This is a genomic window from Pseudoalteromonas sp. CO348, assembly GCF_004208845.1.
Classification (GTDB): domain Bacteria; phylum Pseudomonadota; class Gammaproteobacteria; order Enterobacterales; family Alteromonadaceae; genus Pseudoalteromonas; species Pseudoalteromonas maricaloris.
This window is the reverse complement of record NZ_SGPI01000002.1, coordinates 1-57671: the sequence shown is the minus strand read 5'-3', so window position 1 is coordinate 57671 and position 57671 is coordinate 1. Positions and strand designations below refer to the sequence as shown.

Genomic DNA, 57671 nt, shown 5'->3' with positions numbered 1-57671 from the left:
TCAATGTCTTCATTTGCCACTGATTGCTCAGCAGACCAAGCTGGTGCTGCGATACAACTGACTAGTATAAGCACTCGCTTACCTACAAATTGCATGGTAATAATCTCCCTTTTATATTAACCACGGGTTAATTACCTGCAATAGTAACGAAAACAGTTATCATTTACAATTTGATTTTATTCAACGCTTATTACTTCTTGTACAGCTTCAATGACACTAGGGTGCGAGATAATCTGCATATGATCAACATCAACATAATCCGAGTGCTGAATATCCAAACGCTGACAAAATCGTTTTGCAACTTCCACATCACGCTCGTTACTCCACACAGTGTAATAGTCAACACCATCACCTTGCCGATAGTTAAGAGCATGACGACCAGCACAGCGCAATAAGTAAGTCTGCTCTAAGGTTTGCACTATTTCGGTGGTAGGCATAGCTGCAACACTTTCTTCAAGCACATCAATATGCTCTAGAAGAAAACGCGTGATATCGTCAGCTCTTTCTGCCACTGAACCTCCATCAGACCAAGGAAACTGAGCAACCGCTTGATAAAACTCAGCTTCAGAGTTTGGAGCAGCAATGCTCTCTGAGAGTCTTGTTAGAATATAATCACGCCAACTTTCTGGTTGGGTATTGGTTGGTTCGAACGGGTCCCAGCTATCAATTAAAAGCACACTGTTTACGCGTGTATTTCTTCCCGTTAGCGCTTCAACCAATTGCAATGCTATCGCTCCCCCCAAAGACCAGCCAAGTACATAAATATTCTGATACTGGCTAAGATCTCCGAGCTGATCCGCATAGCGATGCGCCAAAGTACTAAAATCATCCTGTTGTGATAACTCAAGATCAGGGGTAATACCAATACAGCGCATATATTCAGGCAATGCCATAGCAAGGGGTCTATATGACATAGTAAAACCGCGACCGTCATGAAGACATATCAGCAAATCGCTATATGACTTCGATGATGCAGATTCAGGTAAAATGTCACAAATATTAGATTGTTTAGAAAGCGCAATTTGCTGAGCCAAATCACGCAAGTTATCTGCTTGCCAAATAGCTTGTGCGAGTAAGGGCTCTGGTCGAGCTAATTTTTGCCATTGATGCACCATACGTAACGCATGAATGGAGTTTCCACCCAACGCAAAGAAGTTATCTTCTCGATATACTTGGTTAACCTGCAGCACTTGCTGCCATACTCTAGCTAGCGCTTGTTCAAGATGACCTTGAGGTTGCGTTCCCTGACGGCTTTCCTGCAACGGTTTAGGTAATGCTTTTCTATCCACCTTGCCACTGTGATTAAGCGGTAACGCTTCTAACAAGATGATTTGTTCTGGCACCATATAACTGGGTAACAAATCACTGACAGCTGCTGTTATTTGGCCGCGACTTAACGTCTGCGTGCAAACATAAGCAACAAGTCGTTTATCATTATCATCACCATGCGCTACCACTACCGCTTGATTGACTCCTTCCACCCTTAACAACTGGCTTTCTATTTCCCCCGTTTCTATACGGTGCCCACGGATCTTCACTTGATGATCTGTCCGCCCAAGAAAGCGCAGCTCGTTGTGTTCGTTACGCTCAACCAAATCTCCCGTGCGATAGAGTCGCTCGCCTACACTGGAAAAAGGATTCGCAATAAATCGCTGTGCAGTCAACGCCGGTTGCTCCATGTAACCTCGCGCTAACCCTGCACCACCAATGTAAAGCTCTCCGGCAACTCCCGTTGGGCACATATTCAGATAGCTATCTAAAACATATAACTGTGTATTACGAATTGGGAAACCAAGATGAATATTATCCTGTACCCGATGGCATGAAGACCACACCGTGGTTTCAGTAGGGCCATACATGTTATAAAGCACAACTTGCTTGGCTTTTAATGCTTGAGCCAACACAGGAGGTAATGCTTCTCCACCGCATAACCCAACGATAGGATGTGAAAGCAGTGATTTAGCCAGTAGCCCCTGCCATCCCGCAGGAGTGGCTTGAATATGACTAACTCCCTCCAAGTCACATGCTTTCAAACTGAATACAGAATCTGCAATCCTAACTTGCGCACCGCAAACCAATGGCAGATATAACTCTAAGCCCGAAATATCAAAACCAAGCGCAGTTAAAGCCAACCATTTTGAATCTTGAGTGAGCGAAAATTGGGATTTCATTGCTAAGATAAAATTAACCAGATTGCCGTGGGTAATTGCGACCCCCTTAGGCTGTCCTGTGGAGCCTGAGGTGTATAAAATATAAGCAAGCTGCTGGGCACAAACCTGCAGTGACGTCTTATGGTCTTGATATCGTGTTCGATTCACTTCTGCAATCGACCAAACCGGTAATCCACTTGGGTTAAATATATCTTCTAAGTTGGTCACGATAGCCCTTGCAGCACTCGATGCAAAGATTAATTGTTGCCGCTGATGAGGCATATTGGGATCAACGGGGACATAGACCACACCTGCCTGCATACATCCGAGCAGTGCAACAATCATATCTACCTGGCGCGAAACGACCACCACCACTCTATCCTCGGATTGCACGCCTTGTTCGATAAGGAAGTTTGCAAAATTGTCACTCAGTTGCAGTAACGTTTCGTAATTCAGCTTGGCACCGCTGTCATCTTGCAATGCAATTGCAGCCAAGGGGATCTGTTGCTGTTTAATCAATTCGACGACTGTAGCCACTTCGTTAGTTTGTCGTGATGCACACAATGTAGCGTCTGGTTGATAGACAACTATGTTATTAATGGCCGTTTCAGGCTTGCTGATCAATGCATCCAGTAAGTTCAGGTAACAGGTTAAGAGCTGATCTAATAAAGCCGCGCGATACATAGCACCATCAGCTTCGAAGTAAAGCTCGATATTCCCATCTTGCACGCTCACGTCCAATGATAATTCAAACTTAGCAACCTGACTCTCAACATTTATTGGGCGTAGTGCCAGCGCCATGTCATCGCTTGGAACGGTGTCGCTTTGTAAGTAATTAAACAGAACTTGAAAGTGCGGATGCCTATCCGCTAATACAGGCCAATTTAATTGTTCTGCAAGCCACTCAAATGGAACTTGATCTTCATTTATCAGCCTTAGGGTATGGCGCTGGTTTTGGTTGACGGCCTCTGTGAATGTCACTCCCTCACGCACTTCGTTTTTATAGAGCTGCGTATTCATAAAACAACCCACTACATCAGCGAGTTCAGGCAGATTTCGAGCAGCGGTTGGCGAACCAATCAAAAAGTCTTGCGTGCTGCTAAAACGGCTTAATGTTGCTTGCAATAAAGTCATAAAAACGGCCGCTGAAGTACAGCCATGACGCTGACAAAAAGCGTTAACCTGCTGGACTTGCTGCTCAGATAGCCGGTGACTGAGCATTACAGGGAAAGAGGAAAGCGTTGTCATTGACTCCTTGCTCGGCAAGGTGAGCGGCTGAGGCTGCTGTTTAATATACTCCCGCCAATAAGTCAGCGTTTCATTGGCACTATCATGAGCAAGGTATTCACTTTGCCACATTGCATAATCTAAGTAGCGGCAACTTGGTTTGACCAATGCGTTTCCCTGATATGCGGCTAATAAATCTTTTAATATCAGTGTTTTTGACCAAGCATCACTTACAATATGGTGATTCCGTAGTAACAAATACCCACCCTGTGCAGTATTCACCCAAGCGGCTTTTAAAAGTGGTACCTGACTTAAATTAAACGGCACATTACACCATGACTTCACAGCAGCTTGCTCAAGGAGTGATTGGCTATCTAATATCGAGTCTATATCAATGATGGTGAGCGGCACCTTACATGCAGAGGCAACGACCTGAGTTGCAGTGCCATCGAACTGATAAAAGGTACGAAAGATCTCATGGCATTCGACTAGTGCGTCCAATGCTGATTGCAACCGAGTAAGATCTAATGCAATAGGCGCATGATATGTACGTAATACGTCGTAAGCATTACTTTGTGGGTCTATTTGCTGGAGCAGCCATAAACGTTTTTGTTGCAATGAAAGTACACCCGAAACCCTCTCTGTTGCAACAACCCCTGTCACTTCATCCTCTACCTCAGGTTCATTCCATAACTGCGCCAACAGGTCCAAATCAAGTCCATCTACCAATTCATCCGCTAACTCATTATTTGACATACACATACTCATAAAAATAAAAGTGGGAGCCGCTGGCTCCCACTTCATAGTCTAAAGATAATCGAAAGCTACGCTTTCACTTTGATATCTATGTGGCTTTCAGACCCATTTTTTCACGCAATGCCGCTTGCTGCTCAGGGGTCAGCGTTGCCAGTTTGATTTGCGTCAATGCTAATTTCTCCAATCTAGACGGATCGCCACTTAAGTTATTTAGTGCTTGCGCCAAAGATTGAATACTTGGATTGTCAAAGACCACACCAGGCTCAACGTTGAGTAATAGTAATTTCTTAATCCGCGTCGCAAATTTGATGGCTGATAGCGAATGACCACCCAAATCAAAGAAGCTCGCATCACAGCTGACTCGTTCCACTTCTAAAATCTTCGCCAGTGTTGACGCCAGCAAGGTTTCCAACTGACTATTCGGGGCTACATAGGTAGACAGTGTAAGATCGGCAATCTTAGGTAGACCTTGGCGGTCCACTTTACCGTTAGCCAATAAAGGCAGCTCAGCTATGCTGACAAAGAATGCCGGTACCATTGCATCAGGCAACACGTCACGTAGCTGCGTTTGCAGCGCTAAATTGTCTTGTCCTGTAAGCAGCTCAGCTGGGGTAGTTTGTTTGTCCAGATACTGAGTAAGAAAGGCAACCAATACAGCCTCATTACCATAATGTTGTACAGCAACAAAGCAATCGATACTTTCCAAGTGCTGAGAAATTGACTGTGCCACCTCATTAGGTTCCACCCTGAATCCACGGATCTGAACTTGGTCATCTTTACGACCAGACAAGCTAATGGATCCATCCGGTAGATAACGAGCAAGATCCCCAGTTCGATAGAGTCGCTCAGCCCACTGACTGTTATTTACAAACGCATCATCGGACCCCACGTTGATGTAGCCGGGAGACAATTGCTGACCAGCGATACAAAGTTCACCCTGCTCACCAGTAGCACACAGTGCATCTTGGGAGTCTAAGATAAAAATTTGAGTGCCAGAGAAAACATGACTTAATCTAGGTACCGCAGCATCAAAGCGCGCATTATTTTCGTATTGGTGTGACATTACACCGACCGTCGTTTCAGTTGGGCCGTAGTGATTAAATACCTGTGCCTGTGGGGCAAGTTTATGCACTTTTTGGATCAACGCAGGTTTTGCCGCTTCCCCACCAAGGATCAATTTACTTGGAAGACGCGCCGGTACGACTTCTAGTAACGCTTGCAAGTGAGAAGGTACTATTTTTACGCAATCAACGTCTTGATCTGCCACAAAGCGACCAAATGCCTCACCATCAAGCATTTCTTGCTCATTCGCTACAACTAAACTTGCACCGTTGTAAAACGCATTAAACAATGTTGTATTGCCAATATCAGCCGCTACGGTCGACGTTAAGCCAAAGCGTTGATTCTCTTGTAAGCCTAAAGCATGGGATGAGGCCGCACAGTACTGCGCCAGTTGTCGATGTGCAATCGCCACGCCTTTTGGTACCCCCGTCGAACCCGACGTAAATAGAACATAGGCGGTGTTATCCAAGCTTATTTCAGGTAAGACACCCGCATCAAGCTCAAGTTGTTGTGCATCAAGTAGTAACTGCTCAATATTTTGCTCATTAATATGAAGTGTGGCACTAGCAGCTTCCAGTACACGCTGCTTACGCGCTTCTGGCCAACTCGGGTCGATAGGGCAATATGCTGCACCAGCTCGCATCACGGCCAACAGCGTAACAACCTGCTGCCAACCTCTAGGCAGTGATAACAGCACAATATCACCCTGCTTTATACCTTGAGCTTGTAATGATTGAGCCAATTTATTAACTAAAGTCACTAGCTGGTTATAGCTCAGAGCATGCGCGCCATCGACCAAAGCCACATGCTCACTTTTAGCATCAGCAAAATAATCGAGCTGTTCAAAGATATGAGAGGCTGTTACCCCTTTATCGGCATTCAATTCAACAAAACGCTGCTGCTCCAATGGCGTAACTAATGAAATTTCACTCACTGGAGTCGCCAACTTTTGCGGTGCCTGAGCGAGTAAATACACAAATTGCTCCAGTAACAAGGTAGCAGCTTGATGAGAATACGCAGCACTATTAAATTGCAACCTAACGCGGTCATCAGCAATGGTTAAACTCAATTCGGCGTTATCAGCCGTCACTGCTGTGGCTTCAACACTCGCAAGTGTAGAAGCAAACTGAGTCATCACGCTACTTGTTGCTAAGCCCTCAGGGCTTTCAAAACATTCAGCCCACTCATTATGTTGCTCTAGCGTGAAAGCAAACTGACCTATCCATTCCTTCAATACTTGCATCGCAGCCACAGGTACTTGAACAGGTAGTGCTTGGGTATAAACTCCAAGCGCATCAGCTAGGTCTTCACTCATTCTGCGAGGATCATAGCCAATATTAGTTATAAAGCTTTGCCCCGAAATACGTGCTAATAACAACCACCAAAGCGACAAATACACACTTTCGGCTTCGACTTCTAACTGTTGTGCCAGCGCTGTAATGCCGTCAGCAACCGCTTGTGGTAAGTCATCATCAACGCATTGCAAGCGTTGTAATGTACCTTGCTCAGGGGCCTTATGATAAGGCAACGCGAAGTGATCTTTTGCCGTGCTAAGTTGACTAATATATTGCTGCCAATAGGCTTTACCCTGAAGTGATTCTTCACTGCTGGTCAGCTCTTCAAGCCAAGCGAGAAAATCTGGATATTGAACACTTTCCTCACGCTCAACGTTCGGCGCTAGCAATCGTTGCGCAATGTTTTCAGTACTCGCAAGATCAACACATAGCGCATGCGTGCGCACCAAAAGGTAAACCTCGTCTTGATGAGCGACTCTTATTACTTGTAGATTCTGACCCGATGCCGGGTTTAACGACAGCGGATATAAACTATCTAATGTTGCTAAGTTGATGCTGGTGCTCGATTCTAGCGTCACTGACTCAACCACTGGTTTGGCGACCTCTTGAGGTAACTGCCTTAACCCACGAAAACCTGGAACTTCAGCAAATGCAAAACTTAGTACAATATTGTCATCAATTACTTCGTTTAATCTTGCCTGTAGCTGCTCAGCGCTATACTGAAAATCCAGCCGTAAGAGCGTACTATTAAAAGCCAGTGGCTCTAATGAATTACCTTGGTTTTGCTGCTGCGCACTCAGTGAAATACCTTGTGGATAAGCAGAGATATATTCTTGGATCATAAGATACACTACCTTTTACTGTACGTTATTTGCGTGTTGTAACTCTTGTTGCGTATAGATGTCCCCCATCGCAACAACGATTTTTCGTGGACCCTCGAATGGATCTCTTGCGTGTGCAGCAAGCATATTATCTAGCATCACGACATCTCCTTGCTGCCAGTCAAAGCGAACGGCACAGGTTTCGTATGCGGCGCCAATAATCGCCATTTCTTCCTCACTAATCGCGCTTCCATCGCCAAAGTAGACATGCCTAGGTAATCTTTGCTCACCTACCAGTTCAATTAGACTTTCTTTAACCTCTGGCTCCAAACAGGCGATATGATGTAATTGAACTTGGTTAAAGAACGACCTTTCTTTCGTAAGCGGATGGACTATTACACCATGAGTTTTAGTTTTGGTTTGTAAGCCATCGTTTTCTAACCAGCTGTATTCAATACCTGCTGCGCGGAGTCGCTCTTCCACCTCAATTTTGCTATCGGTCTTATAGAAGTGTTGCCAACTTACATCCACACTTTTGTGGAAATTGCGAAGATAGAGCAGGCCTTTTTCTTCAATTTTCTTAACCAACTCACTTGGCAACACAGATAACATGCGACGACAATCGACAATCGGGGTTGTACCGCCAACAGGTGAAGGTAGTTCACAAAAAAACCACTGTTTACGAGGCCACTGCTCTAAGTGAGAGCTCTCGTTGTGATAAAGGATCATTTTGTTTTCAGGGTAGGGAGTCGATTTATACGTCTTCTTACCGCCCTCTTTTTTGGGCAGATCACCATAGTTACCATAAAGCCCAGGTTGGATCGCACTGGCAAATTGCTCAAAGTCCTGCGGTGTTTTTAGGCCAAAACCACGGAAGACCAACCCTGAATATTTCAGCAAGTTAGTTTCTATAAAATCTCGATTTGCTTCAGCCCAAATGTACGGGTCTAAATCTTTACTGGTTGGTTGGATCACCGCAGGAAACCCTTCGGCTCCTGGGAAAAATGTCGTAGAAGTTGCAGCCTGAGTAGCGCTAGCTGCGGGTTTTACCCCTTTTTTAAGTGATGAAAATTTACCTTTTCGCACAGTGGACGTCATCGTTTTCTCCTGTCATAGACTCATACCAATCCGCGGTAATGAACTATCGGACCTCCAATAGAACATCGCCCTGCTACCTTGAGTTGGTCTGCTTAGCGATATGACGTAAGACAAATTATTTTCTTTACTACAAAGTAGAAGATTTACTTGATTTGAATCAAAAATGAGGTGCATCTCGCACCTCATTTTTATACAGATAGTTAAACTGGTTATGATCTGGAGTTCGCTACTTCTTTAACTTTGCAAACTTCGTTGATTTAAACTTATTCTGACTCGCTTGTTTGCTAATTTGCGGTCTGAACGTCGCTAAGCTTAGTGCGGGCTGTTGCACTAACTGCCCAAGCAACGCTAGCCATCTATCCAGTGCAACTTGCATTTTATCTCGTCGATATAGTCCGCTCTTGTAATAACAACGACCTTGATAAGCGCTATTTTGAGCATCAATAAAGATTGCTGAGTCAAACTTGCTCGATGTATCTGTAGAGGAGAGCCCTTCCATATTGAGCCCTTCAATTGGCCAATCCGGCTTTGGCGTATTTTGCATTACAAAAAGCTGTTGGAATAATGGCGACAACCCCGCAGTTCTTTGTACGCCTACCTCATTAATCACGCCATCTAAGGTAAACAACTGATTGCTTTGTACATCGAGTAAGGTGTGTTGAACATGCGCACACAGCTCAGCAAAGCCCATAGCGCCAGTAAGGCGGATACGCAATGGAAGTACCCTAATAAAATATCCGATCAAAGGTTCTAGATCGGCATGTTCTCGTCCCGACAGATCAGTGCCTAGCACTAAATCTTGCTGCCCAGTCATTTCATATAACCATGCAGCATAACTTGCCAGTAGTACACTAAAGACAGAACACTGCTGATGTTGCGCTAACTGCTCGATGGCTTGGCGCACCTCAGCCACGATGGTAAAGTCGATGACTTCACCTTTTGTATCGCTATTTTCAGGACGCGGTGAATGTAGAGGGATCAGGGTTTGCACAGGTGCATCGGCCAATTGAGTGCGCCAATACTGAGCAACCTCGCGCGCCTCATCACTTGCCAAGCGCAGCTGCTGCCACTTAGCATAATCACTATATTGAACTTGTAGCGCAGGTAAAACAGTTTCGCGTTTCTCAACCTGTGCCAAATAAAACTCACCAACCTGCTGCACCAGGTTACCCATAGACCACCCATCACTGACGATGTGATGCATGTTAATGGTTAACTGATAGTGTTTATCCGCAATTTCGACCAGCAACACTCGTAGTAAAACATCTTGTGCTAAATCAAACGGTGTACGCTCGAAGTGTTGACGCAACTCGGTCGCCGCTTGCGTATTTTGCTCTAAACTATCAGTCAGTTTCACGAACTGCCAATTCAGTTCATTTTCCTCACTGTAAAGCGCAACCACATCTCCTTCTTGCTCAATAAAGCGATAACTGAACGTACGATGCCATGCCAGTAACTGAGTAAATGCTTGCTGCAGGCTTACCACGTCAAGCTCACCAAAGAGATTCACACTCGTAGTGATGTTATAAGCCGCTTTATCTTTTTCTTCACTTAATTTGTCCGTGATCCAGATACTACGCTGCTCCGCCGATACGGGCACTAGCTGCTCGAAAGGCAGTGCTTGTAGTGCAATCGCTTCAGCCTCCCTATTCGCTTGATGCTGCTCAGTGATATATTGTGCCAACGCGGTAAATTCACTATGTTCAAAGATTTCCCTGACCCCTAGATTCAACCCAAATGTTTGATTGATTTGCGAGGTCAACCTCATAGCTAGAATAGAATCCCCACCCGCATGGAAAAACTGGCTATGGGATGATGCTTCAACGCCTAATAACGCCTGCCAAATCGCCGCCAGTTGCTTTTCGTGAGTGTTCATTGCATGGCTTTCAGTCTGGCTTGCTTGCCGTGAGGGCTGAGGTAACGCTTTTACATCTATTTTTCCGTTTATAGTCAACGGAAATTGGGCCAATGCAAACCAATGAGCCGGTTGCATATAATCAGGTAACCTCTGCTGAGCTTGTGTTTGCAGCGCATTGAGATCCAGATCCTCTCCTATCACATAAGCAACTAGCTGTGCCCCTTGCTGAGTTTCTTGCAGACGGACCAGTGCACTATTTACGCTAGGCATTGCCGTGATTTGCTTTTCGATTTCAGCCAATTCAATTCGATAACCGCGTACTTTAACTTGTTGATCCGCACGCCCGTGATAAACAAGTTCGCCTTGCTTGCCCCAACGCACCAGATCACCTGTACGATATAAACGCTCGCCTTTATCGCTAAATGGGTTTGCGATAAAGCGCTCTGCGGTTAAATCCGCTCTAGCAAAATAACCTTGTGCCAACGTACCTGCAATGTACAACTCACCAATTCCACCTTGCGGCGTAAGGTTAAGCTCTTCACTCAACACGTAGGCATGACGCTCGCCAACGACTGAACCAATCGGCACATAAACACTGTCGAGCAATGAAGTGTTATCGTCTTGCCAAATGGTCGGCGTGATCACTGTTTCTGTTGGCCCATAAGCATTGATAAATTGTGTGTTAGGTGCACGCTGACGCCATTGAAGTAGCTCTTGCACAGGCCAAGCCTCGCCACCCACAATGCACAAGCGAACCGCATCAAGATGCGGCAAGTGCTGTAAATAGCCGCGTGGTAAGTCAACGATATTGATCTGCTTGGCTGTGATGAGTTCGCTACACTGCTCTGGTAATAGCGTTTTACCATTCACCATAGTGAGTTGGGCACCCATTAACAACGGCACAAAAACCTGCTCAAGCCCAGCATCAAAGCCCAATGAAGCAAATGCTAAAGCATGATCGGCGGCCTTGTATTGATAAGCATCGGCTATTGCCAAACAATGGCTCAATAGAGCTGCTCGTGTGACCGCAACCCCTTTTGGTTTGCCAGTAGAGCCTGAGGTAAACACCAGATATGCCAATTGCTGTGGATGCTGTATAGATACTTCTCGCTTAGCGTGGCTCGCTAGATTTATGATACTGCTGAGAGAAATTTGCTCAACAGCACAGTGCTCAAGCCCTTTCCCTTGATATAGCACCAGTCGCGGTTCACTCACTGCAAGGATATCATGCAGACGGGAATCTGGAGAGTCGGAATCAAGAGGGACGTATATTGCACCAAGCTGCCAAATGGCTAAGATACTTGCGAGCGTATCGAGTCCTGTCCTCATTAATAATGCAACGCGATCTTCACGGCGGATCCCTTGGCGTTGGAGACCATCGGCTATCTTTTCGCTATGTGCCAACAGAGCCTGATAACTTAGTGACTGGTCTTCAAAGTGGATCCGTGCACTATGCTGATGCAGCTCAGCTTGCTGGTATAAGTACTCAATAATATCGACTTTTTGTGTTTCCTGCCTGCTTCGGGGATCACCAAGTTCAAGTAATGCCTTTTCCTGCTCCGCACTCAATGCGGTTATATTGCCAAGCGGCTGCTTCACCCCTTGCGCCAGCTGCGAAATAATAAGCACAAAGCGCTCAAGTAAGTGCTTTGCCTCAACATTATTTAATGCTGCGAGTTGGTAGTGAAAAGCAATGTCGATGGTCTCTTGCTGTGAAATCGATACCGTCAGTGGGTAATCCGTCTCTTCGCGGCTAGCCACAAGCTCGAATTGCGTGGATTCCTTATCAGCTTGCTGAAGTGCCTCCGCTATCGGGTAGTTTTCAAAGACAACCAATGTATCGAATAATCCACTTGGGCAGTCCAATCCACCTTCTCTTGCCCATTTTTGAACATCACTTAAGGGAGTATATTCATGCTCACGTGCAGCCATGCTTTGGCGTTGTAGCTGCTGCAACCATTGTCCAACGGGCAATTCTGGCTCCAGCGTTACTATGGTCGGCAACGTATTGATAAACAAACCGAGCATGCTATCACTTTGGGGAAGCTGCGGTGGTCGCCCTGAGGTCACCGAGCCAAAACATACGGCATTGCGTCCGAGAGCGGTTTTCAATACCAATGACCATGCGGCTTGGATCAACGTGTTTACCGTGATCTGCTGGCGACGACAAAAAGACAGGAGGGTTTCGGTCTGTGTGGAGTCAATAATCCTGCTTGTTTGACCGGCTTGATTTTCTTCTATATGCGATTTTTCCGCTTGATTGAACAGCGAGCAAGGCTCACTCAATAGTTGTAACTGCTGTTGCCAATAACGGCTATTCTGCACTTGGTCTTGTGCTTGCAAAAACGCAATATAACTGTCGTACTGACCAGTTACAGCCGTCAGAGCTTGTCCTTGATAGGCACTCAGTAGTTCGCCCATCATTCGAGAAGCACTCCAGCCGTCAGTGAATAAATGGTGATTGGTCCAAATAACTCTGTATTGCGTGGCATTGAGCCGAACGATAACCACACGGTTAAAGCCAATGTCTTTTTCTAAATTAAAGCCTGATGCCACTTGTCGCTTTGCCAGCTGACCAAGTTCAGTCTGTACATCTCGGTTTTTCATAGACCAGTCAAGTACCGTGATATCAGCCTGATGTGATGTAACAACATATTGATGTGGCGGCGTGACCTGAGTGAGCAAGCCCGTTCTTAACGCATCATGGCGATCTGTTACTCGTTGCCAAGCTGCGCTAAATGCGTCTATATCTAAACCGGTTACAGCGAACTGCATTTGATTTATGTAAGCACTATTGTCACTGTACAAAGCGTGGAAAAGCATGCCTTCTTGCATCGCTGAAAGAGGATAAACTTTGCTGATTTTCTCAGCATCTAACTGCCGTAATGTGTCGTCCGAGAGTTGTGCTAGTGGCACATCAGACCGACTTAGTTTTGCGGTGGCTGTTTCGCAGTGGCTTACCAACTCCTCCAAGCATTGCTGGAACAATCTCATAAAATCATTCACTGCGCCTGCGCTCAGTCTAGCCTCAACAAAACTTGCGCGGATCTGGAGCTGCCCTCCTAAGACCTGTGCTTGTATCGCCAGCTCACTCGTCACCTCTGCCAAGCCATTATGGCTTGCCCCTGTAGACTCTAGGGCGGGTTGCCATATACCATCACTGGTAAAGTTATTGTCTAACTGACCTAAATAGTTAAATTCTATATCCGCAATTTCTGGCGAGTGTGTAGGTGTGGCGGAATTGCCATACTTAAGTGCGCCATAGCCAATTCCTTTATTTGGGATCCTACGCAAAGCCTCTTTTGTGCCAGTGATCGTGTCGAGCCAGTTACCGCGGCGCGATAGTTTCAGCGGGAACATAGCGGTAAACCAACCCACCGTGCGACTCAAATCAATCTCTGATTGCCAAGGCTCTCGACCATGTCCTTCCAAGTGGAGCACATATTCATCTTTTCCTAACCAGCGATACACCGCTTCGCTCAGCGCACTTAATAATAAGTCATTAACTTGAGTGCGATATGGCCGACTTGCTTGGGTCAGTAACTGTGTTGTGAGTTCGACAGAACATTGATGTTCTGCGGTTGCTACGTTAGCTTCAACTGCACTTGCGTCCGCATCCTGATAAGGGAAAGGTAAAGGAGATGCGGTTTGCATATGCCAAAAATTAGCTTCATCAGCAAACGCTTCAGCATAGTGCTGTAGCGCTTCCGCCCACTTTTTCACACTGCTCGACTTGGCTGGTAGCTGCCAATCTGCAGAATTCAGCAACTGCTCATAGCCGGTTGCTAAATCATCCAACACAATGCGCCAAGACACGCCATCAATCACCAAGTGATGAATCACCAGCAAAACACGATAGCTGCCGTCGGCTACTGTCATCACAGCCGCACGCATCAAAGGCCCATCTTGAATATTCAAGCTTGCTTGTATTTCTTCTGCCAGCGTAGTGATCTGCTCACACTCCACTTGATGCATTGTAAAAACCTGCGCCAGTATCGACTCATGATAATCACCAAAAGATTGTTGCCAATCACCTTGACCGTCCTTGCTAAATGTTAGCCTTAGGGCGTCATGATGCTGAATGAGTCGACCTATCACTTGCTGGAGTACACGCCAATCCAACGCTTGCTCCAAGCGTAACATAACCGCTTGGTTGTAGTGATGTGGTGCATGCTCTCGCTGCTCAAAAAAGGCCTGCTGAATAGGCAAAAGTGGCGCCTGCCCTTTAACTTCTTCCACGTCGCTCGGATTTGGCTCAGTTAACTGGACGGCAAGAGCCGCAACACCCGCTATGGTTTGCGCTTCAAACACATCTCCAGGTGATACTTCCCAGCCAGCTTGACGACACAAAGACACCATTTGTAGGCAAATTATCGAGTCGCCACCGAGGGCAAAAAAGTTATCATCTCGGCCTATTTGCTCCAGATTAAATAATTTGCACCAGATTGCAGCGATCGATTGTTCAGCCTCACCAACACAGGCCGTGATTTGCGTTTGCTCTTGGTGCTTGGGTGCTGGTAAAGCTGAACGATCCACTTTGCCATTGGCGTTCAGCGGCAGGCTATCCATTAGTGTAAATACTGCAGGAACCATGTATTCGGGTAGCGCCGCTCTGGTATCGGCTTGAATGTCTTGTGCCGTTCTATGTGAACAGAGATAAGCGAGTAACCTAGTTGTTCCTGCATGCTGCTGAGCAACAACAGCCACATCACTTACGCCTGCCATCGCACGTAATTTAAGCTCTACTTCTTCAATTTCGACCCGGAAACCACGAATTTTGACTTGGTTATCGACTCGACCAATAAACTCAAGTTGCGCGTGTTCGTTCCATCTCACTAAATCTCCAGTGCGATATAAACGCTTACCTGAATCACTAAATGGGTCAGCCACAAAGCTTGCAGCAGTTTGGCCGGCTCGGCCAACGTAACCCTGAGCCAGAATATCGCCTCCAATATAGAGCTCACCCGCTTGCCCTTGTGGTACCAAGTTCTGCTCTGCATCTAGTACATAGAGTTTACGCTCTGCAATAGCAGTCCCAATTGGAACAGAGTCGATATGCGCAACATCGAGATTAGTACAATCAAAGATTGCGGCCTCCACCACAATTTCGGTGGGTCCATAGGTATTGACCAATTTTACGTCTGCCAAGCCAGCTTGTCGCCAAGCGCTAATAGCTTGTTTTGACATGGCTTCGCCACCGGAATGCACCTGTCGTAAAGCCGGTAAGCGCCAATTGTGCTTGGGCATTAAATAACACCAATCTTCAGCTACTTGGCGCCAATAAGCGGCACTTAAGTCCATAACACTGATGCGATGTTTACTGGCCTGCTCAAATAATTGTTGTGCATCCCACAAGCTATCGTCTCGAATAACCAGTGCAGCGCCAACCACCAAGGTTGGAAAGACCTGCTCAACAAAGGCATCAAAGTTCGCCGTAGCAAACTGTAAAACCACATCTTGTTGCGAAAGATTGATAAAATCAGCTGCCGTAAATATATAACGGCTAAGCGCCCCATGTGCTACCGCCACCCCTTTCGCTTGACCCGTCGAGCCAGAGGTGTAGTTAAGATAAGCAATATGCTCAGGATGGACGTCAATAGCTAAGTCTTGTGCAAACCAATCAGAGGTATCCGAGCAAACTAATGCGTCTTCTGCTATCAAAGGAAGCGATGTTAAGTGCAATTGCTCGCCCAATATCAAAACACAGCCGCTATCTTCTATCATGTGAGTTAGCTTATCTTCGGGCAGCTTAGCGTCCAGTGGTAAATAGGTCACTCCAGACTTAAAACATGCGAGCAAGCTTGCCACCAAATAAGGCGACCTTGGCAATGCAATACCCACAACCTCCCCAGCCTTTACACCAACAGTTTGAAGTTGCGAAGCAATATAGTTGGCATGTGCTTCTAACCATTGATAATCAAAGTGATGATCTTGAAAAATCATTGCGGTATTCGTTGGCGTGGCAAGTGCCTGTTGGCGAATCAAGGTGTGGGTTAACTTTTCAACGTGAGCCAAGGTTTTACCCTTACTCGCGTTACTTTCAGGCAAATACGGGCGCTGGTTTTCGTAGGCCACATCAATCCAATTACCAATAGTCTCATTTTCATGTCCGAGTGCTAAGGTAAGCAGCAAACAGAACTCTCGTTGTAATGTCTGTATGTATTGGAGATCAAACTGCGCGAGATCGTACTCAATTTCACACGCTATATTGGCCTCGCTAGTTTGCACCGATAGTGCAATAGCAAACTTGCTCTGGGTACTGCCACCCACGACAGGTTCTAGCGAGAAATCAGCGAAGTTGAGTTGTCCTTGTAACTGCGGTTGACAATCAAACCCCACTTGAAAAAAACTACCTTGATACTGCTCAGCGCGATGCTCTGGTAACACCGACAACACATATTCAAACGGTACATCACTGTATTGCGTGCAAGTAAGTGCATGTCCTTGTATTCGTTTCACAACATCAATAAAAGATCGGGCAGCATGGGCCTCACAGCGATAGGCTTGCGTGGTAATAAAGCAGCCAACGATGTCTTGCACTTGCTCTTGCGAGCGACCCGCGTTGGGGACACCAACAACAAATTGATCATTCCCATGGTGGCGAGATAACAATAACTGCCATACCGCCAGCAAGGATGCAAAAGGCGTGACCTGATTTCGCTTACAAAAATCATTAAGCTCCACACCTAACGGCGCATTGAGCATAAATTGTTGACGCGCGCCTTTTGAGCTTAACTTATTAGACGTGACACGCTGCTGGTGTAATCGAACTGGTTGTCGCGGGGCACTTAAATAATGCTGCCAAAAACCGACAGCAGGATGCGCGTCGGACAGTTCACTGCGCTGCCAATGTGCAAAATCAAGATAGCGTAGTGCAGGCTTAGACAGGGAAAGTCCCTGATAGGCGCGTTTTAAATCGGCCAAAATCAGGTTATTAGACCAACCATCAGAAACGAGGTGATGATAACTTAATGCAAGAATTTGCAACTGATCGGCGCAACTGATGAGTTGAGCTTTGAGTTGCGGCACTTGTGTTAAATCATTAGCTGTCATTAACCAAGTGTTTAATTCTTCGCTCGCCAGATAATTTGCTCTACATTTATCACTATGAACTTGCTCTAACGAAAAAACAGCACTGTCCAGCTCAACTTGTGTTGGCTCATTACCATTTGCGATAAATTGCGTTCTAAATACACCGTGATTGGCAATCACAGCTTGTAACGCCAACTCTAACTTGACGGCATCGACTTGGCCATGAACTTCAAAAACGACAGGCATAAGATAACTTGTATTCGACTCATCTAATGCTTGCAGCGTCCAAAGCTGTTGCTGTAAATATGATAAGGTTGCGGTATGACCGGATAGGTGAGGGATCCCTTCGCTGGCATCTTGCTCTAACAGTAAACTCAATATATCGCTATCAATATCCGCTAAAAAATCATCTTGCATATTTACACCATGCCTATCTTCAAAGTTGACACCGCGAGGCGGCCAAAGTATCAGTAAGACGGTATAGCGCTATTGAAATTTACTTTTCATTTTAAAAGCCAAGTCTACTCACTTGGCTTTTATCGTTATCGCTCAGTAATCACTTACCGCGATTTAAATTTGGCAAACTTGTTGAGCTTTGGCCTATTGTTTGTAGCAGATGATATAGAACGATAGAGCTCGCTAATCACCGTATTTGGTTTTGCTGTGAGAGATAATAAAAGCTGACTCCATTGCTCCAGCCAAGCCGCCATAGCAGGTTGATCATAAAGCGCTTTTCGATATAACCAAGTACATTCAATTTCGTCATTAGGAGTAACAAATAACGCATTGGCAAACTTGCTGTACTTAGGCAAATCAATATCAGCGGGGGAAAATGAAACACCCTTTACTTGCCAACTTGGCTTTGGCGCATTTTGCATTACAAATAGTTGCTGTAGGATCGGTGCATTGAACTGGTTTCTGGGTGGATTCACTTGCTTAATTATTTCATCTAAGCTCATCAATTGATGTTCCACCGTCACAGCTAACGCATGGTGCACTTCTTTCAGTACTTCTTCCATAGTGGCGGCTGAAGATAGCTGGGTTCTAACAGGGAGGACTTTCACAAAATAACCTATGATAGCTTCCAACTCCGGTACTTCTCTGCCAGCCAGATCAGTCCCGATCACTAAGTCTTGTTGTTTGGTCACAAATTGTAAGAACAATAAGTACGCGGTCATCATTACCGAGTTTAGAGAAACATTCTGTGCTTTAGCAAACGCCCTAAGCTGCTCACTTTGCTCAACAGATAACACCACTCGCACTTCTTCTCCCAGATCGCTAGCCTGCTCAGATAAAGGCTTATGCGCAGGAAATAACGAAAGCGCAGGTGCATCACGTAATGTATTGCGCCAGTAGCTTTGTTGTTTTGTTGCTTCTTCACTTAGTAAACGCTGCTGTTGCCAATACGCAAAATCAGCATAATCATAGGGAATTTCAGCCCCTTTCACTTGATCAATATCACCATAAAATTGACTCAACGACTCAATAAAAATCGCAATGGACCAACCATCAGAAATAATATGATGCATATTCACCAGCAAACGTAGATGGTCTGGCGCAAGCCAAACAGCCTTAACTTTAATAAGGGGAAGTGCTGCAAGGTCGAATTGGTGCGCTGACAGTTGCTGTTGTTGTTCTGCGAGCGCATGGGTTTTTGCACCCTCAGTCAATGCAATTAAATCCTGTTGTTCAATCACAATATGATTGTGAGCGACGGTCACTAGCCTAATTTCACCTTCTATTTCTTCAAACCGCGTCCGCAGCGCAGATTGTTGCTCAACCAACTTATCTAAAGCGTATTGTAATTTGTCTATATCCAAGTGGCCGCGTAAATCAACACCGCCAAACATGTTGTAACTCATGGCTTGGCCCTTGTTTGCTGCAAGCTGATGCGCAACCCATAAACTTCTTTGCCCTGGCGACACCACAACAGGGAGATCCTTTGGCCTTTTTTCGAGTGCTGTAATAGTCCCTTGTTCCAACTCAATCGCCTCTGCAAACTGCGACAGTACAGGGCTGAGCAACAGCGTTTTAAGCGCTATGCTGTAGCCAAGCGCTTGATTGAGCGCAGCGATAAAGCGTAGTGCAATAATGGAATCTCCACCTAGTTTAAAAAAGCTATCGTGTCGACTCACTTGATCAAGACCAAGCTGGGCTTGCCATAACCCAGCAACCAATTGCTCCACTGCTCCTTGTGGTGCAACAAAGTTGATGTCAGCCTGAATATTCACTTTAGGTAGTGCCGCTTTATCTACTTTGCCATTCACCGTAAGTGGTAAGTGCTCTAAAGCGATAATGGTGGATGGCAACATGTATTGAGGTAGCTGCTTTGCTAATTGAGAAAGCACTGCCTGCTCGTCAATTACATTGGCCACAACATACCCGATAATGCGTGAGGAATTTGCGGTTTCATCAACTATCACGGTTGCTTCATCAATGTTTTGCAACGCGCAAAGCTGCGCTTCTATTTCCGCAAGCTCTATACGATAACCACGAATTTTAACCTGATTATCACTGCGTCCAAGATATAACAAAGTCCCATCCGCTTCGTAGCGGACAATATCTCCTGTGCGATATAAACGGCTACCATCATCACTAAATGGGTTCGCAATAAAGCGTTCAGCGGTCAAATCAGCACGTCCAACATAACCTTGAGCAAGCCCTGCCCCAGCAATGTAAAGCTCCCCAACCGCGTTGGCGGGACAATGATTTAGATACTTATCCAGCACAAATAGCATGGTATTGTTTAACGCATTAGAGATAGGCTGAACGGTATAATCTGTACACGACTTGGGCGTCACCGTATATGCAGAGCATCCTACCACCGTTTCTGTCGGGCCATACTCATTAATGAATCGGCTATTGACTAGCTGTCGGCGAAGCTTACTCACAGTACCAGACATCAACTTATCACCACCTATAACAAAACAATGATGGCACGAAGAAATGATGTCACGGCCAAGGCTTAATAGCCCATCAAGGTGCGCAGGTGTGAGTTTAAATAAGGTATCTTCAGTTGCTTGTTGAATACTATCTGCAACATGATTTAGCAGTGCGTCATCTTGATTTATCATCTGTACGCTTTTACCCGCGTAGATAGGCACCAGTAAGCTCGTGATCGTTGCATCAAAAGACAGGGTCGAGCTCACTACTGCACGCTGACAGTCATGCATATAACGCGAGCTTGCGTCCGCTAAGTAGTTGTTTAGTCCTGCTAAGGTGACAGCTACTCCTTTTGGTAACCCCGTAGAGCCCGATGTATAGAGCACGTAAGCAAGTTGTTTACCATCACGTGATGGCCACACCCGTTCTGTGATCGATTTAGTCATTAGTTGCCGATAGCTCAATTGCTCACAGCTTATCTCTGGTATGGCTTCAACGTCGCTCACCACCAATGCAAGTTGACTATTCTCAACAAGATACTGCTGTCGTGATATAGGCAATGAAGCATCAATGGGGACGTACGCCATTCCTGCTTTTAAGATACCAAAAATACACACTAATGATGCGATATCACGGGACATTCTCAGCCCCACTAAGCTTTGTGGCTTGAGGCCTTGCGCTTGCAGTATTGCAGCAACTTTATCACTATGCTGCACCAGTTCTTTGTAGGTGAGCGCCCCTGATGCACCTGAAACCGCTATCATTTCTGGCTGCCGATGACCATATCGCTGTAACTGAATAAGTAAATCATCAGGCGCTTGAGCACGCGGACCACTTGGCAATCGACTCACAACATCACCTTGCCATAAACTTGCCTGTGTCACGGGCACCGCAGCTAATGCATTAAGGTGAATAAGCGCAGACAAAAATGCAGTTTGCAATTGCGCGATAAAACACGCTTGATATAGCTCCTTAGCGTAATAAAAGTGGCACTGAACGCCCTCACCTTGAATATCAATAATGTCTAAATGCAAATCAAACGGCATAGTAAAACGATGCGCTTGGGTATGGGTTAACGCGATATTATTTAGCTTTTTGGCACTTTGTTTATCACGACGTAAATAATTAAACATCACCTGAAAGAGCGGATGTGTGCCATTGACTCGCTCGACAGCTAGCGCGTCGATAAGCTGTTCAAATGGTAAATCTTGATTAGATTGCGCGAAGTGATGATGATCTTTTGCTTGCGCTATCAGTGTCGCAAAGCTATCGCTATCTTGAATTCGTAGCGCGCTGACTTGAGTATTGACAAAAAAACCGATTACACCCAACGTTTCGGCTAAATGTCGGTTTGCAACGGGTACGCCGACTAACACATCCTGTTGACCACTATAACGTTGTAATGTCATTTGGAAGACTGTAAGCATCACCAGATAAGGCGTCGTACCAAAGCGCTCTGCTGCTGTGCTAACCGTCTCAGCCACGCTTTGTGATAAAGTGCTACTATGCGTCGCCATTGTATAGGTGTCTAACCGCCTTGCTGACTCCGTTGCCGGTAAGGTGATTGCTTCTATCCCCTTTGGTAACCGTGTTACCCAGTTATGTTTTTGCTGCTCGAGTTTCGCGCTATTTTCTTGCTTGGATTGCCACAAAGCATAGTCAATATAGTCGACTTTTTTCTCAGTAGACGGCTCCTTGTTAAGGGCAATCAATTGATACACATCTATAAACTCATCAAACAAGATTTGCATTGAAGTACCGTCGGTAATGATATGGTGCATTACAATTAACAGTTCGCAACGCCTATCTTGTGTGCTCAATACCACACGTAGTAACGGGTCCGACAACAAGTCGAATGGCCGCATTGCTTGCGTATGCGCCTCAGTGATCAAGTCTTGGTTAGATTGCGCTTGCGACAGCGCAACAAATTCAAACGTCAGCTGAGGATTTTGCTGCTGAAAAACACCTTCAAGTGTTTCAGTAAATTGGATTTGTAGTGCACCATGGCGAGCCTGTAGTACCGTAAAGCTTTGCTTCACCAGCTCAGCATCTAACTGTCCATCGAAATACAAAGAGCCCGCCAAATTATAAGCTTTATCATTCGGTGCAATTTTCCAAGCATACCAAAGCCTTTGCTGCGCGGCTGTTAACGGCGCTTTAGCCTGCAATTCAGAGCGGCTCGGTAAACTTATTTGAGTTGTATTTGCCCTTTGTTTTATCAAGTCATTTAGCTGTTGGGTTGATGTCGAGTGTAGCCTAGATTTTCGTTGGCGTTTTCTCGTTGGTGCTTCCACTTTCGGTCTCCAATTTAGGACAATGCAACTGCCACTTTTACTTGGCAAGTAGACGAGTGAAAAAATGAAAAAAACAGTCGCAAATAAAAATGATTCCTTTTACTAAATTTTTGTTTCGACTTTTCGTCCTTGGGGGAGCGCACTCAGTGCGCTCAATTATTGCCAAAATAACAAAATCAGGAATGGAAAAACCCATGCGAAGCAAAGCTCATCAATCAACAGCATTAACGCTCATGCTGTCACTGGTATACTTCTCTCCAAACGTTCAGGCCAACACTGAAAAAAATAGTAACAACATTGAGCGGATCGATGTTGTGGGCCAGCCCATTAAACGCAATTCAGGCCCTACTGGCCTAGATCTTAGTATCAAGGAAACACCTCAATCGGTTACTGTGCTAAGTCACCAGTACATGGATGACTTTGAACTAGACGATTTGGAAGATGTGCTGGTTCAAACAACGGGTATCTCTCGTTATAAGTTTGGAGCCGGTGACAATACCGAGTTTACTTCGCGCGGTTATCTAATTAATGCACTTGTTAAAGACGGCCTACCGACTTCTATCGCAGGCCCTCAGGAAAGTCGTCTAGATACCATAGTCTATGATCGTGTTGAAGTGCTCAGAGGTGCGGCTGGCTTAATGGCGGGTGCAGGACAACCCTCAGCGACATTGAATGTTATTACCAAACAACCCGATCGCGATGGCTTCGTTGAAGTCGGCGCGGAATTTGGTTCTTGGAATAAAGTTCGCACACACGTTGACGCCACAGGCGCTCTTAGCGATGATAAAGCGCTCGCAGGCCGTATTATTCTCGCGTATGAAGACAAAGATAGTTACGTAGACAAAGAGAACAGCAATAAAATCGTTGCTTACACTCAGCTACACCATTACTTTTCTGAAGATACCGAAGCGTCATTTACCGTGCACTATCAAGATAATGAGCTAAAACTATCACCATGGGGACTGCCAATTTTTTATTCTGATGGTTCTTCTGTTGAGGTAGATAAAAAAACCAACCTCTCTTCTCCGGATAGTTACAATGGTAATACCCATCAAAGTTATCACTTCAAGCTTTCTCATCAAATCAACTTAGACTGGGAACTGAACTTTGGTGCACAGTACAGCAAAACGGAAGCTGACATTACTATGACCTATTTCAGTGGTAACCCAGATAAAGAAACCGGACTTGGTTTGCAAGGTGGTGATCGCCGCTGGATTGAAACCGTTGATGGTACCAACTTTATTTTAGGCTTGGTTGGCCGATTTGAGCTATTTGACCGTGCCCATCAAGTGAATGTAACTTATCTAAACGCTGACTTTGAGTCTACTGATGACCGTTATGAAGAGTTAGATGAAAATGCCAGAACTATCTTCTATCCGCTGCAATCAATCAATAATACCCTTCATCCAGCATCACATTTAACCGCTACGGACAAGCAGTTTATTGGTTATTGGGATAAGACAACTAAAGAGCAAAGCTTAGCGATTAGTAGTAAGCTCGTGCTAACCGATGATTTACATGCCATTGCGGGTATCAAGTTTTTCGATTACGAGCGCACCAATGAGCGAGATTTCGCTTGGAGTGGATTCTCTAGCGATAAGGGTGACGAAACTGGGGAAAGCTTATACCTAGGCCTCGTCTATGACATCAATGAGCAGGTCAGTACGTATGTGAGCTATACCGATGCGTATGAGCCTCAGCTAGACAAAGTCGACGTCAACTTAAAGCAACTCACTCCTATTACTGCGCGCAATGTCGAAGTCGGGTTTAAAGCCAACTTAATTGATAACCGCTTACGCTTAAACATGGCTTACTTTGACAGCTTGAAGGAAGACTTTGGCGTTGTTATTCCAGAATATGCCGATCAGCGACCTGCAAGATACCGCCCGGTAGATGGTGCCGAAGCGGATGGCTTTGAAATCGAATTGGATGCCAACATTACAGAAGATTGGCAGGTCAATGTTGGCTACAGTGACTTTGATGTAGTTGATGAAAATGGTGAAGACATCAACTTATACGCACCAAGACAAACGCTTAATGTTAGCACTAAATATACCTATGAAGCGTGGAGTTTCGGCTTAAATGCAACATGGGATACAGACCGAAAAGTAGATATTTTAAGTGTGCCAGGTGTTGATCTTGGCCTCCCAGCAGGTGGTCGTCGCGGGGCAGTACGCGCAGAGCAAGACAGTCAAACGCTAGTAAATGCTCATATCAAGTACGATCATTCAAAACAGTTAAGCTTTAAATTGAGTGTCAGCAACCTCACGGATGAAACGTTTTACGATACGTATGGATTCGTTCCTAAAAAGTATAGTGAACCTCGTGCGTATAACTTAAGCATGAAGTATCGCTTCTAATATAACTGCTATATATTGAAACATAAAAAGGGGCTGCAAAGCCCCTTTTTATGATCAGCGTATTATCACTGCTTTATGATTTGCGTAGAAACGTGTTTTGCCGCAACTTCAGCTTTGCGAAAAGGTAGGGCTACCAGTTTATTTTGCTCACTATAGTATTGTGTTTGATCATTCGCATTGAGCGAGTTTGGATGCTGTGATTGAGAGTAAGTTAACAAGCCTTTCGCCTTCACCCCTGACTCATCAAAGTCAACAACCATCATCCAACTTGAACCAAAGTGCAACTCATAGCCTCGTTGCGATAACCCACTCCACAGCGGTCTATCGTTGTACGGCGTCATCACTGAAGGCGTTGCAATCGGAGCAAATGTCGTTTGATCGAGGCGATTTTGCGTAGCAAACACGTTAAGTCCACCTTCAACATTCATATTTCCCTGCCAAGCAAAGCGCTTCCCGTGCTGTTCAAAAAACTGTATATCACCAAGCGGCGCATCCAGTGCAAAGCCTGCATGGCGAACAATTTCTCCAGCAATGGCTAGTTCTTTGAAAAGCGCTTCATTGATGCGGATATTTCGTGGGGTATTTACTGGATCCTGTGGGCTGAAGCTAACCTCGAAATCTTCTCGGTCATTGACTCTTGCGACAAACTCTCTCACCAAGTGTGCAGCCAATGAAGACTGCTCAAAACGCCCGTCCCACTTTTTAAGAGCTTGGCATGTCGGGGCTAATGCAAAAATTTGACCATTGACTGTAACCTCTTTGGCTTGCCAGCTTTGCTCGCACGCTGCGATGACAGTATCAATAATCGGGGTGATTTGTGCGGTATTGGCTAACAGAATTGCGGTGACTTCATCAGCATCAAATTTTTGCTCGTCACCAATTGGATGACTTATTTGCGCCAAAGAATATCTCGTTCTACGACTTTGTAAAACACTGTGTTGACCATAAAGAGGAGAAACTTCAGCAATAGGGGCACTAGCATTTGCAAGCCAATATGAATCATTGGCATTTTGCACATAGTCCTTACGTTCAAGCTTAGGCTTTTCTGCGTATGGTACACTTTGCTGATAATAATAAGCGGAATCATCACCGGGAAGCACTGGTACTCTAAACTTTTCAAAATACTGTTTTGCCAACGCATCCTCATTTAAATAACGAAGCGCTGTTGATGATAAATGCGGTACATTGGCAGCATCAATATAAAATGCGTGACCATCTTTATCTGTATAAATCGCGTTATTGAACATTAAACCATTATGATCTTTAAAACTTTGTTGAAATTCCTGCAAAGTTTGCGCTTTATTTATCGCAAGCCAATGATCGATTGCAGCAAAATTATCTAAATTCGTATTTTTTAAAATATACGCGTGCTGTTCTGTCCAATCTAATACACCTGGGATTTCAATCAGCATCCCGCCCTCAGCCTTATATACGGGCTTATGTAAAGATTGCATCTCACCCGATGCACTCAATACCTCAACAACGATGTCCTTTTCCACAATCCGTTTAGATTCACCATCTAGCACATAGCCAAGTGGGGTTGCGCTATCCAATGTTAAACGGTAAATCACACTTTGTGTCGATGCTGAGTAAGTATGGCTCCATGCAACATTATGATTGAAGCCAATATTCACTACCGCCGGAAAGCCCAGCAATGATGCTCCCATCACATCTAGTTCGCCAGGGATATTGGCGTGATAGGCCCAAAAACGCATCTGCCCTGTCATGGGAAAATGCGGATTTGCCATTAATATCCCTTTACCATCATCACTAAAATCGGCACCGATAGCCCAGGCATTTGAGCCTTGTGTCATAAGCTTGTCGCCGTCAGGGACTGCAGCTAACGGCGAGGTTAGCTTCATAGGTTCTGATGCACTGGGCAGCCAAGCATTACCTTGCTCTGGGTGTGCTTGTAAAATTGCGGTAGCAAACTGACCAAGGCTCGCGCCGCTTCCCGCAGCGGCAATGTTAGCAAGTACATCAACGGCCGTTATGGGCTGTACCCAGCTTTCACCTTGGCAAGTTGGTTCTAACCTTGCCTTACCTTGTTGCACCTCGGTGAGATACAAATTAAAACCAGCAGCAAACCCTTCTGCAGCAGCTTGAGTATCTTTGGATAACGTCGGAAAAGCGAGCTTAGCCTGCCCATAAATATCAGCAATTTTATATAGGTAATCAGACATTACATGGCGGTTATCACCAGCTTGATAGTGATCAGCTCCAAAATACTTAGCACGCTCTCCTCGAACCCTTAGATAGCTATCGGCAAGCACACAGCCATGATCTTGCGCTTGAGCATACCCAGAACCAAAAGCTAATGAACGTAAGTTGCTAGCTTTAACATGGGCAATACCAAATTCGGTTCGGGTGATTTTGGCTTTTAGTTTCGAAGCGTGTTTTATATTACTTTGCGCTGCCGAATGATCAGCCTGACAGGCCAATGGGCCAAGTAATAGCAAAGGGATGAGCAGTATATTGGAATTCATAATTGTCCTTTTTAATAAGTGCTGTTTAAAAATCAAATCATTCATTGACGAATAGGGTAAGTAAGGCGGACTTAAGTAAGAGGTGAAGCAAATACAAAAAACGGGTGATAGCCACCCGTTTTAGTTATTGATTTTCTATCTCTGCGAGCAGCGCTTCTTCAATAAGAAACGCTAGGTTATCGATAGTTGGGTCTTCAAAAAATGCAGCTGGAGCTATCTCAACAGCGAAAGCCTGTTTAGCCTTCGCTATCATTTGTATTGCAATAAGCGAATCACCACCTAGTGTAAAGAAGCTGTCAAAAATACCCACTTCACTATAGCCAAGTGACTCACTCCATAGTGTTGCAAGACGTTGTTCGAGCTCACTTTCTGGCGCTTCAAATTCGACATCCATAACAGGACGAGATTTTCCCTGTTGCACGCTGTTAGTGCTAGGATTGGCAATCACTGCTGTAGTGAGTAACTCTTGCAACTTAGCTTCTCGTTGTGCCCAGTTCATGGCTGCTGCGTAGAGATGTGGCAAGTCGGCAGAGATGGCTTGCATAAACAGTGCTGCACCTTGTTCACGATTGAGCCCTAAGCCACTCGCCACTTGTTGCCCAGCAGCCATACCTATGTTATCCCATCCATCCCAGTTGATTGTGCATACAGGGAATGGTAAAGCTTGATAAGGCAGCGCATCTAGATACGCATTTGCAGCACAATAGTCACCTTGCCCAAAGGCGCCAAGCACAGAGGCGAGCGACGAGCAAAATATCATCTTCGCTAGTTGATGATGTGCGAATGCCTGTAATAGGTTATTGGCACCAGATACTTTTGCAGCTAAGGTTTCAGATACTTGCTGCGGGCTTAACTGAGATAACACACCACCTCCGGCTACGCCGGCTGCATGAACAACGTGACTGATATGACCGAGCTGCGCTTCGGCTTGGGCTATGGCACAAGTTAATGCTGCCAAGTCTGTTACGTCCCCTTGCAACACCATCAGATCTGGGGCGAGTGCTTTTAACTCATTCAACTGAGTAAATAATGCCTGCTCTTTTGAGTTTTCGTTATTAATAGCGAGTTCAGGCCATTGCTGCGCAGTGGGTATGGCTCGGCGGCTCAACAGCGCGATTTTATGTCCTTGCTGCGCCAGTTTATTCGCAAGAATAAGCGCTACACCTCCTAATCCCCCCGTAATAAAGGTAACTGGATTATCCGCTCCCGATGCTGTTGTCACCACCTCAGGTGCTGTTTGCTGTGACAAGCTAAAAGCACTTCTACCACGCACAGCAATCTCTAAGCTGCTTTTCTGTGCTAAGTTTTTCAGTATTGTTGAAACCAAGGTTTTACTGTTTGTTGATGACTCTACCTCTGCGACTTCAACCACCTGTACCAACAACTCAGGGACTTCATGACACAAGGCTCGAGTTGCACCTAAAATCGTCGCTTTTGATGGTGATACCGCTTCATTGCCCAACACAGAGAAAAGTCCAGTAGCAACTAAACTTACCCCTATTTTATGTTCAGAAGCCCATTGCAATAGCGCCAAGTGGCTAGTAAACGCCAGGTTATCAGCCCCAAGTAATCTTAAATCAACGACTCGAACGATATCACCAGTTTGCGACATAATGGTCTCAAACGTTTCTATTTGTTGAGTATTACCGCGATAAACCTGCTCTTGTTGCTGAACAAAATCATTCCCATGCCAAAGCTGTAGTACGGAAACTTGTTCTACATTCAACGCCTCCATTAAGGCTTCACATAATGGGCTATCATCACAGACGACTAGCCAGCGCTGACCACTCAAAGGTGCGCTTGGTGCAAGGTTTTGCATCGCCTGTTGCCACACCGGAGCTAATAGTTCAGGCTCAGAGACCTGCGCGTCAGTCACAGCATCATGATTACCTTGTGCCGCTTGCCAGAAACTTGTGTTTGCAAATGCATACTCTGGTGCAAGCATCTTTTGACCATAGGGATATTTCGTAACTTTGTGCCAATCAACACGCTGACCGCACTGCCACAATGTAGCAAGGGTTTTCGCAAACGGGGGCACGCTGGACTTTAGGTCTCTTACATGGGCAATTGAGTGTAGGACTAATGCTTTCTCACCGAGGTTTTGACTACTCAGTTTTTGCAAAGTATCACCGGGGCCTGCTTCGATTAATACTTGACATGTTTGCGCCAGTGTTTGAATTCCTTTAGCAAAATCAACTGGCTGACGGATATGATCAAGCCAATATTGTACTGAGGTCGCTTGGCTATCTGTGATCCATTCCCCGGTGATATTAGAAACAAAAGGAATTTTCGGCGCTTTTAGCTCAATCTTTGCAAACGCCTGTGCAAAAACTGCTAATACAGGTTCAGTTAGATGACTATGGAATGCGTGTGAGACGTGTAAACGGGTACAACTGACTTGCCTCTCTTTTAATTCACCTTGCAGCATTTTAATCGCCGCTTTGGTTCCTGCCACCACCGTATTTTGCGGGCTATTATAGGCTGCAATATCCAGTTCAGCATTGAGGAAAGGTGCAATAGTATTGGCGTCTGCCATAACAGAAAGCATCGCGCCTTCTGCCATTTGCTGTAACGCTTCCCCTCTTGCAACAACGAGATGAATGGCATCATCTACAGACATTACCTCCGCTAAACAAGCCGCAACATATTCACCGATACTGTGACCTAACATCGCATGGACTTGTACTCCATGCGCTTGATAGCATTTAGCCATAGCATAAGCCACAACAAACAATGCAGGTTGCGTTACCCTAGTTTGATTTAAGAGTTGATTGGCCGCCAATATTTGCTCATCGGAGGGGAAAAATACCGCTTCTAGTTCTGCACGTAATTTGCTTGGGAAGCGTGCTAGTACGTCATCGAAGTGAGTCTTAAATTCTGTAACATGACGATATAAAGGCTGTGCCATCGTCACATACTGTGAGCCCTGCCCTGAAAATAGCAAGCCTACCTGCTCTGCTTTTATCACTATCTCATCGGCATATTCACGATTTAACAACTCGATTGCCTGCGCTTCATCTTTTGCGACAATGGCCTGATTTGCAGGCAGCCTACGCTTTTTATGCTGCAGCTGTGCAGCTATAAGTGTCAATTGCTGTGGGTTCTGCGTTATGGCTTTTGCAAGTTGTTGACGCTGCTTAGCTAAACTGGCTGTATTAGCCGCTGAAATCGGTAAAATGTGCCATGCCGTGGGGGCGCTTTCAATCTTTTCAGGTACAGGTAAGTACTCCTCCAAAATAACGTGTGCATTGGTCCCCCCCATTCCCAGCGAGCTGACCGCAGCACGGCGAGGACCATCACAACCCCATGTTTGCGCGTGCTTCGGTAAATAAAACGGACTGTTTTCGAAATCAATTTTACTATTTTGAGGCGAGCTATGAATGCTCGGCGGGATCTCTTTGTGGCGCAAAGCTTGAATAGCTTTAATTAAACCAGTCACACCAGCCGCGGAGTCTAAATGACCAATATTTGCTTTAATTGAGCCAAGGGCACAATATTGTTTTTCAGTGTGCTGATAAACTTGTGATAGTGCTGCGACTTCAATTGGGTCGCCAAGTTTTGTGCCGGTACCATGGCTTTCAATGTAGCCAATGGAGCGCGGCTCGACATCTGCAAACTCCAAAGCGGCACGTATCGCATTAGCCTGTCCAGTGACGCTCGGAGCGGTATAGCCAACCTTGTCTCTGCCATCATTATTAATCGCAGATCCCTTAATCACCGCTAAGATGTGATCGCCATCTTCTATCGCTTCTTCCACACGCTTTAATACCACAGCAGCAGTGCCACTGCCAATTAAGATGCCATCGGCGTGTTCGCTAAATGCACTCAACTTACCACTGGTTGATAAGCTACCACCAGCGGGGGCAAGATATCCTTGTTCGTCGAGTAAATTGAGCCACACACCACCTGCAAGGGCTGCATCACACTCATAGTTTTGCAATGCTCGACAGGCCATGTGTACGGCGACTAAAGAGGTTGAGCAAGCCGTTTGCACCGTTACCGCGGGCCCAGTTAAATCAAGTTCGTAACTAATGCGAGTAGCCAGCGCGTCTTTCTCATTGCCATTGGTGAGCGCTAAGAGGCTGGTGATGTCATTGTCTTGCTGCTGCGGCAATAAATGTTTAAGTAAGTATGCTGGCACACCACAACCGGCAAATACGCCTGTGAACTGGCCACTCGCTGGTAAGCCTGCATGCTCCAAAGCGTGCCAACACGTTTGCAGAAATAGGCGCTGTTGAGGATCTAATTGTGTAGCTTCTTTTGGCGTATAGCCAAAAAACTCCGCATCGAACTGAGCTTTGTTTGCAAATGGGATGGACGCATTGACATAATCAGGGTGGCTGCGCTGTGCTTCACTGACCCCCGCAGCCGTTAGCTGTTCTTCTGTCAAAGTCTCAATAGCGCAATGACCATTGCGAACGTTTTGCCACAATGCTTCAACGTTATCGGCGTCAGGAAAGCGCCCAGCCATTCCCACCACTGCAATATCTAAAGGATTAAATGTTTGCTCTGTCATTAGTTACACTTCTCTTGATTTACGCTTCTTGGCAGCAAAGGCACTCATAGCTTGCTTTTGTTTTTTATTATTTGACGTTGGCAGTGATGTGCTTTGCGCACTGACAGTTGTCGTCAAATAACTCGCTAAGCTGGCAATACTTGGGTACTGGAATAGATCCGTTAATGATAATGATGGATGATCAGGCTTGAGCTCATCGTATATCGCCATCAGTAACAGGGAGTGACCACCTAAGTCGAAAAAGTTTTGTTCTATAGCAATGGAGTCTCGTTGTAGGTGGCGAGAAAATACTTTGATTAACTGCTGTTCTAACTCACTTGCGTTTGCTTTCGGCGTTTCACTGCTCTGCATCACTTTGATATCCGGCAGTTTATGACGCTCTAATTTGCCACTTTCAGAAAGAGGCAGTTTATCTAACACCAAAATCGCATCAGGGATCATATAATGAGGTAATTGCAGCTGTAACGCCTGTTTCAATTCAACTTCGGTTACACCATCAGCCTCAACATAAGCGACTAAACTTACTGAGTTTTGCGTATCCCTCAGCTGTACCACCGCATGTTTAACTGTAGGTAGGTTGCAAAGTTGTGCTTCAACTTCTGATAATTCAACTCTAAATCCTCTTATTTTCACCTGGTGGTCTTGACGACCTATGTATTCCAGCTGCTCTCCCTGCCAACGCACCAAGTCGCCAGTAGCGTACATACGAGCGCCATCTTGGCTAAATGGATCAGCGATAAACTTACACGCTGTCAATCCTCGTTGCTGCCAATAACCTCTCGCTAAAATATCACCACCAACGTACAACTCACCTACTTCACCTTGTGGCACTAACTGCAATGCACTATCTAACACATAAAGCTGTCGCCCTTGGATAGCATTACCAATCGGTACATTGGCAAATGGTTCAAGTACGGTGCAATCAAATACACTTGCTTCTACAACAATCTCTGTAGGCCCATAGGTATTCAGCAATTTGACATGACCTAACCCTGCAGCTCGCCAATCCGCGACGCCAGTTGTCGACATCGCTTCACCACCTGAATGCACCTGACGAAGATAAGGAAGCGCCAGCGCACCATGATGTTTAGCGTGTTGCGCCCACGAAGCGGCGATCGTACGCCAGTAAGCCGCACTTAAATCCATGATGGTAATTCGATGTCGTTGCGCCTGAGCATAAAGCGTTTGCGCATCCCATAATGCATCTTCTCGAAGTACTAAGGTCGCACCCACAGTCCAAGTTGGGAACACTTGCTCCACGAAAGCATCAAAGTTTGCAGTCGCAAATTGCAACACCACATCCTTTGCAGTTAGCGCCATAAAGTCGATAGCTGACGTAATGTATTTTGCCAACGCCCCATGCTCTATCGCTATTCCTTTAGGTGTTCCAGTCGAGCCAGAGGTATAGTTTAGATACGCCACAGCAAGATGATTAATATCACCAATATCCTTTATTTTATCCGCCAGTCCTGAGGTGTCGAATAACTCCGCAGGTGTAAAAACATCGCCCTGCCATACCGAGTTAGTTGAGACACCTTCACTAATAAGTTTGCAACAGTTGGCATCTTCTAGCATGAATGCTAATTTGGCTTCAGGGAAATTGGCATCCAATGGTAAATAACCCGCACCAGCAAGTAGGCATCCTAGGGTACAGGCCAGCATCTCTGGCGTTCGAGGTAACAAGATCCCCACCACGCTTTCCGCTCCAACGCCCGCAGCGGAAAGTTTCTGTGCAACACGAGATGCGCGTTGCCACAGCCAGCTATAACTATAATCTTCATTGCGATAAATTATGGCAGTTGCTTCAGCGCTTACATTCGCATGCTGCGCGATTTGCGAAAGCCAGTCGATTTTTTCTTCAGCGCTCGCTTTGCCCTTCCCAAGCGCTAATAATGCGCCCTCTTGTGCCACCATCACTAACTCCGCAATCGCTTTATTAGGGTGTCGAACGGCCTGTTGTAGCAGGGTGAGCCAGCTTTGCATAAAGTTTTGCATCTGCGCTTTTGAGAACAGAGTACCGTTATACTGAAGTTCTAAATCAAGATGGCCTTCATTAAACAATCTAGAATCTAAGCTAAAGTCAAACTGTACTTCTTGATTGAGCGCTTCCACAGTACTTGCTTGCACAGATGCACTTTCACGCCAAGGGCTTGCTTGGTACTCAACATGGTTAAACATGAATTGGAATAACGGATTGTGCCCAAGGTTGCGATCTGGGTTTAACAGCTCGACTAGTTTTTCGAAAGGGTAATCTTGATACTGTTGCGCCTCTAGCGCGCGCTGTTTTACCTGAGCTATCACGTCCCCGAACGTCATGGCAGGGTTAATATCTGCAGTAAGCACTTGCGTATTAACAAAAAAGCCTAACATTTCTTGAGTCGAGGCACTGCGTCTATTTGCAACCGGAACGCCAACTCGTGGCTTTGACTTACCATATAAACGATAAAACGTGACCTGCAAAGATGCTAACAACAACATGTACAAACTTGCACTTTGCTGATGTGAAAAGGCTTGGAGTTGCTGAACTTGGCGATAATCTAATTGCTCACATAACAATCTAGACTGTAACCCTTGCTGCGTATTTTCACGCTGCGTAGTGATAAGTTCCTCATCCCCATCACCTGATAGCTGTGCTAGCCAGTAAGTCTGTTGCTGCTTTGCATCCGCACTCTCGAGCCAATCTTGCTGCCATTGAGCAAAGTCACCGTACTGCAGTAAACTCTGCTCAATATTTACTTCAGTACCTTTTTCAAGCGCATGATATATATCAGCTATTTGCTTTATCAACAGCTCGAAGGACCATGCATCCCCCACAATGTGATGCATCGCTACCAATAAAGTAAACTGTCGCGGCGCAACCTCCACCAGTGCAACCCTGAAACAGTCTCCCTCCATAAGGGCAAAGGGAGTTTGATACCATTTAGCAATCCAACTGGATTGGTGCTCCTGAGATAAATGTGACATATCTTCAACACACCAGTTTAATGGACGAGATGACGCAGTCTGTCGCCATTGCCCACTTCCACTTTTCATAAATTGCTGTCTCAAGATTGGGTGGCGGGCAAACACCACACGGCAAGCCTGCTCTACATGCTCAATTGACACTGAGCCTAATAAAGTGGTTTTTGCCCCAATATGATAGGCGTTGCTTTCAGGCTGCAGTTGCCATAAAAACAGTTGCCTTTGCTGTTGGGCGCTCAAAGGATGATCTATTTGATGCGTTGGGAGTAACTGAAGCCTGTTCGTATTTTGCGCCTTACTGTGTTTAATAAGCTCGCAAAAATCACCAAATTCAGGGGCATTAAATAAACAAGTCGTCTCCAGCTGACAATCAAACTGTGTTTGAACCAACGCAATTAAACGTACCGCTTTGAGTGAATTCCCGCCTAAAGAAAAAAAGTTAGCTCGGTTATTTGTCACTGGATAGTTGAGTACCTGCTGCCACGACTTAGCGATCGCTTGTTCAAAATCAGACCATGCCTCTACCGTACATTCTACTTGCCCAAGATTGCGCAACGCTTCGCTATCAAAAGCACCGTATGGCACCAACTGTGCTCTTTGATATAGTTTAAGACAGGCACTACGCTGCAATTTTCCGCTAGATGTTTTCGGCAAGATGCCCTGATCAAGCAGTAGTACGAGTTCGGGACTGTGGCCGAATTGCGTGCTGATAAAATTTCTTACTACTTCAGCAGTGAGCTCCGCCGCAACAGTGTTTCGATAGCTGTTCGTGGTCTCGATAGCAAGACCAATCCCTTCTCCAGTTTCCGCGCTTGGAACTGGAAATGCTGACACTCGACCTTTACGCACAAAGCTCAATTCCGCTTCAATCACTCTTTCGATGTCTTGGGGATAAACATTGTGGCCATTCATGATGATCAAATCTTTTTCTCTTCCTGAGATAAAGAGTTGACCATCAAAGATGTAGCCTACATCACCTGTTCTTAACCAACGCTTGCCATCTCGCTCGATAAAGGTGGCTCGTGTCGCTTCTTCGTTTTGCCAATACCCTACTGCGATACTGGGACCTGCAGTCCATATTTCTCCAATCAAACCATCTGCAAGTTGCTGATGAGTTTGTGGATCGCTAATACGTAAGAAATGCTCACTGGCGACGATACCGCAGCCGACCTGATGGCGGTAATGTTCTGTATTTCTCCAGTCCTGACTTGGAACCGACTTTGCAATACCTTCGGCTAATTTAGCGCTATCAAATGCCGTCACATACGCGCCTTGATTGGCGTGACTGCCAGTCACCATCAATGTTCCTTCAGCGAGGCCGTAGCATGGGTAAATAGCCTGCTTGTTTAAACCACAAGCGGAGAAGCGCTCAGCAAAGTCAATGAGTGTATCGTGTCTGATGGGTTCAGCCCCAGAGTATGCAACTCGCCAATGACTCAGATCGAGCTCTTCTAGCACTTTTTCCTTTACTCTCTCCAAACACAATCGAAATGAAAAGTCAGGGCCTCCAGAGATAGTCCCCTTGTACTGACTTAGTAGTTGCAACCACCTTACAGGCCTTTCCATAAAGTAACGAGGAGAAGTCAATACCAGAGGAAACCCCATAAATAAAGGTTGTAGTAAGCCTCCAATTAACCCCATATCATGAAATAGCGGCAACCAGCTAACCATAACATCGCTGCTCGTCGTCTCCATCCGCTCGCTAATCGCTCGCTCATTCGCAATTAGGTTCTCATGACTAACCATCACCCCTTTAGGTGTTGCTGTTGAACCTGATGTGTACTGCAAAAATGCAATGTCATTTGGCGCTGTATTGGCACGTTGAGCTGGTATATTTATCTCCTGCAACTCATCAACACTTAACATCGACGCACCAGAAGTTTGTTCGGTCAGAGCTTGCACCGTCTCACTGAAACGGGCAGTGGTAAGAATTAAAGTCGCACTGGCGTCTTTGGCGATCCCTATTGTTCTCGCGAGATGTTGTGGCTTCGTCGATTCAGGAGGAAAGCTAGGAATAGCAGTGATCCCACAATACTGACAGGCTAAAAAGCTGGCAACGTACTCAATACCAGTTTCCATCAAAATCAGGGCTCTATCCCCTGGTTTTGCATACTGTTGAAAATGACTGGCAACAAGCATCACTTTTTCAAGTAGCGTTTGATAAGTCCACTGCGTAGTCAATTTGCGTTCAACACAGACCAGCGCAAGTTGATTCGGCTGGGTTTCAGCATGATGTATAAGATGGTCAGTTATTGTAATGGCGGACATAGTTTACTCCGTAAATCACCGACGTTTGAATGGTATCCAGCCACGTTCTAACGCCTGCTAACGAAAAAAATCGGATAAATAGGCCGATCTATTGCAACATAAAAATTACAAAATCATCGATACTAAATAGATAACAGGTAATTAGGGCAATCAGCTTGTTAAAGCTTGACGTAAGCTCAGTGGTCTCATATCAGTCCAATGTTGATTGATATAATCAAGACAAGTCTGCTTGTCTCCTTCACAGCCTACTTCACGCCATCCCCCAGGAATTGATTTATAACTTGGCCAAAGAGAGTATTGTTCTTCATGATTAATCAATACTTTAAATGTGCTATTTTCATTATCAAAGCTCATAACTTTTACCCAGACTGTAAATAAACGAAGTTGCTAGCAATGACGCCTCAACTGCAAAATTATTTAGTTTTATTTCACTCAAAATTAAATCCAGACGCTCAGCATTGCAGTTTCGTTGATGGTTAAATCCCCAAAACCAATACTTTTGTTAATCATAAGAAAAAAATAAAACACAAAAAGTAAACTTTGCACTTGACAGCCCTCCTTTATAAAAAATAGAATAACTGATAATTATTATCATTTGCGTTGTTGTTATTTTTGAAATGCTTAAGGAGTAAGTAGCTGTGTCTCAATTTGCGGTTAAGTGGTCGCGTGTTATTTCTGAAAACGAGTCAAAATTACTTGTATACCTATCCAGTATTTTACGCTGTCCGTATTTAGCTGAAGATGCCTTGCAAGATACCTATATTCGGTTAGCTGGCATGTCCACAAGCCAGAATGAAGCCGTCAAAAATGCAACTAGTTTTTGCTATCAAGTTGCACGAAATATCGCTATCGATATGTTGAGAAAGTTCAATCGTGAAAATTTAGTTGATATTGAGGCCAGTCATTTTGAACAACTGACTGACCACCAAATAGATGTTGAATCTAAATATGAGAGTGAGCAGCTGAGTGGAAAGATCAACGATACAATTGGAAAGCTATCTCGCCGCCATCAAAACATTCTTTCTTTTTATCGTCATGGGAGACTTAAACAGAAAGAAATAGCCAACCTTTATAAAATCTCTCCTACCTTAGTCAACTTTATGATCAAAGAAGCTATCAGTAGCTGCCAAACGGAGTTAGTTAGCCATTAGCGATTGATTAGTATAAAACAGCGCACCGATCACTCTGGCTGTGCGCGAAGCTTTGCTGCGATAAAGTCGGCATGGGCAACATAAAACAGCCCGGCTATTTTCCGAATGATATGGTCTTCATGGCTGTCGAGTTCACCATCGGCATAAGCAACGTGCCACAATAGCTCAATGACCTCGATGCGCTCAATGTCGCTAGTGTGATTATTCACTTGTTTGGCAAAAGAATACATATCTACCGCCTGTTCCACCAATTGCTGTGCTTGCGTTATCAGTGCACTGACTTGTGGTTCAGGCAATTCACAACGTGTTTTGAGTAGCTCCGCAATTTTATCGAACTCCGACTGTTGTAGTTTGCCGTCCGCTCGCATCACTTCAACCAGTAATGCAGCAAGCGCGGTATTAAAGTCGATTTCTTGTTTCGGTGACGACTCCTGCAAGCTTTGAAATAGTTTTTTAAGTTGGTTAAGCAAGTGGCTAATCTCCCATGTGATATACTGTAAATGTAGCAGACTAAAAGGACAGTTATGCGTAAGTTATCATTGAGACTAAATTCATTAAAGCTAAGTTCCCTAGTCGTAGGTGCAACACTGCTCTCGGCATGCCAATATACACCGGTTCCACGAGGCGAACCTGAAAAGCTCTATGACTTTGACCACAAAGTACATTATGAGCAAACCACGTATAACGATGACCACTTTCGACTGGCAATTAAGCCAGATAGTTATGCGCATTTTAGGCAACAAAGCGTATTTTTGCTGCGCCATGCCAAACGCTTATGCCAAGGCAGTAACCCACAATTGACATTACTTGGTGGCGTTCAAGGCTTTGATAAGATGCCATTAGAGCCAAGACCTTACCAAAATGACTTAACAGTAGACGTAAAATGTGTGGCCAAATAGCCACACATTTTTATTAGCGCTATAAATCTTTTTCAGTAACCCGCTCTGGGTTTAGTTTTCGTATCCCCAAGGTGCTGCTGGTGCGGTTACCGGTTTTGTTAAATCAAAGTCCACTCGGAACTCTCGCCCTTCACGCACTAAACGATAGGTAAACTGCTCTGGATAGATATACATCTGCCATGTATTTCCGACTGACTGTGGGATCCCTTGCTGGACAAATAACTGTTTTGAGTATTCATCAGCCGGGAACGACTGCACGGTATTAAATCCCGCATCTAGGGTATGACCACCATACATAGTAGAAACATCGTCGCTGCCATCTTCATGACGGTGATCATGCTTTAAGCTCAAACCACTCCCTGTTTTGGTGATGATCCAAGTTCTTGAAGCATCTTTTCCTACATGAAATGGGACTTGAAGCTCAGCGTCACCACATTTACGAACGTGCATCACAAGACGCGCATCGCTAAAACTGCTTGGACCTTGATTATCCACCGTTACTTTACCTTCGTAGGCTTTGCCACAGTGCGCTTTAATAGCGTCAAAAAATGCATCATGGCTTGGGATGGAAACCAGCGGGGCAGGACGCGCGAAGGCTGCGCAGCTCAAGGTTGCGAGTAGCGCTAAAGTTAATTTTTTCATTGGAGACACCTAAAAAAAATAAAGCCAGAGCTTAATCAGCTTCTGGCTTTGTGGCAAAATTATTCGACCAAATTGAGTAGACAGCTATTATTGCCAAGGTCTTATCGTAGCAAGCTGCTGCTCAAAGGCATCAATTTGGGCATTTAATAATTCGGTCTCACCGATAAAGTCAAGGCCACTCAAGAGGCGTGCTTTGATGTCTTCTCGCACCTCAAAGTCAATTGGTGCAATACCCGCTCCGCTTATCTGCTGCGCTTCTAGGTCAATACTCAAATGCACTTGTGGTTGTTGCTCACATGCATCGAAGAGCGTATCTAACGTGTTGGCTGGTAACGCAATGCAAAGCATTTGGTTATTACCACAATTGTTAAAAAAGATATCGGCAAAGCTCTCGGCTAAGATCACGGTAAAACCATATTGTTTTAGTGCCCAAGGAGCATGCTCACGAGACGAACCACAACCAAAGTTGTCACGGGTTAACAAGATTGACGCGCCCTGATATTGTTGATAGTTAAGTACAAAATTCGGATCTGGCTGGCCATCTTCAAGATAGCGCCAATCATAAAACAGCGCTTTATCAAACCCATCGCGGCTGGTTGAAGTTAAAAACTGCTTGGGAATAATTTGGTCTGTATCAACATTGTTTTTGTCTAATGGCGCAACTAGGCCCTGATGAAACACGCTCATGACGCCTCTCCTCGAATATCAGTAAAGTGACCAGCAATTGCTGCCGCAGCCGCCATTGCTGGACTCACCAAATGCGTACGACCACCTCGCCCTTGGCGCCCTTCAAAGTTCCGGTTTGAGGTCGATGCACAGCGTTTTTCTGCACCAAGACGATCATCGTTCATCGCCAAGCACATAGAGCAGCCCGGTTCACGCCACTCAAACCCGGCAGCTTTGAAAATATCGGCTAAGCCTTCTTGTTCGGCTTGCTGTTTTACTAATCCAGATCCCGGGACGATTAGCGCTTCAACGCCTGCAGCTACGTGCTTGCCCACCACCACTTGTGCCGCGGCACGCAAATCTTCAATACGGCTATTGGTGCAAGAGCCAATAAATACGGTGTCGACTTTGGCATCGCTTAGCCTTTGTCCTGCTGTGAGGCCCATATATTTCAGCGCGCTGCGCATCGCATCTGCTTTGACTAAATTAGGTTCATCGTCAGGGTTAGGTACTAAGTCATTAATACCAATGACTTGCTCTGGACTTGTCCCCCAGGTTACTTGAGGTTGCACACTATCAGCATCCAGCTCCACGACACGATCAAATTCAGCATCCGGGTCGCTATGCAAGGTTTGCCAATAGCGCACCGCAGCATCAAAGTCTTCGCCTTGAGGTGCAAATGGGCGACCACGTAAATACGCAAAGGTTTTCTCGTCAGGTGCGATCAAGCCAGCTTTCGCCCCCATTTCAATACTCATATTACAGAGCGTCATCCGCGCTTCCATCGACAGCGCTTCGATCCCCGTCCCACAAAACTCAGCCACATAGCCAGTGCCACCAGCTGTGCCTAATTGCCCAATCACAGCGAGGATCAAGTCTTTTGCAGTCACGGTCGGACGCAAGATGCCATTCACCTGAATTTTTAACGATTTGGCTTTTTTCTGCTGCAATGTTTGCGTGGCCAGCACATGTTCAACCTCTGATGTACCAATACCGTGAGCCAGCGCACCAAATGCACCATGCGTTGAGGTATGGCTATCGCCACATACAATCGTTGTACCTGGCAAAGTGATCCCTTGCTCAGGTCCCATTACGTGCACTATACCTTGGTTAATCGAATTCAAATCGTAAAGTACAATGCCGAACTCTTCACAGTTTTGTGCCAACGCTTGTAGCTGGTTTTTGCTCACCTCACTGGCAGCATCAATCGAACGGCTCTTGGTCGAGACATTATGATCCATTGTCGCAAAGGTTTTTTCTGGACATCTTACCGGACGATTCTGCTCTCTTAAGCCCGCAAATGCCTGCGGTGAAGTGACTTCGTGTACTAGATGACGGTCAATGTACAAGAGATCGGTTTGCTCGTTTAATTTAGCAACCACATGGGATTGCCAAATTTTATCGTATAATGTTTTTGCCACTTGCTCTTACCTTTATTAAACCCTGTCGACGATCGCTTGCGCGACATCCATAGTAGTAAATCCTGCTTGAGGATAGATATCCGGTGTACCTACACCATCTTTCACCGCCTCTGCTACTGCCTTTTCAATTGCGCGTGCCGCTTCATCCTGCCCCAATGAATAACGTAGCATCAGCGCGGCACTTAAGATTTGTGCGATTGGGTTTGCCACCCCTTTACCGGCGATATCTGGTGCTGAGCCGCCCGCTGGCTCATATAAGCCAAAGCCCGATTGGTTTAGACTTGCCGATGGTAATAACCCCATGGAACCCGTGATCATTGCACATTCATCAGAAAGGATGTCACCGAACAGGTTGTCGCACAGTAGCACATCAAACTGGCTTGGTTGCTTTACCAACTGCATCGCAGCGTTGTCGATATAGATGTGATCAAGCGTCACATCTGGGTATTCTTTCGCGACTTCATTGACTACTTCACGCCACAGTACACTGGTTGCCAACACGTTGGCTTTGTCTACAGACGTCACATGATTGCTTCTAAGTCTCGCTGCATCAAAAGCAAAACGGGCGATGCGTTCGATTTCTTTGCGCGAATAGGTTTGCGTATCAAACGCCGACTCGCTTTCGCCCTCACCTTGGCGACCTTTTTCGCCAAAATAAATCCCGCCAGTAAGCTCACGAACGCATAAAATATCAAAACCTTGCTGGCTAATGTCACTGCGTAGTGGAGAGGCTGCACTCAATGCGGGTAATAGCTGCGCAGGACGCAGATTACAAAATAGCTGAAAGTGCTTTCTAAGCGGTAATAAGGATGCCCGCTCTGGTTGCTCATTTGGTGGTAAGTGCTCCCACTTAGGCCCACCCACAGAGCCAAACAGAATCGCATCAGCGGCTTCACACGCGGCTAATGTCGCTGCGGGTAAGGCTTCGCCAAATTGGTCTATGGCCGCACCACCAATCGCTTGTGGTGATTTTTCTAAAGCAAAGTTGAACTTAGTCGCCACTTTATCTAATACCAGCTCAGCGGCTTGCATCACTTCTGGACCAATTCCATCTCCAGCTAGTACTGCGATTTTGTAGTTTGTTTGACTCATCCTGCTTTCCTTTGTTGTTTTAGGCTAGACACTTTTTGTGCTCTATCAATTAGGTTATATACTCGGATCATGGCTCTCACTGACGCTTCGACAATGTCGGCTGCAAGTCCCATACCGTGATATTGCTTACCATCAAACTTGGCAATAATATCGACTTGGCCCAGTGAACTTGCCCCTTTACCCGTCGCATCAAGGTTATATTCCACCACTTCCACCGCCATGCCAGTGATACGCTCGATAGCTAGAAATGCCGCTTCTACAGGACCGTTGCCGGTTGCCGCTTCTTGCTTAAGCTCACCATTCAAGGCAATCCCCACAGTCGCGCTCGCGATAGATTGAGAGTTAGAAGATGCATTGACGAACTGTAATTGGTAGCGCTCGTCTTTATCTTTGATTTGGTTGAAATAAATCATCGCTTCAAGGTCATAGTCGTAAACCGTGCCCTTTTGATCGGCTAACGCCAAGAAGCTTTCATACAGGCTATCCATATCGTAATCCGATTTCTGATAGCCAAGCTCGGTAAGACGATGCTCGATAACATGTCGACCAGAGCGTGAAGTCATATTTAACTGGTTACTCGGCACGCCAACGGTTTCTGGTGCCATGATTTCATAGGTGTTTTGTGCTTTTAAGACGCCGTCTTGGTGAATACCCGAGCTATGTGCAAAGGCATTTTCACCTACAATTGCCTTGTTTGGCTGCACCGGCATATTGCAGATTTTAGCAACTTGGCGCGACGCGCGATAAATCTCTTCGCTACGAATATCGGTGTGCACTTTTAGGTGGTCTTGACGCATCTTCATAATCATCGCCACTTCTTCTAGTGAGCAGTTACCTGCACGCTCACCAATACCATTGATGGTACATTCGATTTGTCTTGCACCGGCTTGTACCGCCGCGATTGAATTTGCCACCGCAAGTCCTAAATCATTGTGACAATGGACACTTAGTCTGGCTTTGTCGATGTTAGGTACATTATTTCGAATATGATAAATCATCGCTGCATACTCGTCTGGTGTGACGTAACCTACGGTATCAGGCAAGTTAATCGTAGATGCACCGGCATTAATCGCCGCTTCAACAATACGACACAGATCAGAGTGAGGCGTACGGCCGGCGTCTTCACATGAAAACTCAACATCATCAGTGTACTTTCTGGCTTGAGTAATGGCCTTAATCGCCATGTTAGTCGCATCATCTAGACTCATTCTTAACTTATGTTCTAGGTGCAGAGGACTGGTTGCAATAAAAGTGTGAATGCGGCGCTGCTCAGCACCTTTAAGGGCTTCGCCACACGCGTCGATATCTTTACTAACCGCACGCGCAAGGCCGCAAATCGCAGGACCTTTTACCTCGGCAGCAATGCGTTGTACCGCACGAAAATCAGCCGGACTTGATACTGGAAAACCCACTTCCATAACATCCACATTGAGACGACTAATGGTATGCGCCAGCTGTATTTTATCTTCTTCTGTTAAGCTGGCTTTTAACGCCTGCTCACCGTCCCTTAATGTTGTATCGAAAATCCAGACTTTATCTTGCATACCCTTATCCTCAGCCAAAAAAAACCCCGCAAGTGCGGGGTGTCTACAGTAAATGTCGCTCAATTCGCGCAATTACACCCCACCCCTCTGGTTTACCAGTAGGAGGTTAAGAAGGAGTGAAATACGCGCAGTCATTTTCATTGAGCTAAGTGTTCCTGTTGATGAATTGGTTATGTTTTAACATGCTTCAAAAGCGACAATCAAGCATAAATTATCCCAAAAGTAGAGTTTAAAACTCACTTTAATGGAAATTTAAATTAAAAAAACGCCAACTTTAGAAAATATATTTCAAGATCAGAAGTGAACACAGATAGGATATGAAGTGAGCAGGGTTATTTTGAATTTTAATTACCAATAAAAAAATAGCCAATTTAGGCTATTTTTTTATTGGTTCTGGATGTTTTGCATAACCAGAGGCACCTTTTGCGATATACCGCAACTGCCACTTCAAACGCTCGGTCAGTTCAGCGCGTTGAGGGGGGTCTTGATCCAAAGCCTCAGCACCAGAGCTAAATACTAAGGTGACCATTGCTTCAGCCTGCATGTGGGCGTGATGGGTATCTACTCCCGTTTCTGTTTCAAGGTAATGAGCAAGCTCTAAGATAAAATGTTTGATTTCTCTAGCAACGGCGGCACGAAACGCAGGCGACGTACCCGAACGTTCACGCAGTAATAAACGAAACTGGTTGCTCGACTGCTCAATAAATTCCATGAAGGTGTGCACAGAAGTATTGATCACGCTACCACCTTTAGCGATGCGACGTCTTGCTTGGCGCATTAATTGTCGCAAGGTTAACCCCGCTTCATCTACCATAGTCAGCCCGAGCTCGTTCATATCCTTAAAATGACGATAAAACGAAGTAGGTGCGATACCCGCCTCTCGTGCGACTTCACGCAGGCTTAAATTCGAGAAACTATGCTCAGCACTTAGTTGATTAAATGCCGCTTCGATAAGCGCTTGACGGGTCTTCTGTTTTTGTTGGGCGCGTACACCAGCCATGGACTTTCCCCAATTCGCTTCGAAAAATAAGAACAATAAACCGCAGTCTAAACCTTGACGCAGCAAGAATGAAATACTATTTTAGCGTACAGTTGTACGCTGAAATTAGATTTTGAGATTAATTGATGAAAAAACCACCCATTTTATGGACCAATGTGCTGTTCTTTAGCTTATCGTTTTTAGCTGCGATCACTTTGGTGCCTTGGTATGGCTTTGAATACGGCTATACCACCAGCCACTGGGTAGCTTTTGTTGCCTGTATGTTTTACGCCGGTCTGTCGATCACCGCTGGGTATCACCGCTTATGGGCGCATAAAGCCTATGACGCCCATCCTGTGATTCAAGTTATTTTTGCGTTGGGTGGCGCATTCGCGTTACAAAACAGTATATTACATTGGAGTAGCGATCACCGTGTGCACCACGGCCAAGTCGACGACCCAGTAAAAGATCCGTACGCCGCAACACGAGGCTTCTGGTATAGCCATATCGGTTGGATGCTGAGAGATTATCAAGGCGAGACTTACGGTGATTATAATAACGCCAGAGACTTACAACGTAACCCTATCGTGATGTGGCAACACAAGCACTATATGAAATTGGTGTTACTTACGAATATCGGCATCCCGTTAGTGCTAGGTTTATTACTCGGAAATGTGTTTGGTATGTTGTTACTTGCAGGCGTACTCAGACTCGTACTCAGTCAACATTTTACTTTCTTTATCAATTCACTGGCGCACATTTGGGGTAGTCGTCCTTACACCGAAAAAAATACCGCGCGAGACAATGGTTTGCTAGCTCTTTTCACTTACGGTGAAGGCTACCATAACTTTCATCATATTTTTGCCAGCGACTACCGTAATGGCATTCGTTGGTATCACTATGACCCAACTAAATGGCTGATCCGTACTTTTGCAGCACTAGGCCTTGCCAGTAAGCTAAAACGCACTCCGGTTGAACGCATTGAAAAAGCCAAGGCGGAGACCTTGTTGAATAAGACTAAAGTCAGTCTCGCAAAATTGCCTTTGGCGCAAGATAAGCTTACATTGTTACAACAAGAGTATGATTTACTTCTTAAAAAGCTTCAAAACTACTGTACTGTGCAAAAGCAGGTACTCGAAGCGAAGAAAGAAGCAGTACTTGCACAGTGCGAACATTCCGCACTGATGCAACAATATAAAGAGCTAGAACAAGCTTGGGAAAGCCAAAAACAAGCTTGGATTGCACTAAATTCGAGGCTACTGAAAACGGCATAATGTTCAGCGGCCTCAATAACTAAAGGGGTGAGGCCGTGAGCAAAAAAGCTGCAGAAAAAACCGAAACTGTTCCACAATCCTATCAATACGATGCCATTATTATAGGCACCGGACCTGGCGGCGAAGGCGCCGCCATGAACCTCTCTAAAAGTGGTAAAAAAGTCGCGGTTATCGAACGCCAGCATGCGGTTGGCGGTGGCTGCGTTCACTGGGGCACCATTCCCTCAAAAGCGCTTCGCCACTCTGTCAGTCGTTTAATTGAGTACAAAGCGAACCCACTTTATCGTTTTACTGAGCGCCCGCAGCGCCATACCTTTCAAGATATTTTGCACCATGCCAGTGATGTGATCTCAAAACAGTCAACATTGCGTTCTAGCTTTTACGGTCGTAACCGCATTCACTTATTTCAAGGCGATGCCAGCTTTGTTGACGCGCATACAGTACAAGTCATTCACCAAGATGGTTCGCAAGAGCTACTCACCGCTAAAACCATTGTAATAGCCACAGGCTCGCGTCCATACCGCCCACCAGGCGTTGATTTTAACCACCCTCGAGTCTACGACAGCGACACTATTTTAAGCCTTGAGCATAATCCTCAGCGCGTATTGATATACGGCGCGGGGGTCATAGGCTGTGAATATGCATCAATCTTTAAAGGACTGGGCGCAAAGGTAGACCTCATCAACACCCGCGACCGCTTATTGGCCTTTATGGATGCCGAGATCTCTGACGCACTCAGTTACCATTTTTGGAATAATGGTATTGTTATTCGCCATAACGAAGAGTTTGCGAAAGTAGAGACCCATGACAAAGGGGTTATTGTGCATCTACAGTCTGGCAAAAAAGTACGTGCTGACTGCATTTTATGGGCCAATGGCCGCTCCGGTAATACCGAAACACTCAACCTTGCAAGCGTAGGTCTAAAGGCTGATAGCCGCGGCCAGCTTAAAGTCAACGAACACTACCAAACTGAAGTAGATAATATTTTCGCAGTAGGAGATGTGATTGGCTATCCAAGCCTAGCCAGTGCAGCGTTCGATCAAGGGCGTATTGCGGCCAATGCAATTGTGCATGGTGCCTGTGATGATCGTTTGATAACCGATATCCCAACCGGCATTTACACCATTCCAGAAATGAGCTCTGTTGGTAAAACTGAGCAAGAGCTTACCGCTGCGCGCATTCCCTATGAAGTGGGCCGTGCCCAGTTTAAACATTTGGCTCGTGCACAGATCACCGGCACTGAAGTCGGTAGCTTGAAAATTTTGTTCCATGCAGAAACCAAAGAGATATTAGGTATTCACTGCTTTGGTGAACGTGCATCCGAGATCATCCATATCGGCCAAGCCATTATGGAGCAAAAAGGAACGGGTAATAATATCGAGTACTTTATCAATACGACCTTTAACTACCCAACAATGGCCGAAGCCTATCGCGTTGCAGCCTTAAACGGCATTAATCGTCTACTGGACTAACGTATCGTATGGCATGAATAAGCGTGACACCTTGGGCGTCACGTTTATTGTTATAAATTAAAACGATACTCCGCACTGAGTCGCCACACATTATCGCTTTGCTTGGTCTTTCCGTTAAAGGCCTCGCGATTTGCAACTGTGGTTGTCAGACTCAAAAACTCACCGCCCACCAGCCAATTGCTATTAATTCGATACTTCACTGTAGCGGTCAGTGCATGGCCATCACTTTGGTTTGGGTCGAACTGCCAATCATCTTTGTCGATGACTTTGAACTGCTCCCCCCGCATGGAAAAGCGCCAGTCATCGCGCTGATGTGTGAGTAGCAAAAACCAACTATTAAAGTCATTATCGACGCCGCGATTGACTCCCATGGCGGTATTACCCAGCATGCCTTGTGCAAGTATATGCGTCTGCGGGGTTAACTTGTAACGCCAAGCTGCACTAATAAATTTAGTGTCCCACGCATACTGCCCAGTTCGGTAATTGATCTTACTTGTATCGCCATTATTATCGTGCCAATAGACATTGATCTCACTACGGTTTGAAAAGTCGCGATGATACCCAACATAATAACCAAATCGGCCATCTACTTCCGAAAACGGTTCAACATGCTGTGCTTGATGTTGTAGCTGCGGTGTATTCAACGACTCTACCGCAGCAAAGGGGAGACTTTCGTTAAACACCGACTGCCTATCATGCACGGTAAAGCCTCGCCATGCGAGTAAAGTGCCAGCCGGATCATTCCCCTTAAAAACACCAAACACACCTTTGAATCCCTGACCTCGGCTACGACGCGTTTGCGGCTGCTCAATCGCGACTTCACTGCCAAATACCCGCACTTCCTCACCTATCCAAGCGTTGATAGCCGAATACTGGTATGTATAGGGTGACGACCAACCAATATCTGGGTTCTCAATAGAAAACTTCGGATAAAAGCCACCAGCTCGCATAATAAAACGGCGACCATTTTTGGGTAGTGTTCGATATTGCAAATACAGTTCTGTAAAGCCGAGCTTGTCATCTGGGTCTGGCACATACTGTGTTACCCCGTGCAAAGACCAAGCGCTAGCAAAATCTACGCGCCAATCAATAGCTCCTCGACTAAGCGTAATGTCTGACTCCCCTTTCCCAAAACGCGTAACGCCCCACCCAGGCTGATACCAAGCTTTACGATTATCATCATGCTGCCAGGTCGTTTGCAGTTGCCCTTGTCCAGAAATCTCAACGGCACCTGCTTGCCCTATGGCGAATAATGCCAAAGCGGCGCTTAGCTTAGTAATCATCGAAGCCATCGGAGAAATCCTGAAGTGGAGCAACCAGTGTTTGCTTAATTTGATAGGTAATTGCTTGAGTGTTGTTTACGACGGAGAGCGGATGCTGTTCTATTTTGTCTATATTTTCGAATCTTTCATGCCATACATTCAGCTTTAGTGCGCTGGCTTGCTGAGCACCTAGGTCGATTGATACTTTGCCGCTGCTATCCGTTACCGCAAATAATGGGCTATCTACAACCACGATATAACCCAGCATCCAATCGTGAATATTGCAGCCAAGCTCAACCACACCGGTTTGATCAAATAATACTTGTTTCGGGTCATCGCGATACAACTTAAGCTCGAACGGCTTTGCAGCAGAGAACGAATAGACGTGGTGCAGAATGGGATCTAAATTTGGAAACGAGACTTGTGTGCCTGCTTGCACCATCAAAATATGGGGCACAAACGCCTTATCCTTTTGCTCCATTTTATAATCTAGCGTCGTTCTTTTATTATCAAAGCCTTCTCCTTGCAACCACACCGCGGCATTCGCGAGTGGCTGTTTATCAGCATCGACAATTTGCACTTCAAGGGCATTGACTAGGCCGGCTTGTAGCATTGCTATCACAACAGCAATACGCCCAAAAATTGTTAGGTTTAGCATAAGCAGTTCAACCTATCCTTATTATTTTTCTTAGCTTGTCTACACTAGACCGAGCGGAATAATTATTACATTCATCGCATTTACAGCATGAATACGTATGCAACTTTTACGTGAACGTTAGCATACAACAGTAAGCTTAGCTTATGTGCAAAAGAACACGAATTTTCGTGCCGACAACAAAAAGGAAAAACTATGCGCCCCATGTCACTTTCCCTGATCGGATTAAGCTTGTTTACGACTACGAGCTTTGCCGCATCTTTAGCTGTGAGTTCGCCAGATGGAAAAATCACTTTTACCTTGAGTGATGATAATAGCCAGCCGACCTACCATGTCAGCTTTAACGACAAAACCATTATTCAACCGTCTAAACTTGGTTTTGATTTCGCAACAGCTGCATCGATGCGCGATGGCTTAAGTATCACCACACATCAGCGTAATAGCGTCGATAGCAGTTGGCAACAGCCTTGGGGCGAAGCCCGAGTGATCCAAGATAAGCACAATGAGCTTGCTGTCACCTTTGCTAAGCAGACAGACAAGTCGCCGCAATATACTGTGCGTGTAAAAGTATTTGATGACGGTGTCGGCTTTCGCTATGAGGTTGCTCAAAATCAAGCGCTTTATATCACCAGAGAATTAACCGAATTCGCCTTTGCACAAAGTGATAAAAGTACCGCGTGGTGGATCCCTGCTCGTGGCTGGAATCGCTATGAATATGTATACAACACCACACCACTGCACGATGCCCCACATGTGCACACCCCATTTACTTTAAAGAATCAAGACGGGGTTCATATCAGTGTGCATGAAGCGGCCCTAATTGACTATGCGGGCATGACCTTAAACCAGCGTCGCCCGGGAACATTTGTTGCCGATCTAACACCTTGGTCAGACGGCGTTGCTGTCAAAACCAATGGTAAGTTCAATACACCTTGGCGCACCCTGCAAATAGGCGATGAAGCCACCGACTTGTTGAACTCTCACCTTATTTTAAACCTCAACGAACCAAATAAGCTCGGTGATGTATCTTGGGTTGAGCCGGGTAAATACATCGGCATTTGGTGGGGCATGCACATCAACAAAAATACCTGGGGCAGCGGCGAGAAGCATGGAGCGACTACGGCGCGTACTAAAGAATATTTGAGCTTTGCCGCTGACAATGGCTTTGATGGCGTGTTAGTTGAAGGTTGGAACATAGGCTGGGATGGCGACTGGTTCTTCAACGGTGATGTCTTTAGCTTTACCGAGGCCTATGCTGACTTTAATATTGATGAAATAGCCAAGCACGGAGAAAAAGTAGGTGCACGCTTAATAGGTCATCACGAGACGTCTGGTAACGTCAGCAACTATCGCAATCAAATGGAGGCGGCTTTCGCACTCTACGAAAAAGCAGGCGTTCGCCAAGTTAAAACCGGTTACGTAGCCGATGGCGGCAACATTAAACGCATTGATGCCAAGGGCAATGCCAGATTCGAATGGCACGACGGTCAATTTATGGCAAATGAGTACTTAGACAACGTCAAACTCGCGGCTAAACACAAGATCAGTATTAACACGCATGAACCAATCAAAGATACCGGCCTGCGTCGTACCTATCCAAACTGGATTGCGAGAGAAGGGGCAAGAGGGCAAGAGTTCAACGCATGGGGCACGCCACCAAACCCACCAGAGCATGTGCCAATGCTTGCCTTTACCCGCATGTTAGCTGGCCCAATGGACTTTACTCCGGGTATTTTTGACATGGGCTTCAACGGCCTTGGCGATAAAACCAACCGCCCACAAACCACCCTCGCCAAACAATTAGCGCTTTATGTTGTGCTTTATAGTCCAATTCAAATGGCGGCCGATTTGCCAGAAAATTACTTAGCAAAGCCAGATGCTTTTCAGTTTATTAAAGAAGTACCCACCGACTGGGAACACAGTATCGCACTTGCAGGAGAAGTGGGTGATTATGTTGTCTTTGCCAGAAAGGAGCGCAAGCATAAACAATATAGTGGTAACGATTGGTTCTTAGGCGCAGTAACTGATGAGGAAGCGAGAGAAATTCCTATTACTTTAGATTTCCTTGAGTCAGGTAAAACCTTTGAAGCGCAAATCTACGCGGACGGTAATAAAGCCGAATGGAAACAAAACCCGTATGAAATGAATATTTACCGCAAAAAGGTAACAAGTGCCGACAAGCTGACATTAAAACTGGCTGCCGGCGGCGGCGTTGCTATTCGTTTTAAAGCGCTTTAAACATAAGGTGACTACCCAGCAGCTGGGTAGTCACCGCTTTGGGCTGTACATTTAGTAAACTATACAGTAGGGTAAAATAGTCTATTAAGACATTCTTATTTCAAAGGAAAATAATATGAAACTTACCCTAGCAAAGAAAAAACTAAAACAATTAGACTATCAACAAAGTAAACTTGCCGTAAAACTCACACCGCAAGCAGCCGGTGGTAGAGGACCAGAAACCGGCGTTATGTGCGAAACGACTAATAACGATTACTGGTGTCAACGTCCAAGTTCACCGGCTGTTACCTGCAGCGTAATGGAGCGCTGTTTATAAGCATTTCCCACCATATATAGGCTAGATATTATAAAAATATGTAGTTAGCCTATTTCTCAGTCAAACTCTCTATATGCTCAACAGCCAGCTTTCACTCGCCGCCGAGCTGAGTTATAAGTAACCTGAGCTGCGGATAATTAATGCCTTTCTAGCAGCCAGTTTTAGCGCTAACTGCGTTGAATTCACTTCCAATAGCCAGCTATTGGTGCGTAAATTCGCCTTGTTTTCCCTAAAACTCTCTGGCTAGACAAGGAGAAAACTAAGTTGTGCTTTAGCAACAATGAGTTGGAACATTCCTTATCCAAACCTCAGGTTAAGTAATAATTTACTGACATTGATAGCTTGGTGTTACACCATTAGCAACTTCCCATTTCGCTGTTAATAGCGACGCAGGGCCATTACTGTCATGGGATAGCTCCCAATTCATAATGCCACCGGCATTGAGCTTAGCGTACTGCGTTTTTGCGCGGATCGTCGGGATACCATTGTAGTAGCTGCTACCATCACTATCGCGACAGGCATTGGCAGGGTTCTCCTGCAGTAAGGTGCGATACGCTTTCCAAGTAGGTCTTGCATAAAATGGTACGCCTAGTACCGTTTTTTCTTTACTGAGCCCACGACCTTGCCAGTAAGCTATTGAGTCTTTGGCGTATTGCATAGAAGCATGATCAGTATTGTTCGCGTCGTACGCCATCAAATTTAAAAAGTCGATATCTTGGAATACAGATTCCAACACGCCACCACCGGTATAGCCAAGCGCCACCACAGCTGCCGTCAAGAATTTACCTCTGGCGCGTAACTCAACGCTTAGTTCCTTCATCAGTAATGCATAGTTATTTGCTGAAGCACCGGGATCTGGATATTCCCAATCCATATCAACGCCATCTAGATTATGCTGCTCTACAAACGAAATGACCTCTTGCACGAAACGGGCTCTGCCTTGCTGTGAACTAGCGAATGTCTCAAATGCACTATCGTCGCCCCCGTTCCAGCCACCAATGGCGATCCCCACTTTTACATTGTTGGCGTGAGCTGAGTTTACTAGCGCTGTCATTTTGCTTAAATTTTCAAGCGGTCTCAGTGTACCATCTGCATTGGGTAGTAAAAATGAGTAATTGATATGGGTGAGTTTATCAAACTGAATATCACTCACTGCACCCTGCCAACTTGGGAAGTAGCCGACAATTTTAAAATTAGGATCGCCAGGAGGAACCTCGTCAGACACGACACTGAAGTTCACCGCACTCGATGCACCTCGTGCCCCAGACACATCAGTTGCATAGACAGTTAATGCGCGATTACCTAGTCCCTGCGCTTGCCACATCACCTCATAAGGTGCACTGTTGTCAGAGGCGACAAGCGTGCCATCGAGATAGAATTCAACACTGTCGATTGCCGTGTTTTGCGGATGGCTTACCGCCGCCGCTAGGCTAACTGATGAACCCACTAACACTCGTGCGTTACTGCTTGGAGAGGTGACCGAAACTAAAGGCACAGGCGTTACCGGATCACAACTACCGTTTGCTTGCCAGACATCATAAGTATTAGAATTTTGCGCTGGGTTTTGGTTTTGTGTCCACCATTTCGCGGTGTATTTAGCTGACTGATAGGTGACTGCGTCGCCACCTGTATATACCTGCTGTGATTGCCATTGCGTTAAGTTACTACAGTCTACCGCCAGTGCAACTTCCATCGCGCCCAAGAGCGGAAGTGCAATTAATAAATTTGTATATTTCATTACCTTTTTCCATGTTGTATGTCGGCTAAAGCAAGTCGTGCCGAGTTTAAATAAATGTTAACTTGCGATTCTTAGCCTACCAGCATGGACAAATTTCGTACAACGCAACTCACTACGACCTTAGTCTAATGAAAATAGAAAATACTTCTCCTCTTTACGTCATTTATTCATCCGTGATTATGCTCGTTTATAAAATGTCCAACTAGTGCAGCGAGACTGTACAGATAAGGCTTAGCTCAGTATGCTTGCGGGTTTAGGCGCTATAAAGAGAATAATTAAGAGATGAGTACGGCATTTTCAAGACGATTTGTAACCTTAGTCGAGCAATTTGCAGGCGGCAATAAGCGCCAATTTGCCCAGTTAACAGGTAAATCCCCTTCCCATATTTACCGTATTTGTCGCGGCTTAAGTCGCCCTTCAATGATATATCTTGAGCACCTTTATAGCCTATTTGCCGTTGATCTGAACTGGTTACTCACCGGTGAACAACCCTTAGATAAACCACAAGGTCAGCTTAAAGATGAACTTACCCTCATACCTAAACTTGATATTGAGGCCAGTGCAGGTATGGGCAGTGTAATTGGTCATGAAGAAGTTACCGAGCAGTTTGCACTCAACCGTCGTTGGCTAAACTCCCATCTTGGCGTGTATTCAGAGAAGCTCGCCTTTGTCTCTATCCGTGGTGATAGTATGCAGCCCACGTTGCTAGACGGCGACATGGTACTCGTTGACCTTTCACAGAATCAACCCAGTAAAGATGCGGTTTATATCATTCAAACAGAAGAGGGTCTCATGGCTAAGCGAGTGCAACAAAAGCACTCTCAGCTCAAAGTGATCAGTGATAACCCTGATTACCCGAGCTGGGAGATCACCGCTGATAATGCCGACAGTCACGGCATTGCAGGGCGTGTTGTTTGGTGTGGTCGCAGTATCTAAACTGCAATGTCACTATTCGTGTGATGCTGGAGCATTACACGGATTTAGCCAGCTTTTCCTGCACATTGGCTGTATTCACAAATTGACTCAACACCAATGAGCACACCGCAAGTGCAGCACCAAAGTAAAACACTAAGGATTGATCGTATAACCATACTAAGCCAAAGCTTGCTGGGATCACTACTGCTGCAATATGGTTAATGGTAAAGCTAACCCCTGCCGTTGCTGCGATGTCTTCTGGCCGAGCAATTTTTTGAAAATAAGTTTTGAGTGCAATGGCCATCGCAAAAAACAGATGGTCGATGACATAAAGCGCTGCTGCAAAACTTGCTGACTCTACCAATGCATAACCAATAAATACAAAAATGAGTCCCACATATTCGATTGTCAGTGTTTTACGCTCACCAATATGCCCAATCATTTGACCAATCTTAGGGGCGATAAATATGTTTATCAAATGATTCAACATATAAAGCGCGGTGATCTGTGCAACATCAAAACCAAATTTTTCCACCATTAAGAAACCCGCAAACACCATAAATATTTGTCTTCTCGCGCCCGAGAAGAAAATCAAGGCGTAATATAGGCTGTACTCTTTTCTCAAAATGAGCTTTTTATGCTGCGTAGTATGCATTTCAAAGGTTGGAAAGCCGATAAACATAAATAGCGCAATGATAAAGCCAACCCCTCCAATAAGCAGATACATCCACTGATAGTCTGCGGAGAAGTAGCTAAAACCCAGCCATATTACCGCATAGGTGATCAGAGAAGCGATGGATTTAATAGAGAGCAAGATACCTAGTTTGGCCGGTGCCTCATCTTTATTGAACCATTGTAAACTGAGAGATTGATTCAGCGTCTCGAAATAGTGAAAACCTATCGACATTAACACTGTAGTTGCATACAAACCATAAATAGTAGGCAACAAGCCGGTAATGGCGACGCCAAGCGACAGCAAACACAAGCTGATCAGTGCGAAGGTTTGCTCCTTTAACACCAATAAAACAAATACCGCTGTAAACGCTAAAAACCCGGGGATCTCACGCAGGGATTGCAACATTCCCATATTAGCGCCATTGAAGTTTGCGGCTTCAATCGCAAAGTTATTGAGCATGGCCATCCAGCCTGCGAATGTAACGGCCATAACTACGGTAGCGAGCACTAAGAAATTAAAAGGACTTTGCCATCCTTGAGAAGCATTCTTCATGATTATCTCCACATAAAGCACAACTATTAAAAAGTTATGGCTATAATATGGCCACACATTAATTTCTGATATACATAATTATGCCAAGTTCTTTATCAAAACAGACAACTTCTCCTTGGCGTATTCAGCCCAAATATAAGCGCTTCTTAAAGCCAACCCTTGGCCGGCCAATCCTGCCAAGAGCGGTAAAAAAAGCGGAGTGGGAGCATGTTCAACGGCACCAACATGAGTGGGGGCAGCTTGCATATACAAGCAACGGAGTCATCACAATTGTAACTCCTGAAGGCACTTTCGTGATCCCTCCCGATCAAGCTTTGTGGCTACCTCCAGGCCTTCCGCATGAGACGTATTGTCGCTACGGTGGAGATTTTCGTAGTGTCTATATCGACAATAAATACACCGAGTTGCTAGGGAATAAAGCGAAGCTAATTGCGGTAGATGAACTACTGAAGCAATTTATACTGGAGATCTGTACTTGGCAGGAAGAGTACCACTTAGATGAAAAAACAGAGCGATTTATTACGGTCTTTATTGATAGGCTAACGTCGGCTACAACGTGCCACTTTTTTATTCCAAGTGCACAGGATGCTCGGATCTTACCCATTGTGACCGAGCTACATACAAATCCAGGATGCAAAATAAGCTTGGAGGCCTGGAGTGATCAAGTCGGTGCATCAACCCGGACACTCAACCGCTTATTCCACAAATGCTTTATGATGGGGTTCAGTGATTGGCGCCAGAAATTAAGAGCTATCAAAGCAATTGAGCTGTTGAAAGATGGATATTCTCAGCAACAAGCAGCTGAATATTTGGGTTTTGAATCTACCGCCGCATTTAGCAATGCGTTTAAAAAAGTCTTTGGCAAACCACCGGGACAGTACATTAAAAAGTAAGGTAATTTGGGATCAATAAATACTTTCCCACTAAATATTATGAATGCACAAATCGGTGGGTGAACCGCCTTATATGGACTCCTCCAATTGTACAAGCCACTTTTAGCATTATTAGTGTGATTGCGTGCTTATATCCGAGCTCTTGATGAGGTGCTACCTCGGCCTCTTTGATGTATTCGCGCCCTTGTGCCTTCTCTCCCACGCGGTATTTGTATACAC

30 protein-coding genes (1 of these 30 running past the window's edge) are annotated in these 57671 nt (G+C 45.4%); 9 read left to right on the top strand and 21 right to left on the bottom strand.

What is annotated here, in order from left to right; all coding sequences use genetic code 11:
• From EXT48_RS00490 to EXT48_RS00465, 6 genes are all read right to left on the bottom strand, one after another.
• Positions 1 to 95, bottom strand: the 5' portion of a protein-coding gene (locus EXT48_RS00490; RefSeq protein WP_130163291.1) for a TonB-dependent siderophore receptor. 1987 nt of this gene lie to the left of the window's left edge; 95 of the gene's 2082 nt are visible here — the first part of the coding sequence; its start codon is at positions 93 to 95; its stop codon lies beyond the left edge, outside the window.
• An 81-nt stretch (positions 96 to 176) separates the two neighbouring features.
• Entirely contained in the window at positions 177 to 4133 is a 3957-nt protein-coding gene (locus EXT48_RS00485; RefSeq protein ID WP_240703327.1) for an amino acid adenylation domain-containing protein, read from the bottom strand.
• An 88-nt stretch (positions 4134 to 4221) separates the two neighbouring features.
• Entirely contained in the window at positions 4222 to 7332 is a 3111-nt protein-coding gene (locus tag EXT48_RS00480; RefSeq protein ID WP_130163289.1) for an amino acid adenylation domain-containing protein, read from the bottom strand.
• A 15-nt stretch (positions 7333 to 7347) separates the two neighbouring features.
• Positions 7348 to 8409 carry a TauD/TfdA family dioxygenase gene (locus tag EXT48_RS00475; protein WP_130163288.1) on the bottom strand — a complete coding sequence of 354 codons (1062 nt, stop codon included), beginning with the start codon at positions 8407 to 8409 and terminating at the stop codon, positions 7348 to 7350.
• 226 nt (positions 8410 to 8635) lie between these two features.
• The gene (locus EXT48_RS00470; protein ID WP_130163287.1) at positions 8636 to 17716 is read right to left on the bottom strand and encodes a non-ribosomal peptide synthetase; all 9081 of its coding nucleotides are present in this window, start codon (positions 17714 to 17716) and stop codon (positions 8636 to 8638) included.
• Positions 17717 to 17859: 143 nt separating this feature from the next.
• Positions 17860 to 22476, bottom strand: coding sequence for a non-ribosomal peptide synthetase (locus EXT48_RS00465; protein WP_130163286.1), 4617 nt, complete (start codon positions 22474 to 22476; stop codon positions 17860 to 17862).
• A 194-nt stretch (positions 22477 to 22670) separates the two neighbouring features.
• Between EXT48_RS00465 and EXT48_RS00460 the strand changes: the two genes are divergently transcribed.
• On the top strand, positions 22671 to 24836 hold the full coding sequence (locus tag EXT48_RS00460; RefSeq protein ID WP_130163285.1) for a TonB-dependent siderophore receptor: 2166 nt from the start codon (positions 22671 to 22673) through the stop codon (positions 24834 to 24836).
• Positions 24837 to 24901: 65 nt separating this feature from the next.
• Here EXT48_RS00460 and EXT48_RS00455 read toward each other — a convergent pair whose 3' ends face one another.
• From EXT48_RS00455 to EXT48_RS00440, 4 genes are all read right to left on the bottom strand, one after another.
• Positions 24902 to 27322, bottom strand: coding sequence for a penicillin acylase family protein (locus EXT48_RS00455; protein ID WP_130163284.1), 2421 nt, complete (start codon positions 27320 to 27322; stop codon positions 24902 to 24904).
• Positions 27323 to 27446: 124 nt separating this feature from the next.
• Positions 27447 to 31838, bottom strand: a complete 4392-nt coding sequence (locus EXT48_RS00450) for an SDR family NAD(P)-dependent oxidoreductase (protein ID WP_130163283.1) — start codon at positions 31836 to 31838, stop codon at positions 27447 to 27449.
• 3 nt (positions 31839 to 31841) lie between these two features.
• Positions 31842 to 37067, bottom strand: coding sequence for a non-ribosomal peptide synthetase (locus tag EXT48_RS00445; protein WP_130163282.1), 5226 nt, complete (start codon positions 37065 to 37067; stop codon positions 31842 to 31844).
• 150 nt (positions 37068 to 37217) lie between these two features.
• On the bottom strand, positions 37218 to 37421 hold the full coding sequence (locus tag EXT48_RS00440) for an MbtH family protein (protein WP_099031308.1): 204 nt from the start codon (positions 37419 to 37421) through the stop codon (positions 37218 to 37220).
• Between the two features lie 284 nt (positions 37422 to 37705).
• Between EXT48_RS00440 and EXT48_RS00435 the strand changes: the two genes are divergently transcribed.
• A complete protein-coding gene (locus EXT48_RS00435; RefSeq protein WP_099031307.1) occupies positions 37706 to 38218 on the top strand; it encodes an RNA polymerase sigma factor in 513 nt (170 codons plus the stop codon).
• Between the two features lie 29 nt (positions 38219 to 38247).
• On the opposite strand, the gene EXT48_RS00430 is transcribed toward EXT48_RS00435, so the two are convergent.
• The gene (locus tag EXT48_RS00430) at positions 38248 to 38688 is read right to left on the bottom strand and encodes a TerB family tellurite resistance protein (protein WP_010374385.1); all 441 of its coding nucleotides are present in this window, start codon (positions 38686 to 38688) and stop codon (positions 38248 to 38250) included.
• A gap of 54 nt (positions 38689 to 38742) precedes the next feature.
• Between EXT48_RS00430 and EXT48_RS00425 the strand changes: the two genes are divergently transcribed.
• Positions 38743 to 39117, top strand: coding sequence for a hypothetical protein (locus EXT48_RS00425; RefSeq protein WP_039494777.1), 375 nt, complete (start codon positions 38743 to 38745; stop codon positions 39115 to 39117).
• Positions 39118 to 39168: 51 nt separating this feature from the next.
• Here the strand turns inward: EXT48_RS00425 and EXT48_RS00420 are convergent, their stop codons facing one another.
• The 6 genes from EXT48_RS00420 to fabR form a co-directional block, all read right to left on the bottom strand.
• Positions 39169 to 39759, bottom strand: coding sequence for a hypothetical protein (locus EXT48_RS00420; RefSeq protein ID WP_130163281.1), 591 nt, complete (start codon positions 39757 to 39759; stop codon positions 39169 to 39171).
• A gap of 87 nt (positions 39760 to 39846) precedes the next feature.
• Entirely contained in the window at positions 39847 to 40446 is a 600-nt protein-coding gene (leuD, locus tag EXT48_RS00415) for a 3-isopropylmalate dehydratase small subunit (RefSeq protein WP_130163280.1), read from the bottom strand.
• Positions 40443 to 41846 carry a 3-isopropylmalate dehydratase large subunit gene (gene leuC / locus EXT48_RS00410; protein ID WP_130163279.1) on the bottom strand — a complete coding sequence of 468 codons (1404 nt, stop codon included), beginning with the start codon at positions 41844 to 41846 and terminating at the stop codon, positions 40443 to 40445. The genes leuD and leuC overlap by 4 nt, the downstream gene beginning before the upstream one ends.
• A gap of 15 nt (positions 41847 to 41861) precedes the next feature.
• The gene (gene leuB / locus EXT48_RS00405; RefSeq protein WP_130125708.1) at positions 41862 to 42938 is read right to left on the bottom strand and encodes a 3-isopropylmalate dehydrogenase; all 1077 of its coding nucleotides are present in this window, start codon (positions 42936 to 42938) and stop codon (positions 41862 to 41864) included.
• A complete protein-coding gene (gene leuA / locus EXT48_RS00400; protein ID WP_130163278.1) occupies positions 42935 to 44482 on the bottom strand; it encodes a 2-isopropylmalate synthase in 1548 nt (515 codons plus the stop codon). Before leuA ends, leuB begins: the two co-directional genes overlap by 4 nt.
• Positions 44483 to 44858: 376 nt before the next feature.
• Positions 44859 to 45482, bottom strand: a complete 624-nt coding sequence (gene fabR / locus EXT48_RS00395; protein ID WP_010374371.1) for an HTH-type transcriptional repressor FabR — start codon at positions 45480 to 45482, stop codon at positions 44859 to 44861.
• 125 nt (positions 45483 to 45607) lie between these two features.
• Between fabR and EXT48_RS00390 the strand changes: the two genes are divergently transcribed.
• Both EXT48_RS00390 and sthA read left to right on the top strand, forming a co-directional pair.
• On the top strand, positions 45608 to 46735 hold the full coding sequence (locus EXT48_RS00390; RefSeq protein ID WP_010374369.1) for a fatty acid desaturase: 1128 nt from the start codon (positions 45608 to 45610) through the stop codon (positions 46733 to 46735).
• Positions 46736 to 46770: 35 nt separating this feature from the next.
• Positions 46771 to 48207 (top strand): Si-specific NAD(P)(+) transhydrogenase, encoded by a 1437-nt coding sequence (gene sthA, locus EXT48_RS00385; RefSeq protein WP_102055852.1) that lies wholly within the window; start codon positions 46771 to 46773, stop codon positions 48205 to 48207.
• 50 nt (positions 48208 to 48257) lie between these two features.
• Here the strand turns inward: sthA and EXT48_RS00380 are convergent, their stop codons facing one another.
• Both EXT48_RS00380 and EXT48_RS00375 read right to left on the bottom strand, forming a co-directional pair.
• Complete coding sequence (locus tag EXT48_RS00380) at positions 48258 to 49499, bottom strand: hypothetical protein (protein WP_130163277.1); 1242 nt, start codon at positions 49497 to 49499, stop codon at positions 48258 to 48260.
• Entirely contained in the window at positions 49480 to 50127 is a 648-nt protein-coding gene (locus EXT48_RS00375; RefSeq protein ID WP_130163276.1) for a methylamine utilization protein, read from the bottom strand. The genes EXT48_RS00380 and EXT48_RS00375 overlap by 20 nt, the downstream gene beginning before the upstream one ends.
• A gap of 201 nt (positions 50128 to 50328) precedes the next feature.
• Here EXT48_RS00375 and EXT48_RS00370 point away from each other — a divergent pair, with 201 nt between their 5' ends.
• Together EXT48_RS00370 and EXT48_RS00365 are read left to right on the top strand one after the other, a co-directional pair.
• Positions 50329 to 52362 carry a glycoside hydrolase family 97 protein gene (locus tag EXT48_RS00370; RefSeq protein ID WP_205992043.1) on the top strand — a complete coding sequence of 678 codons (2034 nt, stop codon included), beginning with the start codon at positions 50329 to 50331 and terminating at the stop codon, positions 52360 to 52362.
• A gap of 115 nt (positions 52363 to 52477) precedes the next feature.
• Entirely contained in the window at positions 52478 to 52678 is a 201-nt protein-coding gene (locus EXT48_RS00365; protein WP_130163274.1) for a hypothetical protein, read from the top strand.
• Between the two features lie 325 nt (positions 52679 to 53003).
• On the opposite strand, the gene EXT48_RS00360 is transcribed toward EXT48_RS00365, so the two are convergent.
• Positions 53004 to 54416, bottom strand: a complete 1413-nt coding sequence (locus EXT48_RS00360) for a glycosyl hydrolase family 18 protein (RefSeq protein ID WP_130163273.1) — start codon at positions 54414 to 54416, stop codon at positions 53004 to 53006.
• Positions 54417 to 54698: 282 nt separating this feature from the next.
• Between EXT48_RS00360 and EXT48_RS00355 the strand changes: the two genes are divergently transcribed.
• Positions 54699 to 55352 carry a S24 family peptidase gene (locus tag EXT48_RS00355; RefSeq protein WP_010604302.1) on the top strand — a complete coding sequence of 218 codons (654 nt, stop codon included), beginning with the start codon at positions 54699 to 54701 and terminating at the stop codon, positions 55350 to 55352.
• A gap of 34 nt (positions 55353 to 55386) precedes the next feature.
• On the opposite strand, the gene EXT48_RS00350 is transcribed toward EXT48_RS00355, so the two are convergent.
• Positions 55387 to 56559 carry an MFS transporter gene (locus EXT48_RS00350; protein WP_130163272.1) on the bottom strand — a complete coding sequence of 391 codons (1173 nt, stop codon included), beginning with the start codon at positions 56557 to 56559 and terminating at the stop codon, positions 55387 to 55389.
• An 80-nt stretch (positions 56560 to 56639) separates the two neighbouring features.
• Between EXT48_RS00350 and EXT48_RS00345 the strand changes: the two genes are divergently transcribed.
• A complete protein-coding gene (locus tag EXT48_RS00345; protein WP_039491539.1) occupies positions 56640 to 57452 on the top strand; it encodes a helix-turn-helix domain-containing protein in 813 nt (270 codons plus the stop codon).
• Positions 57453 to 57671 lie beyond the last annotated feature (219 nt).

Bases quoted from the DNA above. Each gene is read 5' to 3' on its own strand.
- EXT48_RS00420 (WP_130163281.1), bottom strand. From the start codon at position 39,759: ATGAAAAAATTAACTTTAGCGCTACTCGCAACCTTGAGCTGCGCAGCC.
- leuB (WP_130125708.1), bottom strand. From the start codon at position 42,938: ATGAGTCAAACAAACTACAAAATCGCAGTACTAGCTGGAGATGGAATT.
- EXT48_RS00380 (WP_130163277.1), bottom strand. From the start codon at position 49,499: ATGGCTTCGATGATTACTAAGCTAAGCGCCGCTTTGGCATTATTCGCC.
- EXT48_RS00455 (WP_130163284.1), bottom strand. From the start codon at position 27,322: ATGAATTCCAATATACTGCTCATCCCTTTGCTATTACTTGGCCCATTG.
- leuA (WP_130163278.1), bottom strand. From the start codon at position 44,482: ATGCAAGATAAAGTCTGGATTTTCGATACAACATTAAGGGACGGTGAG.
- EXT48_RS00480 (WP_130163289.1), bottom strand. From the start codon at position 7,332: ATGATCCAAGAATATATCTCTGCTTATCCACAAGGTATTTCACTGAGT.
- EXT48_RS00445 (WP_130163282.1), bottom strand. From the start codon at position 37,067: ATGTCCGCCATTACAATAACTGACCATCTTATACATCATGCTGAAACC.
- EXT48_RS00485 (WP_240703327.1), bottom strand. From the start codon at position 4,133: ATGTCAAATAATGAGTTAGCGGATGAATTGGTAGATGGACTTGATTTG.
- EXT48_RS00375 (WP_130163276.1), bottom strand. From the start codon at position 50,127: ATGCTAAACCTAACAATTTTTGGGCGTATTGCTGTTGTGATAGCAATG.
- EXT48_RS00370 (WP_205992043.1), top strand. From the start codon at position 50,329: ATGTCACTTTCCCTGATCGGATTAAGCTTGTTTACGACTACGAGCTTT.
- EXT48_RS00355 (WP_010604302.1), top strand. From the start codon at position 54,699: ATGAGTACGGCATTTTCAAGACGATTTGTAACCTTAGTCGAGCAATTT.
- EXT48_RS00360 (WP_130163273.1), bottom strand. From the start codon at position 54,416: ATGAAATATACAAATTTATTAATTGCACTTCCGCTCTTGGGCGCGATG.
- fabR (WP_010374371.1), bottom strand. From the start codon at position 45,482: ATGGCTGGTGTACGCGCCCAACAAAAACAGAAGACCCGTCAAGCGCTT.
- leuD (WP_130163280.1), bottom strand. From the start codon at position 40,446: ATGAGCGTGTTTCATCAGGGCCTAGTTGCGCCATTAGACAAAAACAAT.
- EXT48_RS00365 (WP_130163274.1), top strand. From the start codon at position 52,478: ATGAAACTTACCCTAGCAAAGAAAAAACTAAAACAATTAGACTATCAA.
- EXT48_RS00345 (WP_039491539.1), top strand. From the start codon at position 56,640: ATGCCAAGTTCTTTATCAAAACAGACAACTTCTCCTTGGCGTATTCAG.
- EXT48_RS00390 (WP_010374369.1), top strand. From the start codon at position 45,608: ATGAAAAAACCACCCATTTTATGGACCAATGTGCTGTTCTTTAGCTTA.
- EXT48_RS00470 (WP_130163287.1), bottom strand. From the start codon at position 17,716: ATGCAAGATGATTTTTTAGCGGATATTGATAGCGATATATTGAGTTTA.
- EXT48_RS00425 (WP_039494777.1), top strand. From the start codon at position 38,743: ATGCGTAAGTTATCATTGAGACTAAATTCATTAAAGCTAAGTTCCCTA.
- EXT48_RS00450 (WP_130163283.1), bottom strand. From the start codon at position 31,838: ATGACAGAGCAAACATTTAATCCTTTAGATATTGCAGTGGTGGGAATG.
- EXT48_RS00350 (WP_130163272.1), bottom strand. From the start codon at position 56,559: ATGAAGAATGCTTCTCAAGGATGGCAAAGTCCTTTTAATTTCTTAGTG.
- EXT48_RS00440 (WP_099031308.1), bottom strand. From the start codon at position 37,421: ATGAGCTTTGATAATGAAAATAGCACATTTAAAGTATTGATTAATCAT.
- EXT48_RS00475 (WP_130163288.1), bottom strand. From the start codon at position 8,409: ATGACGTCCACTGTGCGAAAAGGTAAATTTTCATCACTTAAAAAAGGG.
- EXT48_RS00460 (WP_130163285.1), top strand. From the start codon at position 22,671: ATGCGAAGCAAAGCTCATCAATCAACAGCATTAACGCTCATGCTGTCA.